At 70.1% G+C, this 55,466-nt stretch carries 60 protein-coding genes (1 of these 60 running past the window's edge); 45 read left to right on the top strand and 15 right to left on the bottom strand.

Annotated elements, in window-relative coordinates:
- Positions 1–80: 80 nt before the first annotated feature.
- Positions 81–977, bottom strand: coding sequence for a hypothetical protein (locus ACTU3I_RS16665; RefSeq protein ID WP_442926847.1), 897 nt, complete (start codon positions 975–977; stop codon positions 81–83).
- A gap of 362 nt (positions 978–1,339) precedes the next feature.
- Here ACTU3I_RS16665 and leuC point away from each other — a divergent pair, with 362 nt between their 5' ends.
- From leuC to ACTU3I_RS16695, 6 genes are all read left to right on the top strand, one after another.
- Positions 1,340–2,821, top strand: coding sequence for a 3-isopropylmalate dehydratase large subunit (gene leuC, locus ACTU3I_RS16670; RefSeq protein ID WP_442926848.1), 1,482 nt, complete (start codon positions 1,340–1,342; stop codon positions 2,819–2,821).
- Between the two features lies 1 nt (position 2,822).
- Positions 2,823–3,419: a 3-isopropylmalate dehydratase small subunit gene (leuD, locus tag ACTU3I_RS16675; RefSeq protein WP_442926849.1), complete on the top strand. Its 597-nt coding sequence runs from the start codon at positions 2,823–2,825 to the stop codon at positions 3,417–3,419.
- A 64-nt stretch (positions 3,420–3,483) separates the two neighbouring features.
- Positions 3,484–4,854 carry a UDP-N-acetylglucosamine 1-carboxyvinyltransferase gene (murA, locus tag ACTU3I_RS16680; RefSeq protein ID WP_442926850.1) on the top strand — a complete coding sequence of 457 codons (1,371 nt, stop codon included), beginning with the start codon at positions 3,484–3,486 and terminating at the stop codon, positions 4,852–4,854.
- The gene (locus ACTU3I_RS16685; protein WP_442926851.1) at positions 4,851–5,609 is read left to right on the top strand and encodes a lysophospholipid acyltransferase family protein; all 759 of its coding nucleotides are present in this window, start codon (positions 4,851–4,853) and stop codon (positions 5,607–5,609) included. Before murA ends, ACTU3I_RS16685 begins: the two co-directional genes overlap by 4 nt.
- Positions 5,599–6,735 (top strand): NAD(P)H-dependent glycerol-3-phosphate dehydrogenase, encoded by a 1,137-nt coding sequence (locus ACTU3I_RS16690; protein WP_442926852.1) that lies wholly within the window; start codon positions 5,599–5,601, stop codon positions 6,733–6,735. The genes ACTU3I_RS16685 and ACTU3I_RS16690 overlap by 11 nt, the downstream gene beginning before the upstream one ends.
- Positions 6,635–7,720, top strand: a complete 1,086-nt coding sequence (locus tag ACTU3I_RS16695) for a D-alanine--D-alanine ligase family protein (RefSeq protein WP_442926853.1) — start codon at positions 6,635–6,637, stop codon at positions 7,718–7,720. The genes ACTU3I_RS16690 and ACTU3I_RS16695 overlap by 101 nt, the downstream gene beginning before the upstream one ends.
- A gap of 6 nt (positions 7,721–7,726) precedes the next feature.
- On the opposite strand, the gene ACTU3I_RS16700 is transcribed toward ACTU3I_RS16695, so the two are convergent.
- On the bottom strand, positions 7,727–8,224 hold the full coding sequence (locus ACTU3I_RS16700; protein ID WP_442926854.1) for a DUF3515 family protein: 498 nt from the start codon (positions 8,222–8,224) through the stop codon (positions 7,727–7,729).
- 65 nt (positions 8,225–8,289) lie between these two features.
- Between ACTU3I_RS16700 and thiL the strand changes: the two genes are divergently transcribed.
- Positions 8,290–9,273 (top strand): thiamine-phosphate kinase, encoded by a 984-nt coding sequence (thiL, locus tag ACTU3I_RS16705; protein WP_442926855.1) that lies wholly within the window; start codon positions 8,290–8,292, stop codon positions 9,271–9,273.
- Here thiL and ACTU3I_RS16710 read toward each other — a convergent pair.
- Complete coding sequence (locus tag ACTU3I_RS16710; RefSeq protein ID WP_442926856.1) at positions 9,243–9,824, bottom strand: RsmD family RNA methyltransferase; 582 nt, start codon at positions 9,822–9,824, stop codon at positions 9,243–9,245. The genes thiL and ACTU3I_RS16710 overlap by 31 nt on opposite strands.
- A gap of 60 nt (positions 9,825–9,884) precedes the next feature.
- Between ACTU3I_RS16710 and ACTU3I_RS16715 the strand changes: the two genes are divergently transcribed.
- From ACTU3I_RS16715 to mutM, 6 genes are all read left to right on the top strand, one after another.
- Positions 9,885–12,050 carry an ATP-dependent DNA helicase RecG gene (locus tag ACTU3I_RS16715; protein ID WP_442926857.1) on the top strand — a complete coding sequence of 722 codons (2,166 nt, stop codon included), beginning with the start codon at positions 9,885–9,887 and terminating at the stop codon, positions 12,048–12,050.
- Positions 12,051–12,074: 24 nt separating this feature from the next.
- A complete protein-coding gene (coaD, locus tag ACTU3I_RS16720; protein WP_442926858.1) occupies positions 12,075–12,575 on the top strand; it encodes a pantetheine-phosphate adenylyltransferase in 501 nt (166 codons plus the stop codon).
- Between the two features lie 102 nt (positions 12,576–12,677).
- Entirely contained in the window at positions 12,678–13,139 is a 462-nt protein-coding gene (locus tag ACTU3I_RS16725; RefSeq protein WP_442927183.1) for a YceD family protein, read from the top strand.
- A gap of 47 nt (positions 13,140–13,186) precedes the next feature.
- Positions 13,187–13,396, top strand: coding sequence for a 50S ribosomal protein L32 (rpmF, locus tag ACTU3I_RS16730; RefSeq protein WP_050721097.1), 210 nt, complete (start codon positions 13,187–13,189; stop codon positions 13,394–13,396).
- 16 nt (positions 13,397–13,412) lie between these two features.
- Positions 13,413–14,102, top strand: coding sequence for a ribonuclease III (gene rnc / locus ACTU3I_RS16735; RefSeq protein WP_442926859.1), 690 nt, complete (start codon positions 13,413–13,415; stop codon positions 14,100–14,102).
- Positions 14,095–15,042, top strand: a complete 948-nt coding sequence (mutM, locus tag ACTU3I_RS16740; RefSeq protein WP_442926860.1) for a bifunctional DNA-formamidopyrimidine glycosylase/DNA-(apurinic or apyrimidinic site) lyase — start codon at positions 14,095–14,097, stop codon at positions 15,040–15,042. The genes rnc and mutM overlap by 8 nt, the downstream gene beginning before the upstream one ends.
- On the opposite strand, the gene ACTU3I_RS16745 is transcribed toward mutM, so the two are convergent.
- Together ACTU3I_RS16745 and ACTU3I_RS16750 are read right to left on the bottom strand one after the other, a co-directional pair.
- Positions 14,982–16,097, bottom strand: a complete 1,116-nt coding sequence (locus tag ACTU3I_RS16745; RefSeq protein WP_442926861.1) for a GNAT family N-acetyltransferase — start codon at positions 16,095–16,097, stop codon at positions 14,982–14,984. The genes mutM and ACTU3I_RS16745 overlap by 61 nt on opposite strands.
- Positions 16,098–16,176: 79 nt before the next feature.
- The gene (locus ACTU3I_RS16750) at positions 16,177–16,440 is read right to left on the bottom strand and encodes a hypothetical protein (protein ID WP_442926862.1); all 264 of its coding nucleotides are present in this window, start codon (positions 16,438–16,440) and stop codon (positions 16,177–16,179) included.
- A 458-nt stretch (positions 16,441–16,898) separates the two neighbouring features.
- On the opposite strand from ACTU3I_RS16750, the gene smc reads away from it, so the two are divergent.
- Genes smc through ACTU3I_RS16770 form a run of 4 tightly spaced genes read left to right on the top strand, consistent with a single transcriptional unit; the run spans position 16,899 to position 22,325 of the window.
- Entirely contained in the window at positions 16,899–20,429 is a 3,531-nt protein-coding gene (gene smc, locus ACTU3I_RS16755; protein ID WP_442926863.1) for a chromosome segregation protein SMC, read from the top strand.
- Positions 20,430–20,466: 37 nt separating this feature from the next.
- On the top strand, positions 20,467–21,339 hold the full coding sequence (gene ftsY / locus ACTU3I_RS16760; protein WP_442926864.1) for a signal recognition particle-docking protein FtsY: 873 nt from the start codon (positions 20,467–20,469) through the stop codon (positions 21,337–21,339).
- Between the two features lie 46 nt (positions 21,340–21,385).
- Positions 21,386–21,886, top strand: coding sequence for a DUF2004 domain-containing protein (locus tag ACTU3I_RS16765; RefSeq protein WP_442926865.1), 501 nt, complete (start codon positions 21,386–21,388; stop codon positions 21,884–21,886).
- Between the two features lie 7 nt (positions 21,887–21,893).
- A complete protein-coding gene (locus ACTU3I_RS16770; RefSeq protein ID WP_442926866.1) occupies positions 21,894–22,325 on the top strand; it encodes an MSMEG_6728 family protein in 432 nt (143 codons plus the stop codon).
- 14 nt (positions 22,326–22,339) lie between these two features.
- Here ACTU3I_RS16770 and ACTU3I_RS16775 read toward each other — a convergent pair whose 3' ends face one another.
- The 3 genes from ACTU3I_RS16775 to lipB form a co-directional block, all read right to left on the bottom strand.
- Positions 22,340–23,656: an MFS transporter gene (locus tag ACTU3I_RS16775; protein WP_442926867.1), complete on the bottom strand. Its 1,317-nt coding sequence runs from the start codon at positions 23,654–23,656 to the stop codon at positions 22,340–22,342.
- 111 nt (positions 23,657–23,767) lie between these two features.
- A complete protein-coding gene (lipA, locus tag ACTU3I_RS16780) occupies positions 23,768–24,769 on the bottom strand; it encodes a lipoyl synthase (RefSeq protein WP_442926868.1) in 1,002 nt (333 codons plus the stop codon).
- On the bottom strand, positions 24,766–25,404 hold the full coding sequence (gene lipB, locus ACTU3I_RS16785) for a lipoyl(octanoyl) transferase LipB (RefSeq protein ID WP_442926869.1): 639 nt from the start codon (positions 25,402–25,404) through the stop codon (positions 24,766–24,768). The genes lipA and lipB overlap by 4 nt, the downstream gene beginning before the upstream one ends.
- 71 nt (positions 25,405–25,475) lie before the next feature.
- Between lipB and ACTU3I_RS16790 the strand changes: the two genes are divergently transcribed.
- Both ACTU3I_RS16790 and ffh read left to right on the top strand, forming a co-directional pair.
- A complete protein-coding gene (locus ACTU3I_RS16790; protein ID WP_442926870.1) occupies positions 25,476–26,081 on the top strand; it encodes a TetR/AcrR family transcriptional regulator in 606 nt (201 codons plus the stop codon).
- Between the two features lie 12 nt (positions 26,082–26,093).
- Positions 26,094–27,662, top strand: a complete 1,569-nt coding sequence (ffh, locus tag ACTU3I_RS16795) for a signal recognition particle protein (RefSeq protein WP_442926871.1) — start codon at positions 26,094–26,096, stop codon at positions 27,660–27,662.
- An 84-nt stretch (positions 27,663–27,746) separates the two neighbouring features.
- On the opposite strand, the gene ACTU3I_RS16800 is transcribed toward ffh, so the two are convergent.
- Entirely contained in the window at positions 27,747–28,667 is a 921-nt protein-coding gene (locus ACTU3I_RS16800) for an endonuclease domain-containing protein (protein ID WP_442926872.1), read from the bottom strand.
- Between the two features lie 135 nt (positions 28,668–28,802).
- Positions 28,803–29,966: a glutamate--cysteine ligase gene (locus ACTU3I_RS16805; protein WP_442926873.1), complete on the bottom strand. Its 1,164-nt coding sequence runs from the start codon at positions 29,964–29,966 to the stop codon at positions 28,803–28,805.
- A 191-nt stretch (positions 29,967–30,157) separates the two neighbouring features.
- On the opposite strand from ACTU3I_RS16805, the gene rpsP reads away from it, so the two are divergent.
- The 5 genes from rpsP to ACTU3I_RS16830 are packed head-to-tail and all read left to right on the top strand — an operon-like array spanning position 30,158 to position 32,559.
- Positions 30,158–30,586, top strand: coding sequence for a 30S ribosomal protein S16 (gene rpsP, locus ACTU3I_RS16810; RefSeq protein ID WP_442926874.1), 429 nt, complete (start codon positions 30,158–30,160; stop codon positions 30,584–30,586).
- 4 nt (positions 30,587–30,590) lie between these two features.
- Positions 30,591–30,821, top strand: a complete 231-nt coding sequence (locus tag ACTU3I_RS16815) for an RNA-binding protein (protein ID WP_442926875.1) — start codon at positions 30,591–30,593, stop codon at positions 30,819–30,821.
- Entirely contained in the window at positions 30,821–31,453 is a 633-nt protein-coding gene (rimM, locus tag ACTU3I_RS16820) for a ribosome maturation factor RimM (protein WP_442926876.1), read from the top strand. Before ACTU3I_RS16815 ends, rimM begins: the two co-directional genes overlap by 1 nt.
- Before the next feature lies 1 nt (position 31,454).
- Positions 31,455–32,144, top strand: a complete 690-nt coding sequence (trmD, locus tag ACTU3I_RS16825; protein ID WP_442926877.1) for a tRNA (guanosine(37)-N1)-methyltransferase TrmD — start codon at positions 31,455–31,457, stop codon at positions 32,142–32,144.
- A gap of 19 nt (positions 32,145–32,163) precedes the next feature.
- Positions 32,164–32,559, top strand: a complete 396-nt coding sequence (locus ACTU3I_RS16830; protein WP_442926878.1) for a hypothetical protein — start codon at positions 32,164–32,166, stop codon at positions 32,557–32,559.
- Between the two features lie 21 nt (positions 32,560–32,580).
- Here ACTU3I_RS16830 and map read toward each other — a convergent pair whose 3' ends face one another.
- Positions 32,581–33,363 (bottom strand): type I methionyl aminopeptidase, encoded by a 783-nt coding sequence (gene map / locus ACTU3I_RS16835; RefSeq protein WP_442926879.1) that lies wholly within the window; start codon positions 33,361–33,363, stop codon positions 32,581–32,583.
- Between the two features lie 108 nt (positions 33,364–33,471).
- Here map and ACTU3I_RS16840 point away from each other — a divergent pair, with 108 nt between their 5' ends.
- The 10 genes from ACTU3I_RS16840 to ACTU3I_RS16885 all read left to right on the top strand — a co-directional run bounded on the left by ACTU3I_RS16840 (position 33,472) and on the right by ACTU3I_RS16885 (position 41,143).
- Entirely contained in the window at positions 33,472–33,963 is a 492-nt protein-coding gene (locus tag ACTU3I_RS16840; protein ID WP_442926880.1) for an MFS transporter permease, read from the top strand.
- 158 nt (positions 33,964–34,121) lie between these two features.
- The gene (gene rplS, locus ACTU3I_RS16845; RefSeq protein ID WP_442926881.1) at positions 34,122–34,469 is read left to right on the top strand and encodes a 50S ribosomal protein L19; all 348 of its coding nucleotides are present in this window, start codon (positions 34,122–34,124) and stop codon (positions 34,467–34,469) included.
- A 155-nt stretch (positions 34,470–34,624) separates the two neighbouring features.
- The gene (gene lepB / locus ACTU3I_RS16850) at positions 34,625–35,383 is read left to right on the top strand and encodes a signal peptidase I (RefSeq protein ID WP_442926882.1); all 759 of its coding nucleotides are present in this window, start codon (positions 34,625–34,627) and stop codon (positions 35,381–35,383) included.
- On the top strand, positions 35,380–36,039 hold the full coding sequence (locus tag ACTU3I_RS16855; protein ID WP_442926883.1) for a ribonuclease HII: 660 nt from the start codon (positions 35,380–35,382) through the stop codon (positions 36,037–36,039). Before lepB ends, ACTU3I_RS16855 begins: the two co-directional genes overlap by 4 nt.
- A 48-nt stretch (positions 36,040–36,087) precedes the next feature.
- The gene (locus ACTU3I_RS16860; protein WP_125132127.1) at positions 36,088–36,411 is read left to right on the top strand and encodes a DUF2469 family protein; all 324 of its coding nucleotides are present in this window, start codon (positions 36,088–36,090) and stop codon (positions 36,409–36,411) included.
- Positions 36,412–36,512: 101 nt separating this feature from the next.
- Positions 36,513–36,875, top strand: a complete 363-nt coding sequence (locus tag ACTU3I_RS16865; RefSeq protein WP_442926884.1) for a YraN family protein — start codon at positions 36,513–36,515, stop codon at positions 36,873–36,875.
- The gene (locus ACTU3I_RS16870) at positions 36,872–38,410 is read left to right on the top strand and encodes a YifB family Mg chelatase-like AAA ATPase (protein WP_442926885.1); all 1,539 of its coding nucleotides are present in this window, start codon (positions 36,872–36,874) and stop codon (positions 38,408–38,410) included. Before ACTU3I_RS16865 ends, ACTU3I_RS16870 begins: the two co-directional genes overlap by 4 nt.
- Positions 38,407–39,585, top strand: coding sequence for a DNA-processing protein DprA (dprA, locus tag ACTU3I_RS16875; RefSeq protein ID WP_442926886.1), 1,179 nt, complete (start codon positions 38,407–38,409; stop codon positions 39,583–39,585). Before ACTU3I_RS16870 ends, dprA begins: the two co-directional genes overlap by 4 nt.
- Positions 39,586–39,636: 51 nt before the next feature.
- The gene (locus ACTU3I_RS16880; RefSeq protein WP_442926887.1) at positions 39,637–40,539 is read left to right on the top strand and encodes a tyrosine recombinase XerC; all 903 of its coding nucleotides are present in this window, start codon (positions 39,637–39,639) and stop codon (positions 40,537–40,539) included.
- 19 nt (positions 40,540–40,558) lie between these two features.
- Complete coding sequence (locus tag ACTU3I_RS16885) at positions 40,559–41,143, top strand: hypothetical protein (protein WP_442926888.1); 585 nt, start codon at positions 40,559–40,561, stop codon at positions 41,141–41,143.
- Position 41,144: 1 nt separating this feature from the next.
- Here ACTU3I_RS16885 and ACTU3I_RS16890 read toward each other — a convergent pair whose 3' ends face one another.
- Positions 41,145–41,603, bottom strand: a complete 459-nt coding sequence (locus tag ACTU3I_RS16890) for a peptidoglycan DD-metalloendopeptidase family protein (protein WP_442926889.1) — start codon at positions 41,601–41,603, stop codon at positions 41,145–41,147.
- 307 nt (positions 41,604–41,910) lie between these two features.
- On the opposite strand from ACTU3I_RS16890, the gene rpsB reads away from it, so the two are divergent.
- The 9 genes from rpsB to ACTU3I_RS16935 all read left to right on the top strand — a co-directional run bounded on the left by rpsB (position 41,911) and on the right by ACTU3I_RS16935 (position 48,703).
- A complete protein-coding gene (gene rpsB, locus ACTU3I_RS16895; RefSeq protein ID WP_442926890.1) occupies positions 41,911–42,900 on the top strand; it encodes a 30S ribosomal protein S2 in 990 nt (329 codons plus the stop codon).
- Between the two features lie 92 nt (positions 42,901–42,992).
- A complete protein-coding gene (tsf, locus tag ACTU3I_RS16900) occupies positions 42,993–43,820 on the top strand; it encodes a translation elongation factor Ts (RefSeq protein WP_442926891.1) in 828 nt (275 codons plus the stop codon).
- Positions 43,821–43,943: 123 nt separating this feature from the next.
- Positions 43,944–44,663: a UMP kinase gene (gene pyrH, locus ACTU3I_RS16905; RefSeq protein ID WP_442926892.1), complete on the top strand. Its 720-nt coding sequence runs from the start codon at positions 43,944–43,946 to the stop codon at positions 44,661–44,663.
- Between the two features lie 75 nt (positions 44,664–44,738).
- The gene (frr, locus tag ACTU3I_RS16910) at positions 44,739–45,293 is read left to right on the top strand and encodes a ribosome recycling factor (RefSeq protein ID WP_442926893.1); all 555 of its coding nucleotides are present in this window, start codon (positions 44,739–44,741) and stop codon (positions 45,291–45,293) included.
- 1 nt (position 45,294) lies between these two features.
- Entirely contained in the window at positions 45,295–46,347 is a 1,053-nt protein-coding gene (locus tag ACTU3I_RS16915; RefSeq protein ID WP_442926894.1) for a phosphatidate cytidylyltransferase, read from the top strand.
- Entirely contained in the window at positions 46,344–46,922 is a 579-nt protein-coding gene (locus tag ACTU3I_RS16920) for a DivIVA domain-containing protein (RefSeq protein ID WP_442926895.1), read from the top strand. Before ACTU3I_RS16915 ends, ACTU3I_RS16920 begins: the two co-directional genes overlap by 4 nt.
- A gap of 75 nt (positions 46,923–46,997) precedes the next feature.
- Positions 46,998–47,678, top strand: a complete 681-nt coding sequence (locus tag ACTU3I_RS16925) for a transglycosylase SLT domain-containing protein (protein WP_442926896.1) — start codon at positions 46,998–47,000, stop codon at positions 47,676–47,678.
- Positions 47,679–47,690: 12 nt separating this feature from the next.
- The gene (locus ACTU3I_RS16930; protein ID WP_442926897.1) at positions 47,691–47,975 is read left to right on the top strand and encodes a hypothetical protein; all 285 of its coding nucleotides are present in this window, start codon (positions 47,691–47,693) and stop codon (positions 47,973–47,975) included.
- A complete protein-coding gene (locus ACTU3I_RS16935; RefSeq protein ID WP_442926898.1) occupies positions 47,972–48,703 on the top strand; it encodes an alpha/beta hydrolase in 732 nt (243 codons plus the stop codon). Before ACTU3I_RS16930 ends, ACTU3I_RS16935 begins: the two co-directional genes overlap by 4 nt.
- Before the next feature lie 2 nt (positions 48,704–48,705).
- Here the strand turns inward: ACTU3I_RS16935 and ACTU3I_RS16940 are convergent, their stop codons facing one another.
- Positions 48,706–49,779, bottom strand: coding sequence for an AI-2E family transporter (locus tag ACTU3I_RS16940; RefSeq protein ID WP_442926899.1), 1,074 nt, complete (start codon positions 49,777–49,779; stop codon positions 48,706–48,708).
- A 174-nt stretch (positions 49,780–49,953) separates the two neighbouring features.
- Between ACTU3I_RS16940 and ACTU3I_RS16945 the strand changes: the two genes are divergently transcribed.
- Both ACTU3I_RS16945 and ACTU3I_RS16950 read left to right on the top strand, forming a co-directional pair.
- Positions 49,954–51,819 carry a glycosyl transferase gene (locus ACTU3I_RS16945; protein WP_442926900.1) on the top strand — a complete coding sequence of 622 codons (1,866 nt, stop codon included), beginning with the start codon at positions 49,954–49,956 and terminating at the stop codon, positions 51,817–51,819.
- Entirely contained in the window at positions 51,816–52,754 is a 939-nt protein-coding gene (locus ACTU3I_RS16950; protein WP_442926901.1) for a tetratricopeptide repeat protein, read from the top strand. Before ACTU3I_RS16945 ends, ACTU3I_RS16950 begins: the two co-directional genes overlap by 4 nt.
- A gap of 66 nt (positions 52,755–52,820) precedes the next feature.
- Here the strand turns inward: ACTU3I_RS16950 and glgB are convergent, their stop codons facing one another.
- Positions 52,821–55,001, bottom strand: a complete 2,181-nt coding sequence (glgB, locus tag ACTU3I_RS16955) for a 1,4-alpha-glucan branching protein GlgB (RefSeq protein WP_442926902.1) — start codon at positions 54,999–55,001, stop codon at positions 52,821–52,823.
- Positions 54,998–55,466: the final stretch of a maltotransferase domain-containing protein gene (locus ACTU3I_RS16960; protein ID WP_442926903.1), read on the bottom strand. The gene runs 1,610 nt beyond the window's last position; only the last 469 of its 2,079 coding nucleotides appear in the window; the start codon falls outside the window, past its right edge; the stop codon is at positions 54,998–55,000. The genes glgB and ACTU3I_RS16960 overlap by 4 nt, the downstream gene beginning before the upstream one ends.

Raw genomic sequence — 55,466 nt, forward strand, 5'->3', positions numbered from 1 at the left:
GAACCCCCACCACCCACGAAGGGTCACACCCAGCAGCATCCCGACACGGTCGCACCGCGTATCGCGACCCCTCGCGCACGTCAGACCGATAGGCCACGGCGGCGGAGGGCGCGACGCGCCGCCTCGACGACCTCGGCATCCGTCATGTGCTTCGGGATGCGCACGACGATCCACGCCTCCTCGCTGAGTGCGTTGTAGCGCACGAGGTCGATAGCCCATTGACGGTCGTCCACACGATGATGGTCGCTGTCGTACTCGAAGAGGATGCGCAGTCCGGGGTAGGAGAGGTCGCCGTGGATGACGCGATCTCCGACGACCACGGGCGTGTTGAGCGCAGGTTCGGGGAGCCCCGCCCGCACCAGCGCGAGCCGGCATCGCGACTCGCGTGGCGAGCGTGAGCCCGGGCGGATCTCCGCCAGTGCCGCGCGCGCCCGCTTCGCGCCGCGCATGCCGCTGTGGGACGTCACCGCTGCCGCCAGCTCCGCCAGCGTGGTCAGCTCGCTGCGCCACCCGACAAGGCGGTCGCCGGCGACGATGAGTTCGTCGAGCGTGAGGAGGGGCGCCAGCGCGAGCCACGTCGTGACCGGGTCCGTCAACCGCACGCCGTCGCAGATCGAGATCGCCACTGCGCGACCGGTCTTATGGCCGACGACGCCGTCGCCCCGCGGCGCGCGGGCGGCGTCGCGGTACAGCACGTGCAGGCGGTGGTCAGCCTCGAGCCGCCGCGGGAGGGGGATGCCCCACAGTCGCGCGGCAGTGACATGGGAGAGCAGCTGCTGGGTCGGCGCCCCGGCGACGTATGCGCGGCAGCGCGCGAGCAGGTCCGTTGCATCCGCCGCTGGCATGCGCACACCGCGGAAGGGCGTCGCCAGGTCCTTCGCCCGCAGTCGGCCCCGCGGGATCCCGTGCGCGTCCGCCTCGGCGACGGTGAAAGCACGCCCGGACAGGGCGGGCGGAAGGGCGCGAGGGCGAGGCATGCCGGTCATCCTCCGCGCAGAGCTCCTGCACCCCCCGCCGCGAGGCATCCTTCGGTGGAGAACCCACGTGCCGAACGCGCTGTGGAGAAGGGCTCCCACCTGTCCATCCTTCCCGCGAGGGGTCGCGTCACGAGGCACGGTGCGTGCGGCAGCCCGCGTCACGCGACCCCTGGCGCGACGGATGGCGCGTGTCGCGACCCCTCGCGAAGGGACGCTCGGCGGGACACCCGGTGGTATCGTGGCGGCGTGCGGATCGCTCGCCTTCTCCTTAGCGGCCGCGACGAGACCTCGTAATCCAGGCCATCCTCGTCGCGGAGTTCGTCGCGGGCTTGATTCCCACCACGAAAGAGATCGGCAGAACATTGAGCACTCCCATCCCCGAGAACACCGTCGTCCCGGATCGCCCGCGCACCCTCGCGGAGAAGGTGTGGGACGACCACCTCGTCGTCAAGGGCGAGAACGGTGAGCCCGACCTGATCTACATCGACCTGCACCTGGTGCACGAGGTCACGAGCCCGCAGGCCTTCGACGGTCTCCGCGCCGAGGGGCGACCGGTGCGCCGGCTCGATCTCACGATCGCCACCGAGGACCACAACACGCCGACCCTCGCCATCGACAAGCCCATCGCCGACCTCACCAGTCGCACGCAGATCGAGACGCTGCGTCGCAACGCCGCGGAGTTCGGGATGCGGCTGCACTCTCTGGGTGACGCCGAGCAGGGCATCGTCCACGTCGTCGGCCCCCAGCTCGGACTGACCATGCCCGGGGTGACCGTGGTGTGCGGCGACTCGCACACCTCCACCCATGGCGCCTTCGGGGCCATGGCGTTCGGCATCGGGACGAGCGAGGTCGAGCACGTCCTCGCCACGCAGACCCTCCCGCTCAAGCCCTTCAAGACGATGGCGATCACCGTGGAGGGCGAACTGAAGCCGGGCGTGACGGCGAAGGACATCATCCTCGCGGTGATCGCGAAGATCGGCACCAACGGCGGCCAGGGCTACGTCCTGGAGTACCGCGGCAGCGCCATCCGCGCGCTGTCGATGGAAGGCCGGATGACGATCTGCAACATGTCGATCGAGGCCGGCGCGCGGGCCGGCATGGTCGCGCCGGACGAGACGACATTCGCCTATGTCAAGGACAAGCCGCACGCGCCGAAGGGTCAGGACTGGGAGGACGCCGTCGCGTATTGGCGGACGCTCCCCAGCGACGAGGGCGCGGTCTACGACGCCGAGGTGTTCCTCGACGCGAACGAATTGGAGCCGTTCGTCACGTGGGGGACGAACCCCGGGCAGGGTGTCTCCCTCGGCGAGGTGGTCCCCGACCCGGCGGCGATGACGGATCCCGACGAGAAGGCTGCCGCTGAACGTGCGCTGGAGTACATGGACCTGCAGCCGGGCACCCCGCTGAAAGATGTGCGCGTCGACGCCGTGTTCATGGGCTCGTGCACCAACAGCCGCATCGAAGACCTGCGCGCCTTCGCCTCCATCGTTCAGGGCCGCACCAAGGCGGAGGGGGTGCGCGTCATGGTCGTGCCCGGCTCGGCGCGGGTGCGACTGGAGGCCGAGGCCGAGGGACTCGACAAGATCATCGAGGACTTCGGTGCGGAGTGGCGCTTCGCCGGGTGCTCGATGTGCCTCGGGATGAACCCGGATCAACTGGCCCCGGGCGAGCGCTGCGCATCGACATCGAACCGCAACTTCGAGGGACGGCAGGGAAAGGGCGGACGCACGCACCTCGTGTCGCCGCTGGTGGCTGCGGCCACCGCGATCCGCGGCACGCTCTCGAGCCCGGCCGACCTCGAAGACGATCGGTCGCTGACGCAGGCGAAGGGTGCGGTGGCCTGACATGGAGAAGTTCGTCACCCACACGGGCGTCGTCGCCCCCTTGGAGCGCTCGGCGGTCGACACCGACCAGATCATCCCGGCCGTCTTCCTCAAGCGCGTCACCAAGACGGGGTTCGAAGACGCCCTCTTCGCAAACTGGCGCGCCGACCCTGACTTCGTGCTCAACCAGCCCGCGTTCGCCGCGGCATCCATTCTCGTCGCCGGGCCGGACTTCGGCACCGGTTCCAGCCGGGAGCACGCGGTGTGGGCCCTGCGCGACTACGGATTCAGAGTCGTTCTGAGCCCGCGGTTCGCCGACATCTTCCGCGGCAACGCCGGCAAGCAAGGTCTCCTCGCCGGCGTCGTCACCGAGGACGACGTTCGGGCCATCTGGGCGGCCGTCCGTGCCGAGCCGGGGGTCACGATGACCGTCGACCTCGAGGCGCGCGAAGCGCGACTCGGCGACCTCCGAGTCGGATTCGAGATCGACGATTACACTAGATGGCGGCTTCTCGAAGGGCTCGACGACATCGGGCTCACGCTGCGCAACGAAGACAAGATCGCGCAGTTCGAGGCCCGTCGCGAGGCATGGCGGCCACGGACGCTCCCCGTTCCGTAAGCCACGGCGGCCCCACCAGGGCGCCGTCGCCGCCCCTCGTCCACCCCAAGTGAGGTCTCCCCGTATGCGAACACTCGTCCCCGACACCGGCACTGCCGCTTCCGGACCGTCCGGTGAATCCGGCGACGTTCTCGCCATCCGCGGTGGTCGCCCGCTGAAGGGGACGGTCGAGGTCAAGGGGGCGAAGAACCTCGTCACGAAGGCGATGGTGGCGGCGCTGCTCGGCGAGACGACTTCGGTGCTGCGCGACGTCCCCAACATCAGCGACGTGCAGGTCGTGCGGTCGCTCCTCGAGGTGCATGGCGTGCGCGTGTGGGAGGGCGAGGAAGAGGGGACCCTCCACTTCGATCCGAGCGGCGCGGTCACCGCGCACTTCGAGGAGATCGACGCGTATGCCGGCGCCTCCCGCATCCCGATCCTGTTCTGCGGCCCGCTGCTGCACCTGCTGGGTCAGGCGCTCATCCCCGACCTCGGCGGATGCCGCATCGGCGACCGCCCGATCAACTTCCACATGGACGCGCTGCGCGCGTTCGGTGCGGTGGTCGACAAGAGCTACGAGGGCATCCGGATCACGGCGCCGAACGGCCTCCACGGCGCGCAGATCGAGCTTCCCTACCCGAGCGTGGGCGCGACCGAGCAGGTGCTCCTGACCGCGGTGCGCGCGAAGGGCGTCACGGAGCTTCGCGGGGCCGCGATCGAGCCCGAGATCATGGATCTCATCGCGGTGCTGCAGAAGATGGGCGCCATCATCTCCTATGAGCCGAACCGCGTCATCCTGATCGAGGGCGTCGACTCGCTCGTCGGCTACGACCACCGCGCCATCTTCGATCGCAACGAGGCCGCGTCGTGGGCATCCGCTGCTCTGGCCACCGACGGCGACATCTTCGTCCAGGGCGCGAAGCAGCAGGACATGCTGACCTTCCTCAACATCTTCCGCAAGGCCGGCGGATGGTTCGACGTCCGTGAGGACGGCATCCAGTTCCGCCGTGGCGGCGACATCAAGCCGGTGATGGTCGAGACCGACGTGCACCCCGGGTTCATGACCGACTGGCAGCAGCCGCTCGTCGTCGCGCTCACGCAGGCGCACGGCACGTCCACCGTGCATGAGACGGTGTACGAGAACCGGCTGGGGTTCACCCAGGCGCTGAACCAGATGGGTGCCGACATCACGGTGCATCCGAAGGGGATCGACAGCACCGATCGGCGTGTCCCGCGCCGCTCGCTCGAGCAGGCGGCCGTCATCACCGGGCCGACGCCGCTCCACGGTGCGGATGTCGTCGTCCCCGACCTCCGCGGCGGCTTCAGCTACGTCATCGCCGCCCTCGCCGCCGAGGGGGAGTCCGTCGTGCGCAACATCGGCATCATCCGCCGCGGGTACGAGAAGTTCCTCGCGAAGCTGGACGCGCTCGGCGCCGACTTCGACGTCATCGGATGAGCGGCGTGCCCGCCTCTCCGGAGAAGCGTCGCCCCAGCGTCTACTGGCTGCTGGGAGGCCTCGTCGTCCCGGCGATCAGCCTGCTGGCGAAGATCGAGATCGAGGGCAAGGAGAACGTGCCCCGCAGCGGCGCGTTCGTGCTCACCCCCAACCACGTCTCCGAGCTCGACCCGCTCATCGTGGCCGTCGCCGTCTGGCGGATCGGCCGGGCCCCGACGTTCTTCGCCAAGGAGAGCCTCTTCCGCGTCCCCGTCCTCGGGGCGGCGATGCGCGCGGCGAAGATGATCCCGGTCTCGCGATCAGCGTCGAGCAGCGCAGCCCGCGAGACCATCCGCCAGGCGGAGATCGTCGCCGCGAACGGTCGCGGGATCATCGTCTACCCGGAGGGATCGCTCACGCGCGACCCCGAGATGTGGCCGATGCGCGGCAAGACCGGCGCGGTGCGTCTCGCCCTCGCCGGGGATCTTCCGGTGATCCCGGTCGCCCACTGGGGAGTGCAGGAGATCTTCCCCCGATACGGCAAGCTGCGGGTGTTCCCGCTCCGGCGGCGGGTGCGGATGGTGATCGGCGAGCCTGTCGACCTCGCGGAGTTCCGCGGCGCGCAGACCGAGCCGGCCGTCCTCTCGCGGGCCACCAGCGTCGTGATGGACCGCATCGCGGATCTCGTCTCGCGCCTGCGCGGCATCCCCGCGCCGGCTCAGCGCTGGAACCCGTCCGCGCACGGCCAGAACGAGACGGGGCGCCTTGAGCCGTAGAACGGATGCGGCCCTCCCGCGGGTCGCCGTGCTGGGCGCGGGAAACTGGGGCACGACGTTCGGCAAGGTGCTCGCCGACGGCGGCGCATTCGTGACGATGTGGAGCCGGCGGCCCGAGCTCGCCGACGAGATCCGCGGCGCCCATCGCAACACCCAGTACCTCCCCGGTGTCAACCTGCCGCGTCAGATGACCGCGACACCCCACCTCGCGGAGGCGTTGGAGGGTGCCGAGCAGATCTACCTGTCGGTGCCCAGCCAGGCGCTGCGGGAGAACCTCAAGGCGGTGAGGCCGCTCGTGGACCGCACCGATGCCCCGGTCGTGTCATTGATGAAGGGCGTCGAACGACGCACCGGGCTTCGCATGAGTCAGGTGATCGAGCAGGAGCTGCACTGCGATCCCGACCGGATCGCCGTCGCGTCGGGCCCGAACCTCGCCCTCGAGATCGCGCGCGAGCAGCCCACGGCGGCCGTCATCTCCTCGACCAGCCAGATCACGGCCGAAGCCGTGGCGCTGCGTGCGCGCAACCGCTACTTCCGCACGTTCGTGAACACCGACGTCATCGGCACGGAGTTCGGCGGCGTGCTGAAGAACCTCATCGCCGTCGCGATCGGCATCGTCGACGGCGTCGGCTACGGCGAGAACACCAAGGCCTCGATCATCACCCGGGGCCTCGTGGAGATGACCGACTTCGCCGTCGCACAGGGCGCGCATCCCGAGACGCTGCAGGGTCTCGCGGGGCTCGGCGACCTGATCGCGACCTGTCAGTCGCCGCTCAGCCGCAACAACACCGCAGGGCGACTCCTCGGCCAGGGCGTGAGCTTGGACGACGTCGTCAAGCAGATGCAGCAGACGGCGGAGGGGCTGGCGTCGGTGGCACCCGTCCTGCAGCTGGCAAAGGCCGCGGGCGTGGAGATGCCGATCGTCGAGCAGGTCAAGCGGGTGCTGGACGGCACGATGAATCCGCGCGACATCGCACCTCACCTCACGACGGACGACGACAAGCCCACGGGCGAGAGGACGCAGAATGGACAAGCCGGCGGTCGTGGTGCTCTTTGGCGGTCGCTCCAGCGAGCACTCGATCAGCTCCGCGACGGCGGGCGGCGTTCTTCGGGCGATCGATCGTGACCGTTATCGCGTGATCCCGGTCGGGATCACCCGGGAGGGGGCCTTCGTCCTCGAGGACGACGACCCCGAGAAGTTCGTCCTCGACGCCGCCCGGCTTCCCGAAGTGGTCGACAACGGCACCCGCATCCGCTGGCCCGAGTCGGCGGCGACGCGCGAGCTGACCGTCGTCGACGGCGACGGAGAGCGGTCGCTCGGCGACATCGACGCGGTGTTCCCCATCCTCCACGGCCGCTTCGGCGAGGACGGAACCATCCAGGGGATGCTCGAGCTGTTCGGCATCCCGTACGCCGGCGGTGGCGTGCTGATGTCGGCGCTCGGGATGGACAAGCACGTCGCCAAGAGCGTGCTGCGCTCCGCGGGTGTGCCGGTCGTGCCGTGGGTGGCGGTCACTCGCGCCGACCTCGCCCGCGAGCGCGACCTGTGGGAGCAGCGCATCGCGACCCTCGGGCTCCCGCTCTTCGTCAAGCCCAACCGATCGGGCTCGAGCGTAGGGGTGTCGAAGGTGCAGTCGTGGGACGAGCTCGGCCCGGCGCTGGAGATCGCGTTCGCCGAGGATGCCATGGCGCTCGTCGAGCAGGCGGTTCTCGGCCGTGAGCTGGAATGCGGCGTGCTCCCCGGCCGCAACGGCGCACCCCCGCGGGTGAGCGTCGCCGGCGAGATCGTGGTCACGGGCCGGGATTTCTACGACTTCGAGGCCAAGTACCTCGGCGCCCCCGGCATCGATCTGGTGTGCCCGGCGGACCTCCGCGAGGGCGAGCTGGCGGAGATGCAGCGGATCGCCGCGCGGGCGTTCGAGGCTCTGGGCGGGGAGGGTCTGGCGCGCGTGGACTTCTTCTTCACCGGGACGGAGTTCTTCGTCAACGAGGTCAACACGATGCCCGGCTTCACTCCGATATCGATGTTCCCGCGGTGCTGGATCGCCTCGGGCATGACCTACCCCGAGCTGCTCTCGGAACTCATCGACGACGCTCTCGCGCGCGCCTGACCGGCACTACGGAGCCGCGGTCTCCTCGGTGCCCGGCCGCGCCGTGCACACCGCGCCGGTCTCCTCCAGCTGGCGGTCGAGGATCGGGGAGAGCGCCCGCAGGACGTCCGCACTGCCGACGACCGCGTAGTCGATGTAGACCTGCACCGCGGGGGAGCGACCGAACGTCGTGAAGGTGTAGCGATCGTCGGCCGCCTCGGATTCGTCCACGAGCCAGTCGACGCCCTCGACGGGCTGACACGGCAGCTCGGAGGGGCCGGGGACTGCGACCCCGCAGGTCAGGAGCACGGATGCGGGGTTCCCCCACGCGCCCGTGGCCTGGGCATCGGTCCACCGGCGGTCCTGACCTGCGACGGTCTGGGGGAGACGCACCGACACGTCGGCGCACGCCGGGTCGCCGGCGCTCTCGGCGGGCTTCATCGAGACGGTGCCGGCACATCCGCCCATCCCGATCGCCACCAGGAGGATCCCCGCGGCAACGGGCAGGCGACGGGATCGGATCACCGTCCCAGGCTAACCCGCGCCGGCGCTCGCGCCGTGCGCCGGCCCCCGCCCGATAGCGTGGGAACGTGGAGGCCACGGTGGGACAGACAGCCGAGCGCGATGTCCTGCGCCGCATCCTCGACCGTCTCCCGGCGACCTCGGCAGTGGTCGGCCCCGGCGATGACGCTGCCGTGCTAGCCGCCCCCGACGGACGTGTGGTGGCCACGACCGACACGCTCGTCCACGGGCCGGACTTCCGCCTCGCCTGGTCATCGCCCTTCGAGCTCGGTTGGAAGGCGGCGGCGGTGAACCTCTCGGATGTCGCCGCGATGGGGGCACGTCCGACGGCTCTCCTGGTCGCCCTCGCCCTGCCCGAGGACACCCTCCTCACGTTCGTCGACGGCTTCGCCGACGGCCTCGTCGCCGCGTGCGCGGAGCTTGCACCGGACTGCGCCGTGGAGGGCGGAGACCTGACCGTATCGGAGACGCTCACGATCGCCGTCACGGCGCTCGGTTCGCTGGGCGGACGTTCGCCGGTGCTCCGCTCCGGGGCGCGGCCGGGCGACGAGGTGCGTGTCGTCGGGGAGCTGGGCGTGGCGGGGCGGGGGCTCGCCGTCCTCTTCGATCGGTTCACGGATGCGGCCGGCGCGCCGGTCCCCGTCACCCCCGCGGCGAGAGCCGCCCTTCCCGAGACCGACGCGCACGCACTCGCACGGCAGCTGGCGCCGCATCCGCCGGTATGGGCGGGCACGCAGATCGCGGACGCGGGCGCCACGGCTCTGATGGACGTCTCGGACGGCCTGGCGCTCGACGCCACGCGCCTCGCGGAGGCCTCCGGCGTCACGATCGACCTCGCGTCCGCGCTTCTCGGACCCGATCCGGCGACCGCGCTGTCCGGCGGGGAAGACCATGCGCTGCTGTTCACCGTGCCGACCGGATCGACCGACGTCGGTCGGCGGATCGGTGCCGTGCAGACGCGGGGAGCCCGGTCGCTGACAGTGGACGGAGCGCCCTTCGACGGTCACGCCGGGTGGGACCCCTACCGCGACTGGGACGCCGCGCGGGGCTGACCCCACCACATCGTCGTATCGCCGTAGGTGCGGTCGCGAAGCACCTCCATGTCGGCCTCGTCCCAGCGCGGGGCGGGGGAGCGCTTCGCCCGCTCGACGACGACCACCGCGTCGGGGTCCAGGGCCGGTGCGAGGAGCGCGAGCACGGTCGTGATCTCGCGGTCCGGCACGTCGTAGGGCGGATCGATCAGGACGAGGTCGTACGGCCCCCGGGCCGTCCGCAGGAACGGTGCGACACCGGCGCGATGCACCCGCACCTGGGCGGCGACGCGCGGTGAACGCGTGACGCGGTCGGCGTTCTTTCGTGCCACCGCAGCGGCCCGCGCGGACATCTCGACGAGGTCGACCGACGCGGCGCCCCGGCTCGCCGCCTCCAGCCCCAGTGCGCCCGACCCCGCGTAGAGGTCAGCGACCCGCGCGCCGCGGAGGAGGTCGGCGGATTCGAGCGCCCCGAACAGCGACTCGCGCACGCGGTCACTCGTGGGTCGCGTCCCCGCGTCGGGCACGTCGAGCACGGTGCCCCCGGCGCCCCCGGCGATGATGCGCGTCACCGTCCCACCCTACAAAGGCGGTCGCGAAGGCGTGTCGCCACGGCGATCTAGACTCGGAGGATGCCCGGCCTCACGCTCGCGTCGCGTCTGGATTCGGCGCTCGGCGGCAAGACCGCGACCGCGTTCGAGCGTGCGTTCGGCATGAAGACGGTGGGAGAGCTGCTCGCGCACTACCCGCGCCGCTACGCGTCTCGAGGCGAGCTGACGCCGATCGCCTCTCTTCCTCTGGGCGAGCCCGTCACGATCGTCGCCGAGGTGCTCAGCGCCGGCGAGCGACGCATGCAGAACCGCAAGGGCTCGATCCTCGAGGTCCTCATCAGCGACGGCGACGGACGGCTGTCCCTGACCTTCTTCAACCAGTCGTGGCGCATCAAGGATCTGCGCCCCGGACGCCGGGGGATCTTCTCCGGAAAGGTCGGCGAATACCGCAACACCACTCAGCTCACCCACCCCGACTACCAGCTGTTCGAAGACGTGGAAGAGGCGCGCGTCAACGCGGAGGCCTACGCGAACCTCCCCATCCCGATCTACCCGGCGACGGCCTCGCTGCCGAGCCACGTCATCCAATCGAGCGTCGCCCTCGCTCTCGACGGACTCGACGAGATCGACGACCCGCTGCCGGAGGACGTTCGCACGCGATTCGGTCTCCTCGACGCCCGCACCGCGCTGGAGCACATCCACCGCCCCGAGTCCGACGATCAGGTGGGCGCCGCGGTCGCCACGCTCCGGATGCACGAGGCGTTCGTGCTGCAGGCGGCGCTGCTCCAGCAGCGCCAGTTCGTGCGGACGCTGTCGGCCACCGGGCGCCCGGCGGTGGCAGACGGCCTGCTCGAGCGCTTCGATGCCGCTCTCCCCTTCGAGCGGACTCCCGACCAGGTCGAGGTGGGCGATCGCGTCGCCGCCGACCTTGTCGCGGACTGGCCGATGAATCGGCTCATCCAGGGTGAAGTCGGCTCGGGGAAGACCCTGGTGGCGCTGCGCGCGATGCTGCAGGTCGCCGAGTCCGGCGGCCAGTCCGCTCTCATCGCGCCGACCGAGGTGCTGGCCGCGCAGCATGTCCGCTCCATCGCGCGGATGCTGGGGCCGCAGCTGGCCCCGCAGCTCATGCCGACCCTCCTCACCGGTCAGATGCCCGCCGCCGAGCGGCGGAAGGCGGCGCTGCGGGTGGCCTCCGGGCAGGCGCTCATCGTCGTGGGAACCCATGCGCTGCTGAGCTCGACGACGACGTTCGCCGACCTCGGCCTCGTGGTCGTCGATGAGCAGCACCGCTTCGGCGTCGATCAGCGCGAGGCCCTGCGAGCGAAGGGCACCGCGCCGCACACCCTCGTTCTCACCGCGACCCCGATTCCGCGGACTGTTGCGATGACGGTGTTCGGCGACCTCGACGTTTCCACGATCCGCACCATGCCCGCGGGCCGCGCGGGGATCGAGACGTTCGTCGCGCCGGTGGCCGAGCGCCCCGCGTGGTTCGCCCGCGTATGGGAGCGCGTCGCGGAAGAGGTGGCGCAGGGCCGTCAGGCGTTCGTCGTGTGCCCCGCGATCGACGCCGAGACCGGAGCGGAGGACGACACCGGTGGCGACGAGCTCACCGGCTCCGCCGAGCCGACGCGCACGCGGTGGGGAGTCGTGCAGGTCGCCGACGTCCTGTCACGGCATCCGGCGTTCGCCGACATCCGCGTCGCGATCCTCCACGGGAAGATGCCCTCCGACGAGAAGGACGCGGTCATGCAGGCGTTCGCGCGCGGCGACGTCGACGTCCTGGTCGCCACGACCGTCGTCGAAGTCGGCGTCGACGTGCCCAACGCCTCCGCCATGGTGATCCTGGAAGCCGACCGCTTCGGCGTGTCGCAGTTGCATCAGCTGCGCGGGCGCGTCGGCCGCGGCGGGCTTCCCGGTCTCTGTCTCCTCGTCACGGAGGCGACGCCGGGGACCTCGTCGCGGGCCCGGGTCGAGGCGGTCGCGCGCACGCTCGACGGCTTCGAACTGGCGGAGGTCGACCTGGAGCTGCGCGGTGAGGGCGACGTCCTCGGGGCGGCTCAGTCGGGTGCGCGCTCGTCGCTGCGGCTGCTGCGCGTCGTCGCCGACGCCGACCTCATCGTCCGTGCCCGAGCGGAGGCGGAAAAGGTGCTCGCGGATGATCCCTCCCTGGCCGGCCACACCGGGCTCGCCGGCGCGATAGAACGCCGAGTCGGCATCGAGGAGCGGGCCGCCCTCGCGAAGGGGTGACGCACGATCGGTAGGGTGGGGGACATGAGCAACCGGATCGCCGTCGTCCCGGGATCTTTCGATCCGCCGACCCTCGGTCATCTGGATGTCATCCGTCGAGCCGCGTCGCTGTACGACCAGCTGCACGTCCTGGTCGTCCACAACCCCGGCAAGGAGGCGATGCTCCCCATCGCCCAGCGGCTCGCGCTGCTGGAGCAGTCGATCGCGGAGGGGGAGATCGAGGGCGCCGAGATCGTCGTGGCGTCATGGAGCATGGGGCTCCTCGTCGACTACGCCACCGACGTCGACGCGGGCGTGCTCGTGAAGGGCATCCGCTCGCAGGTGGACGTCGCATACGAGACGCCGATGGCGATCGTCAACCGTCATCTCGCCCACGTGGAGACGGTCTTCCTCCTCCCGGATCCCGCTCACGCGCTCGTTTCCAGTTCTCTCGTGCGACAGGTTGCGGCCCTCGGCGGCGACGTGTCGCCATTCGTGCCGCCGGCCGTGGCGCGGTTCCTCGACACGGGTGCGCGCGAACTGTAATCGACCCTCCTCCCGCGCGCTCCGGGTAAAATCGAGCGAGTGAGAACTCGATCCGGACCCTTCGCGCTGCCCGTTCGCGACATCGTCCATCGCTCGGGCGAGATGCGCGAGTTCACTCTCGACCTCCCCGCGCCCGCGAAATGGGGGGAGGGCCTCGTCTCCGTGCCGGAGGGGGAGCCGCTCGAGATCGACGCCCGCCTGGAGTCGGTTCACGAGGGGATTCTCGTCTCCGTGACAGCCGCGACGCGGTACGTCGGTGTCTGCGGGCGGTGCCTGACCGACATCGAGCAGCCCGTCGAAGTCGAGTTTCAGGAGCTTTTCGCGTATCCTGGGAAGGAAGCGGAGGACTTCGAGGTTCGCGACGACCATGTGGATCTCGAGATTCCCGTCCGGGACGCGATCGTCCTCTCGCTTCCGTTCCAACCGGTGTGTCAGCCGGATTGCCCCGGCCTCGATCCGGCCACGGGCGAGCGGCTGACCGGAAGCCCTGAGGAACGACTGCAGGAATCGGTCGATCCTCGATGGGCCGCACTGCGGCAGTACACCACAGACTCCGACGCGTAGCGCGTCGCGAAAATCCTTGATCAGTTTCGTACAGAGAAGAGTGAGCCATGGCAGGTAACCCCCCCAAGCGGAAGGTCTCCCGCTCGAACACCCGCTCGCGTCGCGCGCAGTGGAAGGCGGAGGCGCCCGCCCTCGTCAAGACGGTCGAGAATGGCAAGGTCGTCTACAGCCGCCCCCACCAGGCCAAGGTCGTCACCGACTCTCAGGGCACCGAACTGTTCCTGGAGTACAAGGGGCGCAAGGTCGCTGACGTCTGACGTCGCCGGCACAGGCGTGACCGACGCTACCGAGCGCACTGCGCTCCTCGACGAGCTCGGGGTCGATATCGACCCCGAGCTTCTGTCGCTTGCGCTCACGCATCGTTCGTTCGCTTACGAGAACGGCGGCATCGCCCATAACGAGCGGCTGGAGTTCCTGGGCGACTCGATCCTCGGGCAGGCCGTCACCGTCCGCCTGTTCACCGGTCACCCGGAGCTGGACGAAGGCGAGCTCGCGAAGCGGCGGGCGAGCGTGGTGTCCACCGTCGCCCTTGCGGAGGTGGCTCGCGCGATCGATCTCGGTGCGCACCTGCGGCTCGGTCGCGGCGAGGACCTGACGGGCGGACGGGACAAGGACTCGATCCTGGCCGACACCATGGAAGCGGTGATCGGTGCGGCCTACCTGTCGGCCGGGCACGAGGCCGCGACCTCGCTGGTGCTGCGCCTCGTCGAGCCGCTGCTCGCCGACCCGCTGCGCTACGGCGCGGCGATGGACCCCAAGACGAGCCTGCAGGAACTCGCGGCCCGTCTCGGGCTCCCCGCTCCCGCGTACGCGGTGGATGCCCGCGGACCCGATCACGACCGGCGCTTCACGGCGACCGTGAGGGTCGGCGAGCTCGCCGGGCTCGGCGAGGGCTCCAGCAAGAAGCAGGCCGAGATGGCTGCCGCGCTCACCGCGTGGCGCGAGCTCAGCGAACGTGCCTGAGCTTCCCGAAGTCGAAGTCGTCCGCTCCGGTCTGGCCCCGGCGGTCACCGGTGCGCACATCGCCGCGGTGACCGTGCGCGACGAACGAGCCCTCACCCGCCACTCCGGGTCGGCCGCCCAATTCGAGAGCGCGCTGACGGGTCTCACCATCGAGGCTGCGGTGCGCCGCGGCAAGTTCTTGTGGCTCCCGCTGGCCGAACCGGATGCCGGCCCGCGGGCCATCCTCGCCCACCTCGGCATGAGCGGGCAGCTGCTGCTGCGCTCACCGGGTTCGCCCGAGGAGAGGCACGAACGCATCCGCCTCGATCTGCAGCATCCGGACCATGGCGAGATCGCCGTGGTCTTCGCCGACCAGCGCACCTTCGGCTCCCTCGCGATCGACCCGCTCGTCGCGACCGTCGACGGGGCCGCGGGCGGACGAGGGAGCCAGCGCGCGGAGGTCCCCGCGCAGGTCACGCACATCGCCCGTGACCCGCTCGATCCTGCGTTCGACGACCGCTCATTCCGGCAGGCGCTGCGACGCAAGAACTCCGGGATCAAGCGCGTGCTGCTCGACCAGACGACAGTCAGCGGCATCGGCAACATCTACGCCGACGAGGCGCTGTGGGCCGCGCGGCTGCATCCGGAGACGCCGGCGCGCGAGCTGTCGGCGCGCGCCGCGGGCCGTCTGCTGGCAGAGGTCCGAAGCGTGCTGGAGAAGGCACTCGCCGAGGGGGGGACGAGCTTCGACGCGCAATACGTCAACGTGAACGGGCAGGCCGGATACTTCGCGCACTCGCTGAACGCGTACGGCCGCACCGGTGAGCCGTGCCCCCGATGCGGCCGCCCGCTCGTGCGGGTGTCGTTCACGAACCGCTCGAGCCACTACTGCGCGGCCTGTCAGCGGCCGCCGCGCGCGGCGGAGGCGGCCCCCAGCTCCTTCTTCCAGGCGCCGATGTAGGCGAGGGGCTCGAACCCGATGGTCTCGTTGATGTCGAGCATCGGCCGGTTCTCCTCGGCGTTGAAGGTCAGCACGCGGGGCGAGTGCGGGGCGATGTCGCGCCAGGTGCGCAGCGCCGCGCACTTGACGAGCATTCCGAGCCGGTGGCCTCGATGCTCCTTGAGCACGAGCGTGTCCTGCTGAGAAGTCGTGGCCGACCGGTCTTCTCCGATCACCAGCTCGTTGAACGCCACGGGGTCTCCGGAGTCCAGATGCACCGCGGCTGTCACCAGCATCGTGCGGTTCGCGTCGAGATACACGCGTTCGTGCCGTGCCAGACGATCGGCGTCCCAGGTCTCCTCGTCGAACTCGAGGCCCGCTGCCGGCGCATCCGTGCTCATGCGGGACTTCATCCATGCGTACCCCGGGACGAAGTCCGCCGGGGTGGGAAGCTGCCACTGCACGATGCGGTACCCGGATGCCGCGGAGGTGGCATCCTCCAGCAGACGCTCGACCCGCCCGGGGAGCGCGGGGTCGGTGAGGTCCAGAGCGCTCTTGCGATCCACCTGCTCGAGCGCATACCCGTGCCGCAGGAAGAAGCGAGCGATCCGGTCGTGCGGGATGCGGCCGAACCCGGTGGGCGGCTCGAGCTGCTGTCCGGGCGCCGTCGGGTGCTCCGCCCACGACTGCAGGACGGTGCGCCCGGCGGTGCGTGCGGTGCGCTCGACCAGCTCGTACGCGGCCGATCCGATTCCGAGGCCCTCGACGGAGCGCAGGATCTCCACCAGCCAGTAGGCGATCCGCGACCCCGGCTCCAGGGGGATGTCCACCCCGACGCGTCCCACGACCTGGTCGCGCCAGCGGACGGTCCACACCTCTCGCCGCTCCGACGGATCGGGGGCGTAGGCGGGGAGGAGCTCGGAGGGAGTGAGGCTCTCGTCGTCGTTGCCTGAGATCTCGGCGTAGATCAGATTGCGGACGCGGACCATCTCGCGGAACTCGGCGGCGTCATCGGCGTCGGCCGACGACGGCATCGTCATCGGGCGCAATTCGAGCTCGGGAAGTGAAGTGCTCATGAGGGGGCTTTCCAGGAGGGTTCGGGAGGGGACGCCGTCGGGGCCGCCGCAGCGGGCGGCCCCGACGGGTCGGGGATGCTCATGACCGCAGGTAGCGGGCGGAGCGAGCATCTTCGGCCGCTCGCTCGCGCGCCTCGAGGACACGTGCGGCGGTGACCTGCCGTATCTGCTCCTCGTGCGTGACACGTCGCTGGATGCGGCGGGTGCCTCGCAGGAGCAGCCACAGGCCGAGGCGGAGAGAAAGACGGTCCATCAGCGATGCGCGCTGATAGGTGTCCAGTTCCGCGAGGGCGGATTGTTGATGCGAGTCGAGCAGTCGGGCGGGCGTGAGGACGGTGTTCATCGGAGTCTCATTCGACAGAGGTGTCAGTACGGAGGGGCCCGGAGTCGGGCGGGAGCGCACGAGGCGGAGGAAGGCTCGCGGGAGCATGCGGCGGTCATCGCGCAGCGATGAGGCGCAGAGGTCCGTCGATAGACGGAGTTCTCCCGGGGCGGTCAGCCGGCGACGGGGGTGAAAGCGCCGAAGGAGCGGGTCACCCGACGTAGCGTGGCCGGCGTGCCGATTGGCGCCGTACCGAGAACGGTGTGCTGCATCATCATGGGTGACCTCCTTTCGACTTCAGACGCGATCTGTGACGCTAGCGGACCGGATCCCTCGGCGTCAAGCTGTTTCCCAGAAATGGCCGGTCCCCGGGCGTGTCTGCGCGGCGCCCTGTCGATCTGCTCGGCATGGCGCGCTGAGCGGGGAGGCGGCATCCGGTACCGTGAGGCGGTGGAAGAGCCGGAGCGAGAGGCGCTGCGATGCACCTGAAGAGCGTGACGCTCAAAGGCTTCAAGTCCTTCGCCCAGTCGACCACATTCGCCCTCGAGCCCGGCGTGACCTGCATCGTCGGTCCGAACGGCTCGGGGAAGTCGAACGTCGTCGACGCCCTCGCGTGGGTGATGGGCGAGCAGGGGGCCAAGACCCTGCGGGGCGGGAAGATGGAAGACGTCATCTTCGCCGGCACGTCCACGCGCGGACCGCTCGGGCGCGCCGAGGTCCAGTTGACGATCGACAACAGCGACGGCGCGCTGCCCATCGAATACACCGAGGTCACGATCAGCCGCACGCTGTTCCGCACCGGCGCCAGCGAGTACGCGATCAACGGCGAGACGTGCCGGCTGCTGGACGTGCAAGAGCTGCTCAGCGACTCCGGACTCGGGCGCGAGATGCACGTGATCATCGGTCAGGGCCGGCTCGACAGCGTGCTCCAGGCCACGCCCGAAGACCGCCGAGGATTCATCGAGGAGGCCGCGGGCATCCTCAAGCACCGACGGCGCAAGGAGAAGACGCTCCGCAAGCTGGAGGCCATGGAGGCCAACCTCACGCGACTGAGCGACCTTGCAGGCGAACTCCGCCGTCAACTGAAGCCGCTCGGCCGGCAGGCCGAGATCGCCCGAGAGGCGGCGACGATCGCCGCGGTCGTGCGCGACGCCAAGGCGCGACTGTTCGCGGACGAGCTGGTCACCCTGCGCGCCCAGCTCACCGATCACGCCCGCGCCGAGAGCGAGCGTCACACCGAGCGCCTCGTGCTGCAGGACCAGGCCGAGAACCTCCGCGGACGCATCGAACGACTCGAGAACGATCAGCGCTCAGAGGCGGTCGATTCCGCCCGCCGCGTCGCCTTCGCGCTCGAGCAGGTGCAGGAGCGGTTGCGGGGCCTCTACACCCTCGCCGGCCAGCGGCTCACGCTTCTGTCCGCGGATGACGACGACCCGTCCTCGCTCGTGGCGACGGTGTCGTCGGCCATGATCGACGACGCCCGCACCGAGATCGACGACATCGCGTCGGGACTCGGCGCCGCCCAGGATGCCGCCGTGGAGGCGGCGCGAGAGGTGACGCGCGCGCGAGCGGAGCTCGACGCGCTCGACGCCGACATCGCCGCACAGAGCGCTCTCGTCTCCGACCACGACATGCGCCTCACGGCGCTTCGCGGCTCCGCCGAGGCAGCGACCTCGACGCTCACCGCGCTCCGCGCCGGCGTGGAACGGCAGCAGCGCGCGCTGGATGCGGCCGAGACCCGGCGTGACGAGGCAGAGGCGGCGCTGGCGGATCTCGACCCAGACATGGTGCCGGAGGAGTCGGCTGCCGAGCACGCCGCCGCGTACGAGCGCGCCCAGCGTGAGGCGCAAGAGGCGGAGACGACCCTGGGGGCTCTCCGCGAGCGGCTCCACGCCGCCGAGCGCGAGGTCGAGGCGCTGACCGCGCAGACGACGGCCCTGGGACGAGCGCTCGACGTACGCAACGGTGCCGCCGAGCTGATCGCCGGGGGAGGAGCGGGGATCCGCGGCCTCGTCGCGGACGCGGTCAAGGTCGACCCCGGATACGAAGCCGCGATCGCCGCCGCGCTGGGTGCGCTGGCCGAGGGGATCCTCGTCGACACACGCGATGACGCGTTCGCCACCGCATTGCTGGCCCGCGGCGGAGACGGCGGAGTGGTCGACATCGTCACGGCCGAGATCGGCGGCCCGGATGCTCCGACGCCTGCTGCCCTTCCCGGCACCGTCCGCGCCGTCGACGTCATCTCTGCACCGCCGGGGGTACGCGGCGTGCTGTCGCGGGTCTTCGTCGCGGAGCACCTGGACGGCGCGCACTCCGCTCTCGCCGGGCTCGACGGCTCCGACCCCCTGCTGACGGTCGTCACGCGCGCGGGCGAAGTCGTCACCCCCTTCACGCTGCGGGCGGGATCCGGTGCCGGTCGCTCGCGTCTGGAGCTCGCAGCCGAGCGTGACGCCGCCGCCGACCGGCTCAGCGAGGTGACCGTCGTCGCCGATTCGCTCCGCGAGGCCCTCGCCGACGCCGTCAGCGCGCATGACACGGCCCGGGTACGAGCCCGCGACACGTTGCAGGCCCTCCGCGCTCAGGACGCCGCCCTCGCCGCACACGCGGAGAAGCTCAACCGGGCGACCGTGCGTTTCGAGTCGGCCGTCGCCGAGTGCGAGCGCCTGGCCGCGGGGCTGCATCAGGCGGAGGCTGCGGTGGGTGAGGCGGAGGACGCCGCCCGCGTCGCAGAGGAGTCGCTTGCTCGCGCGCTCGAGGCGCCGCGCCCGATCCTGGACGCGTCCGCCCGCGACGGTATGCTCGCCGCGCTTGACGCCGCGCGGGACGGCGAAATGCGTGCGCGGCTCGATGTGGAGACGCTACGGGAGCGTGTGCGAGCCGGTGAGGCGCGCGTGGTCCAGCTCGAGCGGCAGCGGGAGCGAGAGAAGGCTGCTGCGGAGGAAGCTGCGCGTCGAGCTGTCGTGCGCCGCGCACAGCGGGATATCGCCGCCGAGGTCGCCGGGCGGCTCCCGGCGCTTCTGGACTCGGTCGACCGTTCGGTGAGCCAGGCGCGGGTCGAACTCGCCGCCGCGGAGTCGGCGCGCACCGCGGTGACCGTCGAGCTCGCCGAGGCACGGACCCAGGAGAGCGGGGTGCGCCAGCGCCTGACGGCGCTCACCGAGAGTGTTCACGGACTCGAGCTGCAGATCCACGAGAAGCGCCTGCACGCGACGAGTCTGCTCGAACGCGTGCAGTCGGAGCTGGGCCTCGACGAGAATATTCTTGTTTCGGAATACGGCCCGGATCAGCCAGTCCCGCCGGATGAGCCCTCGGTGGAGGGCGATGCAGGCGCGGAGCAGACGCCGTACGACCGCGCCGCGCAGCGTCGACGGTTGACAGAGGCGGAGCGCAAGCTCGGGCAGCTCGGGCGAGTGAACCCGCTGGCGCTGGAGGAGTTCGCGGCGCTGGAGCAGCGGCACGCCTTCCTCACCGAGCAGCTCGCCGATCTCACCCAGACGCGCGCCGACCTCCTCACCATCATCGAAGAGCTCGACGAGCGGATGCAGACGATCTTCCTGTCCGCGTTCGAGGACACCCGGGTCGCATTCGGTGAGATGTTCCCGATTCTCTTCCCGGGCGGAACGGGCAGCATCTCGCTGACCGACCCCGACTCGCCGCTGACGACCGGCATAGAGGTCTCGGTGCGCCCGGTCGGAAAGAAGATCGAGCGGCTGTCTCTGCTCTCGGGTGGGGAGCGGTCCCTGGCAGCGGTGGCCTTCCTGACCGCCATCTTCAGTGCGCGTCCGAGCCCGTTCTACATCCTCGACGAGGTGGAAGCCGCTCTCGACGACGCCAACCTCGGGCGCCTGCTGGGCGTGTTCGAGCGTCTCAGGGAGAACAGCCAGCTGATCGTCATCACGCATCAGAAGCGGACCATGGAGATCGCCGACGCGCTCTACGGGGTCTCGATGCGTCAGGACGGCGTGTCGGCGGTGGTCGGCCAGCGCGTCGGCGATCGTGCATCCGCCTGAGCGCACCCGTGCCCGTCGCCGCCCCTAGGCTGGTTGCATGGCGGAGAACTCCTGGTCGCTCGGTCGCGCGCTGCGCGGCCTCTTCGTCAAGCCCACCATCGACGAGACGACGTGGGAAGACCTCGAGACCGCCCTCCTCACGGCGGACTTCGGCCCCGACATCACCGAACGCATCGTCGACGAGCTGCGCGAGAAGGTCGACCGCTTCCGCACCACCGACCCGCGGGACTTGCAGCGGATGCTGCGGGAGACGCTCGAGGAGCACTTCGCGAAGTTCGACACGACGCTGCGGCTGACCGAACGCCCAGCCGTCGTGCTGGTGGTCGGGGTCAACGGCGTCGGCAAGACGACGACGATCGGCAAGTTCGCCAAGTTCCTCCAGCGGTACGGGCGCTCCGTCGTGGTCGGCGCGGCCGACACGTTCCGCGCGGCCGCCGTCGAGCAGCTCGCCACCTGGGCGGAGCGGGGCGGCGCGGCGATCGTGAGGCCCCAGCACGAGGGCCAGGACCCGGCATCCGTCGCCTTCCAGACGATCGCGTACGCCAAGGAGACCGGCACCGAGATCGTGCTGGTGGACACCGCCGGGCGCCTGCACACCAAGGGCGGCCTGATGGACGAGCTCGGCAAGATCACGCGTGTCGTGGAGAAGCAGGCCCCGATCAGCGAGGTGCTGCTGGTGCTGGATGCCACCACCGGCCAGAACGGCGTGATGCAGGCGCAGGCCTTCCTCGAGCACGCGGGGGTCACGGGGCTGGTCATCACGAAGCTCGACGGATCGGCCAAGGGCGGGTTCATCCTCGCCGTGCAGGAGCGCACCGGGATCCCCGTGAAGCTCCTCGGTCAGGGCGAGGGGATCAACGACCTCACCGGCTTCACGCCGCACGTCTTCGCGGCCTCATTGGTGGACTGAGGGCACCCGACTTCCGAGCGGGTGCCGGGACTGGTTTCATAGGGATATGGCGATCGAGCACGACTTCTTCGGACTCCTCGAGTCCGGGCCCGACGGGTCGATCTTCTGGTCGGAGAACGTCGAGTTCGGCGACCAGACGGTGACCGTCGATCTCACGGCCCCGGACCAGGACGACGTGTCCGAGGCCGCGCTCGACGTCGCGGCGGCGATGGTGTCGTCGCTCGAGGCGATCGATCGTACTGCCCGCAATGCCATGGTGAGCGAGCTCGACGACCGCACCAGCGAGGTCATCGAGTACATCCTGCAGCAGCAGGAGCAGCTGGGCGACGAGCTCGAGGACCTGATGGTCGACGTGTCCGGCGACGTGCAGATCGACGTCATCCGGTCGTTGCAGCTGATGAGCATGACGATCCTCGCCGACGAGCACGGCGGCAGCGAGCCCTTCGCGGTGCTGGAGTACGCGCTCGACCCCGATGCGACCGACGACGTGCTGCTGGTGAACCTCGCCTCCGATGGTCAGGTGCAGTCCGTCACGAGCGCCGACTGACCGCGGCGTGCAGACCTTCCTTCCGTACCCGTCCTTCGCCGCGTCGGCGGCCGTGCTGGACCTGCCACGGCTCGGCAAGCAACGCGTGGAGACGTTTCAGCTGCTGCGTGCCAACACCATCCCCACGTACGGATGGCGGCACCATCCGGCCGCGAAGATGTGGGCCGGGTACCTGCCCGCACTGGTGTCTTATGGGCTGGCCATGACCGACGAATGGATAGCGAAGGGCCGCGCCGACACGGTCCGCGAGAAGCTGCTCGCCTTCGCCCCGGAGGTCGCGGGAGTCGCGCAGGACCACCTCGACCTCCCGCCGTGGCTCGGCGACGAGGCTTTCCATCTCTCGCACCGCTCGAATCTGGTGCGCAAGGACCCGGACTTCTACCGCGCCGCGTTCGGCGACATCCCCGACGACCTGCCGTATATCTGGCCCACCGTCTGACGCCGGGCGGGGCCTCACTGCGCGGCAGCGAGCGACGCCTCGCGGACGTCGGCGCGGCGGCGCGGCGCGAGGACGGCGATCACCAGCGCGCCCACCAGCGCGGGAGCGGCGATCGCGACGAACGACCACACCACCGGCGCTCCCGAGGCGACCAGGATGCCCAATGCGGTCGGGGCGAGCACCGACCCCAGTCGTCCGATGCCGAGTGACCAGCCCAGCGCCGTGCCTCGCACGCTCGTGGGAGAGGCCTTGGATACCCACGCGTTGATGAACGCCTGTGTTCCCAGCGCCCCCGCCCCGGCGAGGATCAGCAGCGCATAGAGCGCGACGGTCGGGAGCGGAATGGCCAGCAGCAGCACCGCCCCGGCGGCGACGAGGAAGGTGGAGATGACGACGCGCTTGGACTCGAACCGGTCGGCGACGTACGAGATGAGGACGAGCCCGATGATCGCACCGACGTTGTAGACGAGGAGGAATCCCAGGGCATTGCCGAGTGAGAAGCCCGCCGCCTGCATGATCCCCGGAAGCCACGTGTTGAGCCCGTAGATCATGAACAGGCACAGGAAACTCGCGATCCAGAACGCGACAGTCAGCGGAGCGAGGCCGCCGCGAAAGAGCGCGGCGACGGAGCCACGGGTCGCCCGCACCGCGGGGACCTCGGGCAGGGCGAACCCGTGCTTGTCGGCGAGGGCCTGGGCGCGGAGCGTCGCGCCTCTGGCGACGAGGAAGGCCGCAGACTCCGGCAGCAGGGCGATCGCGACGGGCACGATGAACACGAGGCCGGCGAATCCGAGCGCGAACATCCCGCGCCATCCGAAGGCCGGGATCACGACGAGGCCGGCCAGCGCAGCCAGGATGCCGCCGAGGGGGAAGCCCGACCACATGATGCCGTACACCAGATTGCGCTGCCGTTCCGAGGAGTACTCGGCAGTCAGCGCGCTCGCGGTGGGCATGACGCCCCCCAGGGCGACCCCGGCCACGAAGCGCAGGAGGCCGAGCACCTCCGGGGTGGGGGCGAAGGCGCACAGGCCGGTGAAGACGGAGAACCAGGCGACCGACGCGATGAGCATCCACCGACGCCCGAACCTGTCGGTGAGGGTGCCCGACAGGAGGGATCCGATGAACATCCCGATGATGGCCATCGAGCCCAGTAGCCCCAGGCTCGCCGGGTTCAGGCCGAGGTCCTGGTCGGCCAGGAGCGTGGGCACGACGGCGCCGAAGACGACGACGTCAAAGCCGTCGGCGATGACGACCGCCCAGCACAGGGCAAGGACGATCGCGGTCAGTCGCGGCGTCGTGCCGAGGGGCCGGGTCGCAGGGGAGGAGGACATCGAGGGCTCCTTTGCCGTCGGGACGTCCGGCGTCGGTGCGCCGGTCCCCCGAAGGTAGGGGGCGCCCCGGGTCCACGCGACGTCTCGTCCCACTCAGCGGGAGCGGCGACCTCAGACCGCCTGTGCGAAGGTGTGGTCGCCGGCGGCGATGTCGGCCGCGAGGTGCGCGAGGTCGACCGGGATGTCACGGCCCTTGGAGATCATCGACTGGGCCCAGAGGCGCCCGGCGCGGTACGACGAGCGGACCAGCGGCCCCGCCAGCACGCCGAGGAAGCCGATGCGCTCGGCCTCCTCCTTGAACTCGACGAACTCCTGCGGCTTCACCCACCGCGCGACGGGGAGGTGTCGCGGCGAGGGGCGCAGGTACTGCGTGATCGTGATGATGTCGGTCCCGGCCTCGCGCAGGTCGTGAAGGGCCTGGACCACCTCCTCGGGCTCCTCGCCCATGCCGAGGATGAGGTTGGACTTCGTGATCAGACCGGCGTCGCGCGCCATCGTGAGGACGCCGAGGGAGCGCTCGTACCGGAAGGCCGGGCGGATGCGCTTGAAGATGCGCGGAACCGTCTCGACGTTGTGGGCGAACACCTCCGGGCGGGAGTCGAAGACCTCGCCGAGGAGATCGGGGTTGCCCGAGAAGTCGGTGGCGAGGATCTCGACCCCGGTTCCGGGATTGTCGGCGTGGATGCGCCGCACCGTCTCGGCGTGGAGCCACGCACCCTCATCCGGCAGGTCGTCGCGAGCGACACCTGTCACGGTGGCGTAGCGCAGGCGCATGCGCGACACGCTCTCGGCGACTCGGCGCGGCTCGTCGGTGTCGTACTCGGCGGGTTTGCCGGTGTCGATCTGACAGAAGTCGCACCGGCGCGTGCACTGCGAGCCGCCGATGAGGAACGTCGCCTCGCGATCCTCCCAGCACTCGAAGATGTTGGGGCAGCCCGCCTCCTGGCACACCGTGTGCAGGTCCTCGGTCTTCACGAGTGACTGCAGCTCCGTGTACTCGGGGCCCATCTTCGCGCGCGTCTTGATCCACTCCGGCTTGCGCTCGATGGGGGTCTGGGCGTTGCGGACCTCGAGGCGGAGGAGCTTGCGCCCCTCGGGGACGGCGGTCGTCATGCGGGCACCCCCGCGAGCTCCGCTGTGAACACCCGCGCAACGGTCTCCGCGGCGGCCGCGGGAGACGTGATCACGCCGCTCGCCTCGCTCACCGTCGTGACCCCGGCATCCGTGATGCCGCACGGGATGATCCCGCTGAACCCGCCGAGGGTGTTGTCGCAGTTGATCGCGAACCCGTGCATCGTCACGCCCTTCTCGACGCGCACGCCGATCGCGGCGACCTTGTCTTCGGACAGCGGCCGGCGTACCCAGACACCGCTGCGCCCGGCGACCTGATAGCCGTCGACGCCGTGATCGGCCAGAACCTCGATCAGCAGCCGCTCCAAGCGGCGCACGTAGGCGACGACGTCGATCGGGTCGGGGAGGCGGAGGATCGGGTAACCGACGAGCTGCCCCGGCCCGTGCCAGGTGATCTTGCCTCCGCGGTCGACGTCGATGACCGGCGTCCCGTCGGTCGGGCGCTCGTGCGCCTCGGTGCGCTTACCGGCCGTGTAGACCGCCTCGTGCTCGAGGAGGAGCAGGGTGTCGGGCCGGGTGCCGGCGACGACGTCGGCGTGCATGCGGCGCTGGAGGGCCCAGCCGTCGGCGTAGGGCACGAAGTCGGGATCCAGTCCCGCCGTCACGATGTCCAGCATCCCGCCACACCCTTTCTTGGATTGCGTCCAAGAATATACCCCTCCGGCTCGGCAGCGCATAGCCTGGGGGCATGTCGGAGATCCGCAGCGGCCGCCCGCGCGCCTCGTCGCGGGAGACTCTCGCCGAGGCGGCGGGGGAGCTGTTCCTCGAGCAGGGCTATCACGCCACATCCGTCTCGGACATCACCACCCGCGCGGGCGTGAGTCGATCGAGCTTCTTCAACTACTTCGCCACCAAGGGCGACGTGTTCTGGGCCGCGCTCGACGAGCGCATCGCGGCGCTCGGTGAGCGGCTGCGCGACGACCGCTCAGCGGATGCGGATGCCGCCGTGCGGGCGGCGGTCGCATCCGTCGCCGCGGACTTCTTCCCCGACAGCCTCGCCCTGGCGATCGGACAGGTCGAGGCGATGGGCATCCGCGATGAACTGCAGCGCGAGGCGGGAGTACGGCGATCGCGTATCGCGGACGCGGTAGCCGAGCGCCTTCGCCGCGGCGGCGTGAGTGCTCTCACGGCGGACGTGCTCGGCGCCGCCTACGGTGGCGCCGTTCTCGCGGCGATCACCCGCTGGGCCGAGCCGGGCCCCGGACGCACCCCACTGGCCGAGGTGCTCGCCGACGCCCTCGCCGTCGTGCCGCCGGTGCGAGATGACCGACGGGGCACGGGCGCGCTCGCGTAAACTTGCCGCATCATGGCTACCTTCGGCACGCTCTCCGATCGGCTCACCGAGACCTTCCGCAACCTCCGCAAGAAGGGTCAGCTGACCCCTGCCGACGTCGACGGCACCGTGCGGGAGATCCGTCGCGCGCTGCTGGAGGCCGACGTGGCGCTGCCCGTCGTGAAGGAGTTCACCGCCGCCGTGCGCGAGCGTGCCCTCGGCGACGAGGTCAACCGCGCGTTGAATCCGGCGCAGCAGGTCGTGCAGATCGTCAACGAGGAGCTCGTCGGCATCCTGGGCGGTCAGCAGCGCCGACTGCAGTTCGCGAAGAACCCGCCGACGGTGATCATGCTGGCGGGGCTTCAGGGTTCGGGCAAGACCACCTTCGCGGGCAAGCTCGCGAAGCTCCTCGAGAAGGACGGGCACACCCCGCTCCTCATCGCCGCCGACCTGCAGCGCCCCAACGCCGTGAACCAGCTGCAGGTGGTCGCTGAGCGCGCGGGCGCCGCCATCTACGCTCCGGAGCCCGGCAACGGCGTCGGCGACCCCGTCCGCGTCGCGCGCGACGGCGTCGAGTACGCCCGCCGCCAGCAGCACGACATCGTGATCATCGACACGGCGGGCCGCCTCGGTGTCGACGCCGAGCTCATGAAGCAGGCCGCCGACATCCGCAAGGCCACGTCGCCCGACGAGGTGCTGTTCGTCATCGACGCGATGATCGGTCAGGACGCAGTCAACACGGCCAAGGCCTTCCAGGAGGGCGTGGACTTCACCGGCGTCGTGCTGTCCAAGCTCGACGGCGATGCGCGCGGCGGCGCCGCGCTGTCGGTCGCCTCCGTCACCGGGCGCCCGATCATCTACGCCTCCACGGGCGAGGGACTCGACGACCTCGAGCCGTTCCACCCCGACCGGATGGCCTCGCGCATTCTCGATCTCGGCGACATCCTGACCCTCATCGAGCAGGCCCAGCAGGCCTTCGACGAGGAAGAGGCGATGAAGGTCGCCGAGAAGCTCGCGACGGAGACCTTCACGCTCGAGGACTTCCTCGAGCAGATGCAGCAGATGAAGAAGATGGGGTCGATGAAGAAGATGCTCGGGATGCTCCCGGGCATGGGCTCTATGAAGCAGCAGCTGGAGAACTTCGACGAGAAGGAGATCGACCGCACCGAGGCGATCATCCGTTCGATGACTCCGGCGGAGCGGCGCAACCCCAAGCTGCTCAACGGCTCACGGCGCCTGCGCATCGCCCGCGGATCGGGGATGACGGTGACCGACGTGAACTCCCTTGTGCAGCGATTCGATCAGGCCGCGAAGATGATGAAGACGATGGCGCGCGGCGGCGTTCCGAACATCCCCGGCATGGGTCCGGTTCCCGGTGCGGGGCGGCCCGGCGCATCCGCCAAGCGCGGCAAGCAGCAGAAGGCGAAGGGGTCGCGGTCGGGGAACCCCGCCAAGCGCGCCGCGGAGAACGCCGGCATCGCCGCATCCGCCCCCGCTGCGCCCTCGGGATCGGGCTTCGGTCTCGGCGGCGCCAAGCCGGGCGCCGCGGCGCCGAGCGAGGCCGACCTCGCCGAGCTGCAGAAGATGCTCGGTCGCGGCTGACCCGTCGCGGCGTGAGAGCCATCGACTTCGCCCGTGTGGTCGATATCGGCGCCCTTTTTCGACCGTACGACGCAAGTCGATGAGTCAACGCGCGTTCAGCAGCCGACGGATGCGAGCGACCAGCTCGCCGCGGTGCCGGTAGAGGTCGTCGGCGGTCACGCGAACGACACGCCAACCCGCCGCCTCGAGCATTTCCCGGCGCCGCAGGTCGAGGCGCCACTGACCCTGATCGGTGCGATGGCCGTCGCCTTCGTACTCGATGGCGAGGCGCGCTGCGGGATAGACGAGGTCGGGGTGAAGCACCAGACCCCCCTCCACAGCTACGGGGTGAGCGATCACGGGCTCGGGGAGCCCGGCCTCGATCAGGGCGAGACGCAGATGGGTCTCCGGCCTGGAAGCGACGCCGGCGCGGACTTTCGGCAGCGCAGCATCCCGTCGCTTGGTGCCGCGCGAGCCGCGATGGCGGCGGGCGGCGTCTCGAAGATCCTCCAGGGTGCACAGCGGTGGGTGCCGCTCGCCCTCGATGATCCGCTCGGAGACGAGGTAATCGCCGGCAGCGACGAGATCCTCCTCACACAGCTGCATCGCCAAGTCGCACCAGGTGTCGGCGGGCCGGGAGACGGGGAGATCACCGACGCGCACAGGAACGAGATCGGTGTGCCGCACCGAATGGCCGATGATGCCGGGTCGCCTGGGCGCGCTGCGAGGGGCCTGGACCGAGATGTGCGGCGTGAGGAGATCGAGGTCGCGGGGGAGCGGAATGCCGATCAGTGCGGCAGCGGTGACGTGCGTGTACACCTGCCCCGGCAGCCGGACGGCCTCGTACGCGCGACAGGCGCCGGCCGTGTCGGTGATCTCGGCGCCGATCAGTGCGACGCCGCGATGCGGTGAGGCGATGTCGGCGCGCCGTCGGCGAGAGCGCGATATGCCCCAGAGGTCAGCATCCGCGGTACGCAGCGCCGAGGTGTCGCCGGTCGTCGGGAGTGGCGTTCGCTTTCTGCCCATGCGCCCACGATGGCGCGGGTGGACCGGTGCCGTGCGCGTTCTCCACAACCCCGATCGAGTTGTGTCGTGTGGTCGATATAGCGGTCAGATTTCGACCACACGACACAAGTCGAGCCGCGCGCGGCGGCGCAGGGGTCAGGAGCGCAGAGCGGCGAGGTGCTCGCGCAGCGTCGGGCCGCTGCGGAACTCCCGGATGAGGTGCTGCACGACCTCGCGGAGATCGCCGTCGGCGGCCTCCGCGAGCGCCACCTGCCGGGCTGAGCTGCCGCCGGTCGCGAGGATCGTTTCGAGTCCGGCGAACTCGGCCGCGCAGTGGAGCTCCGCCGCGATGTCGACGATCTCGGACATCGTCTCGCGGAGGTGGTCCACGACCGGCGCCTGGCGGCCATCGGCGTCGACGATGATGCGGGCGCCGAGACCGTACCGGGCTGCCCGCCACTTGTTCTCCCGGATGAACCACGGGGGGATGCGGGGGATCGGGCGGCCTTCGTCGAGGTCGCGGGAGAACTTCTCGACGAGGGTCTGCACGAGAGCGGCCACGGCGGCCAGCTCCGGAAGCGTCGACATCCCGTCGCACGCGCGCACCTCGATGGTGCCCCAGCGCGGGGCGGGCCGGATGTCCCACCGCACCTCGCTCGCGTCTGCCATGACGCCCGTACGCACCATGTCGTCGAGGTACTTCTCGAACTGGCTCCAGTTCTCCAGCTGCCACGGCAGCCCGGCGGTGGGCAGCTGCTGGAAGACCAGCGCCCGATTGGAGGCGTAGCCGGTGCGCTCACCCGCCCAGTAGGGGCTGGATGCCGACAGTGCCTGCAGATGCGGCAGGTAGACCGACAGCGCGTCGATGAGAGGGAAGACCTTGTTGACGTCGTCGACGCCGACGTGCACGTGGATGCCCCAGATCATCATGTTGCGTCCCCACCACTGGGTGCGCTCCACGAGCTTGTGGTAGCGGGTCTTGTCGGTGACCTGCTGGTCGTACCACTGGGCGAACGGATGGCTTCCCGCGCACAGCATCTCGATCTCGCGGGGTTCGGTCTCGGCACGCACCGTCGCGATCGCATCCGCGATGTCGTCGACGGCCGCCGCGACGGTCCCGCCGATGCCGCTGGTGAGCTCGATCGTGTTGGTCAGAAGCTCCTGCGTCACCGTGAAACGTTCGAGCCTGGTGTGCTCCTCGAGAGCCTCGATGACCTCGGGGGCGCGGGGGGCCAGATCCCCCGTCTGTCGATCGGCGAGCATGAGCTCCCACTCGATGCCGACCGTCGAACGCTCGGAGGGCGCGAAGGACACCGTCATGCGTTCAGTCTGGCAGAGGACGCGCCGCACCCCGGCGTGACGCAGCATGCCGAGTTCTCTGGCAGAATAGAGGGTCGGACCGGTCGCTCGACCCTCTATCCAGCGATGGTCCACTTCTTTGAGCTTCCGCCGGGTGTGCACCCCACGCTCCAGGCGTTCGGTTCGTTCATTCCCACACATTCAGGAGAATCGTGGCTGTCAAGATCCGCCTCAAGCGCCTCGGCAAGATCCGTGCGCCGTACTACCGCGTCGTCGTGGCCGACTCGCGCACCAAGCGCGACGGTCGTGTCATCGAAGAGATCGGCAAGTACCACCCCACCGAGGAGCCCTCGTTCATCGAGATCGACTCCGACCGCGCCCAGTACTGGCTCGGTGTCGGCGCGCAGCCGACCGAGCAGGTCGCCGTGCTGCTGAAGCTGACGGGTGACTGGGCCAAGTTCACGGGCGAAGGCGACACCGAGTCCAAGGTCCGCACCGCCGAGACGAAGGCCGCATACGAGCCCGACTCGTCGAAGAAGTCCGTCATCAAGCCCAAGGCGGACAAGAAGGCCGACGCGCCCGTCGCCGCCGACGCGCCCGCCGAAGACGCCGACGCCGCTGCGGCGGCCGACGCCGAGTAATCCGTTGCTGGCCGCCGCGCTCGAGCACGTCGTCAAGGGGATCGTCGATCACCCGGATGATGTGAGCATCCGCTCCAGCACCTCGCCCCGGGGCGACGTGCTGGAAGTGCACGTGCACCCCGACGACCGGGGACGCGTCATCGGGCGCGGCGGACGCACCGCCAAGGCGCTGCGCACCGTCATCACGGCTCTCGCCGATGGTCGTCGCGTTCGCGTCGACGTCGCCGACGACTGATGGTGGCCGCAGCACAGTCTCCCGCCCCCAAGCCTTCGCGCACGCAGTTGCGCGTGGGCCGGTTGGTGAAGGCACACGGGCTCAAGGGCGCCCTCAAGCTCGAGCTGTACACCGACGACCCCGACGGGCGCTTCAGACCCGGTGCAACGTTCACCCTGCAGGTGCCCACGTCGTCTCCATGGCACGGCAAGCCGCTGACCGTCCGCGAGTTCAAGTGGATGAACAGCCACCCCGTCGCCTTCTTCGAGGGCGTGGACGATCGCAACGCCGCCGAAGAGCTCGTGCGGGCCATCCTCTGGGTCGACGAGGACGCGACCTCCACTCCCGCCGAGGAAGACGCCTGGTACGACCACCAGCTCGTCGGCCTCGACGTCGTGCGCGACGGTGAGGTCATCGGGCGCGTGGCGCGTGTGGATCACTTCCCGGCGCAGGACCTCCTGATCGTCGAGGCGGGGGAGCGCGAGATCCTCGTCCCGTTCGTCAAGGCGATCGTGCCGCAGGTCGACATCGAGGCGGGTCGCGTCGTCGTCACACCGCCACCGGGTCTCTTCGAAGATCTGCCGGGCTCGGCGGACGAGCCGGAGCCGGGCGTCACCGCCGGCGACGGCGAGGGCGCCGACCGGGAGGATTGACGTGCGCATCGACGTCGTCTCGATCTTCCCCGGGTTCTTCGACGCGCTCGAAGTCTCCCTCCTCGGCAAGGCACGCGGATCGGGTCTCCTCGACATCCGCGTACACGACCTTCGCGACTGGACGCACGACCGTCACCGCACCGTGGACGACACGCCCTACGGCGGCGGTGCCGGCATGGTGATGAAGCCCGAACCGTGGGGCGAGGCGCTCGACGACATCACCGCCACCGCATCCGGGCGCCCTGTCGTCGTCTTCCCCTCGCCGGCCGGCGAGGTCTTCCGCCAATCCACCGCCCGCGAGCTCGCGACGCGCGAGCACCTGGTCTTCGGATGCGGGCGCTACGAGGGCATCGACGAACGGGTGTTCGAGGAGGCCGATGCGCTCGGCGAGGTGCGCCTCATCAGCCTCGGAGACTACGTGCTCAACGGCGGGGAGATCGCTGCGATGGCGATGATCGAGGCGATCGGACGCCTCGTCCCCGGTGTCGTCGGCAACCCCGAGAGCCTCGTCGAGGAATCGCACGAGGACGGGCTGCTGGAGTATCCGTCGTACACCAAGCCCGCTTCCTGGCGGGGTCGCGAGGTGCCGCCCGTCCTCCTCAGCGGCAACCACGGTGCCATCGCGGCGTGGCGCCGGGAGCAGCAGCTGATGCGCACCCGCACGCGGCGCCCCGACCTCCTGGCCGACTGAGCGCCACTACCGTGAGGACGTGCCCTTCGCCCTCGCGCTGACCGTCGTGCTCGCCGCCCTCGCCGTCTTCCAGATCGCGCTGGCCCTCGGTGCGCCGCTCGGAGTCTTCGCGTGGGGCGGGCAGAACCGAGTCCTGCCGCTACACCTGCGTGTCGGTAGCCTCGTGTCGGTCGTCGTGTACGCCCTGATCGTCGTCCTGGCCTGGGCTCGAGTGGGCGTCTGGCTGACGATCCCCGATGTCGTCGGCACCGTGGGCATGTGGGTCGTGTTCGCTTACTTCTGCCTCGGCATCCTGATGAACGCCATGTCGCGCAGCCGCCCGGAGCGATTCACGATGGTGCCGCTCACCGTCGTCCTGGCGGTGCTCAGCCTGCTGATCGCGCTCGGCTACGGCCGCCTCGCGATGGCTGCCTGACCCCGCCTCGCGGGACGAGGGTCAGTCGACGCCGAGGAACGACCGGTCCGTGAGGATGATCGGGCCGTCGGCAGTGATGGCGACCGTGTGCTCCGAATGGGCTCCCCGCGAACCGTCGGCGCTGCGCAGCGTCCAGCCGTCCGGGTCGGTCACGAGCCGGTCGGTGCTCGCCAGGAACCACGGCTCCAGAGCGAGGACCAGCCCGTCGCGAAGCGGGTAGCCCCGTCCTGCCTTGCCGTCATTGGCCACATGCGGGTCGCCGTGCATCGTGTGGCCGACACCGTGGCCGCCGAAGTCGGTGTTGATCGAGTAGCCGTCGCCGTGTGCCACGGCGGCGATCGCGGCGGAGATGTCGCCGATTCGATTGCCGACGACGGCAGCGCGGATGGCAGCGTCCAGGGCCTGCTCGGTCGTGTCGATGAGGGCGAGATCCTCGTCGCGCGGCGTCCCCACGACGAAGGAGACGGCGGAGTCGGCCACCCACCCGTCGATCGACACCGCGAAGTCCAGCGAAACCAGGTCGCCGTCGCGCAGTGTGTAATCGAAGGGCAGGCCGTGCAGAACGGCGTCGTTCACCGACGTGCAGATGACCTTCCCGAAGGGACTGGCCCCGAACGAGGGGTGGTAGTCGATGTAGCAGGACTCGGCGCCGGCGCGGCGCAGCAGATCGTGAGCACGGCGGTCGATCGTGAGAAGGTTCGTGCCGACCTTCGTCTCGTCGCGCAGCGTCGCCAGCGCCTCGGCCACGAAACGCCCTGCCGGGCGCATCGCTTCGATCTCCGCAGGGGTGCGCAACTCGATCATCGGGTGTCCTTCCGTCTCGACCATTCTCCCGGACGCGCAGCCGAGAGGATGCCGAGCAAAGCGCGGCCGCCGCGATCGCGTGCGTCGGCGCGGCGTAGCATCGGCAGCATGTGGCTGCGACGAGCGTTCTTCTGGTGGCTCTTCCCTGCCGCCGTCGTGCTCCCGCTGTGGCTGCTGGCGGGGTGGATCATCTTCAATGCGAACGGGTGGGCGCTGCTGTGGGTGCTCCTGCTCGCGATGCCCTCGGTCTTCTTCGGGCAGATCGTGCTCAGCCTGCTCGTGCGTGCGCGAGGCACGGTGCGCGCGCAGCGGGCGGTGTCCTGGCCGGACGTCGCGGGTTTCACGGTGTGGCACGCCCTGATCGTGGCGACGGGCTTCTTCTCTGCGCAATGGTTCGCGCCTGTGCTCGTGCTCGCCATCGCGGCGGCGCTCGGGCTGTTCTGGCTCAGCCTCTGGCAGCTGTGGGCGCAGGCGCGCTCGGGCGCACGCACCTATCTGCGCACGGCGGATGCCACGGGCTTCATCCCTTCCATGCGCCCGACATCGTCCGACGCCCGTGCCGATGTCATCGTCGTGAGCGAGCGCCGCTCCGACGCCTGACGGTTTGGGGGCGCACCGCTTCCATGGCAGAATGGTTGTTTGTGCCCTGACCGACTCTGCCTCAGGGGAGTCCGCCGCCTCGTTGCGGCCTCGGGCATGCTCCTACCTTTCCCATTCATCATGCGGTCGACCTGTGGCGGCCGCAGGAAGAGAAGATCATGCAGATCCTCGATGCTGTCGACGCGGCCTCGCTCCGCACCGACATCCCCGACTTCGCCCCCGGTGACACCGTCAAGGTGCACGTCAACATCACGGAGGGCACCCGCTCACGTATCCAGGTCTTCCAGGGCGTGGTCATCGGCCGCTCCGGTGACGGCGTGCGCGAGACGTTCACCGTCCGAAAGATCAGCTTCCAGGTGGGCGTCGAGCGCACCTTCCCGGTGCACAGCCCGGTGATCGACCACATCGAGGTCGTCACGCGAGGCGATGTGCGCCGCGCGAAGCTCTACTACCTGCGTGCCCTGCGAGGCAAGAAGGCCAAGATCAAGGAGAAGCGCGACCGCTGATCCTCGAACGAATGCCCCGGCTCCGGCCGGGGCATTCGTCGTCGAAGCAGCCGATCGCGGCGAAACCCCGGATGCGATTGCTCCCGCAGGCGCCGAGTATGCGACGCTGGGACCTGCGGTTCGCGGTGTCGTTGCGAGCCCGGTGAAGGATCCCCATGAGCAGCGAGCAGGCCGCATCCGCTCCCGCGACCGAGCAACCGCGCCCGGCCGAAGAGGGCCGGCGTCGTGGGTGGCTGGTGTTCCTCCGCGATGTCGTGATCATCGTCGTGATCGCCCTGCTGGTGTCGTTCCTGGTGAAGACGTTCCTCGTCCGGTCGTTCTACATCCCTTCGGCCTCCATGGCGCAGACGCTGATCGTGCAGGACCGCATCCTCGTCGACGAGATCACCCCCCGCTTCGGCGCTTATGAACGCGGAGACGTCGTCGTCTTCCGTGACCCGGGCGGCTGGCTCCCGCCGTCGACGGCTCCCGCCCGGCCGGCGATCGTTGAGGCCTTCGACTGGGTGCTGTCGCTCGTCGGACTGTCGGCGCCCGACAGCGACGACCACCTCATCAAGCGGGTGATCGGGCTCCCCGGAGATCACGTCGTCTGCTGCAACGCCCTCGGTCAGGTGACGGTCAACGGCGTCCCGCTCGACGAGACCGGCTACCTGAACCTCCCGCCCGGGCGCACGGCACCCGAGCCGGTGACCTACGACGTCGTCGTCCCCGACGGCTCCCTGTGGGTGCTCGGCGACAACCGCGACAGCTCGCGCGACTCCCGCTACAACCAGGATCAGCCCGGTGGCGGTTTCGTGCCGCTGGACAACGTCGTGGGTCGCGCCTTCCTCGTCACCTGGCCGTTCGACCGGTTCGGCACGATCGACTTCCACCACGACGTCTTCGCCGGCGTCCCGGAGGCGGAGAGGCAGTGACCGTCGTCGAACCTCGCCTGACGCTCGAGCGGCGGCTGCTCAAGGAGCATCCGTTGATCATCGCGTGTGATGAGGTCGGCCGAGGTGCCCTGGCGGGCCCGGTCGCGGTCGGCGCCGCCGTGATCGACCCCGAACGATCCCGCAAGCGCATCCCCGCAGGACTACGCGATTCGAAACTCGTCCCCGAGCACAAGCGCGCCGAGGTGGCCTCCCGCGCGGCGTCGTGGGTGGCGGCGAGCGCGGTGGGGTGGTCGAGCTCCGCCGAGATCGACGAGGTCGGCATCATGCGCGCTCTCGGCCTGGCCGCCATCCGCGCGATCGCCGACCTGCGCGCACACGGCGTCGCAGCGGAATCGGCGCTGGTGATCCTCGACGGGAACTACGACTACATCACGGCTGCGGGGGCGTCGGATCTGCGCGTGACGCCGGTCATCAAGGCAGACCGCGACTGCGCCAGCGCGGCCGCCGCATCCGTCATCGCCAAGGTCGCACGCGACGCGGTGATGACGGGGCTTCACGACGAGCTGCCCGCCTATCGGTGGGCGCGAAACAAGGGATATGCCAGTCCCGATCATCGGGAGGCCATCCGCGAGCACGGGATGAGCGCGCACCACCGTCAGTCGTGGGCCATCGCCGACGCGCCCACCCTGTTCTGATCCCCTGCCCGGCGCCGGGTGCACCGGCACGCCTAGGATGGAGGCACCATGGATGACGATGTCTTCGAGGATTACGACCGTGAGCTGGAGCTCGCCCTCTATCGCGAGTACCGCGACGTCGTCTCGCAGTTCCAGTACGTGATCGAGACGGAACGGCGCTTCTACCTCGCGAACGAGGTGAACGTCGTACGACGTGACACCGAGCACGACTTCTACTTCGAGATCTCGATGACGGATGTGTGGGTGTGGGACATCTATCGTGCCGACCGCTTCGTGAAATCGGTGCGGGTGCTCACGTTCAAGGACGTCAACGTCGAGGAGCTGTCCCGCCGCGACTTCCAGCTGCCTGAGGAGCTGTCGCTCGACGGCTGAGCAGGATCCACTCCTCCTCCCCAGGCGCGCGGCGCGGATCGGAGTCCACCGTTCCGACTCCGGCGTGACAGCGCGACCCGCCGCCGCGCGAGTCTGTCGGCATGGCAGCGAAAGACGATCTCGGCAGAGCCGGTGAGGAGCGCGCCGCAGCGCATCTGCGCGCGCAGGGCTACACGATCGTCGACCGCAACTGGCGGTGTCCGCAGGGCGAGCTCGACATCGTGGCGGTCACGCGAAGCGAGCTCGTCGTGGTGGAGGTCAAGACCCGGCGCTCCGACCTGTTCGGCCACCCGCTCGAGGCGGTCGATGCGCGCAAGGCCGCGCGTCTGTGGCGACTCGCGATGGCATGGATCGCCGCGCATCCGGATGCTGCCCGCGGTCGCCGCCTGCGTCTGGACGCCATCGCGCTCACGGGGCCCGACCCCGCAGACGCCGTGCTCGAGCACCTCGAGGGTGCGCTGTGACCACCGCCCGAACGCTCTCCGTCGCCCTGGCAGGTCTGGAGGGATCCGTCGTCGAGGTGGAGGCAGACCTCAGCAACTCGACCCCCGGCTTTCGCATCATCGGCTTGCCCGACAAGGCCATCGGCGAGGCCACCCAGCGCGTGGCGAACGCGTGCGCGAACCGCGGGATGCCACTCCCGCGGCGCCGGCTGACGGTGAATCTCTCCCCGGCGAGCCTCCCGAAGCAGGGGTCCGGCTTCGACGTGGCGATCGCCGTAGCGGCTCTGGGAACCGAGCTTTCCCTGGACGCGGCCCGCGTGGCATCGACGGTCCACATCGGCGAGCTCGGCCTCGACGGGCGGCTCAGGCCGCTTCCCGGCGTACTTCCGGCGGTGCTCTCCGCTGCCCGCGCGGGGGTGGCGCGCGTCGTCGTCCCGTATGCCAACCGCGCGGAGGCCGAACTGGTGACGGGCATCGAGGTCCACGCCGCAGTGTGCCTGGCCGACGTGCTGCGACTCCATGGCGCAGCCGTGGACGCCCCCGACCTCGACCCCGTGCCCGCGGTCGATCCACCGCGTCCGTCCGCCGCGGCCGAGGCGCTGGATCTCGCCGACGTGATCGGTCAGCCCGAGGCGGTCGAGGCGCTCGTCGTCGCGGCCGCGGGCGGCCATCATCTGCTGCTGAGCGGTCCTCCGGGCGCCGGGAAGACCATGCTCGCCCGACGCCTGCCCGGCATCCTGCCGCCTCTCGATGATGAGGCGGCGCTCACGGCGGCCTGTGTGCGATCGCTCAGCGGGGAGGCGGTGATCGGTCTGCATCGCGAGCCGCCGTGGGAGGCGCCTCATCACAGCGCGAGCGTCGGCGCACTCGTGGGCGGTGGCTCTCGCGTTGTCCGCCCCGGCGCGATCGCCCGCGCCAGCGGCGGGGTGCTCTTCCTCGACGAGGCGGGCGAGTTCGCGGCGTCCGCCCTGGACGCGCTGCGGCAGCCGCTGGAGACGGGACGCATCCACATCCACCGCGCCGCCGCTCACGCCGCGTACCCCGCGCGATTCCAGCTCGTTCTCGCGACCAATCCGTGCCCGTGCGGCCAGTACGGGGTTCCGGGCGGCGCGTGCGTGTGCGCGCCGCAGGCGATCCGCCGCTATCTCGCTCGGCTGTCGGGGCCGCTCCTGGATCGCATCGACATCGAGCTCGCGCTGCGCCGCGTGTCGGTCGCGCATCGGGAATCGTCGCCGGCGGTGACCGAGACGACCGCGGGTGCGCGCCGGCGTGTGCTCGAGGCCCGTCGATGCACAGCGGAGCGGCTCCGCGGGACGCCGTGGACGCGGAACGCGGATGTTCCGGGCACCTGGCTGAGGCAGGGGCCCCAGGCTCCTCCGCCGTCCGTCCGCCGGCCGCTCGACGCGGCTCTTTCCCGCGGTGCGCTCACACTCCGCGGCTACGACCGCGTGCTGCGCGTGGCCTGGACCCTCGCCGACATCGCCGGACGCGCCGCCCTCGACCTCGGCGACGTCGGCAGGGCGCTGTTCCTCAAGCGCGGTGTGGCGACACTATGACCGGCGCATTCTTCAGCACGACCGCGGCGTCCCGGGTGCTCGCCGGCGTGCGCCCGGCGGATGCGGCCACCCCCGATGCCCTGGCCCGCACGGCGTGGAGTGTCGTGACGGAACCCGGCGATGGGGTGGCCGGTCGCCTGCTGGCCGCATACGGCGCGGTCGAGGCTGCCGACCGGATGTTCCGCGGCGCGCTCACGGCCGTCCCGGGGGTGACCCCCGCCGAGCTTCGTGCCGCCCAGGAGAGGTGGGAGCCGCGCGTGGAGCCGGACGCCGTCCGCACCGCCGTCGACCGTGCGCGCCGCAGCGGCGTCCGCGTGATCGTGCCCGGCGATCCCGAGTGGCCCGCACGTGTGGACGACCTGGGGGAGCACGCTCCGCACGCGCTGTGGGCACGGGGTCGGCTCGAAGGACTCGACGACGCCCCGGCGGTCGCGATCGTCGGCGCGCGGGCGGCCACGGGCTACGGCGATCACGTGACCGCGGAGCTGGCCGCCGAACTGGCGGCTGACGGCATCACGATCGTCTCGGGGGCGGCCTACGGCATCGACGGGGTCGCGCACCGGAGCACACTCGCTGCCGGCGGGCGCACGGTCGCGCTTCTGGCCGGCGGCATCGACCGGCCCTACCCCTCCGGTCACGCCGAGCTCCTCGATCGCATCGGCAGAGAGGGTGCCGTCGTGGGGGAGACGCCGTGCGGGACGAGTCCGACGAAATGGCGGTTCCTCGCGCGCAACCGGCTGATCGCCGCTCTCGCCGATGCCACGGTCGTGGTCGAGGCGGGGCTGCGCAGCGGCTCCCTCAACACCGCCGCGCACGCGGCGAGCCTCGGACGCGGCCTGGGTGCTGTCCCGGGCCCGGTCACCAGCGCCGCCTCGGCCGGATGCCACCGCATCCTGCGATCCTTCGATGGCGTGTGCGTCACCGGCGCCGACGACGTCCGCGAGATGCTGGGCCTGGCGAGCGGGCCCCCCGAGACCGGTCCGGCAGGCCCATCGCGTGAGCTCCTGCGGCTGCTCGACGCCGCGAGTACGCGCGTGCCCCGGGATGCGCGGGAGCTCGCGCGCCTGAGCGGGCTGGGACTGACCGAGGTGGAAGCGCTGATCGGCATCGCGCAGCTGGAAGGGTCGCTGCGTGCGGACGGACGGAGCGGATACCGGCGGGCGCCGACCCGGTGACGCGCCGACGCCGCGGACAGCACGGCCCGGCGGACGGGGCATTCTGGGGGCATGCAGTTGAGCGCCGCGATCGAGGCGTATCTCCGCGAACTGGCGGAGGTCCGTCGGCTCGCCCCCGCCACCGTGCGCGCCTATCGATCCGATCTCGCCGACCTCGTGACGGCGATCGGCGATCTGTCTCCGGCGGAGGTCGACATCGAACACCTGCGCGAGTGGTCGTGGGCCGGTGCCCAGCAGGGGCTGGCCCGCAGCACCCTCGCCCGCCGCACGGCCGCGGTGCGGGGGCTCTTCCGGTGGGCGACGGAGGAGGCGATCATCCCGGCCGACCCGAGCCTGCGCCTGGTCACTCCCAAGCGAGGCCGCACGCTGCCGCACGTCGCCTCAACCGACGCGCTGCGCATCGTCCTGGATGATCTGGCGGAGCGCGCATCGGGCGGCGACGCCGTCGGCCTCCGGGACTCCGCCGTCCTGGAGCTTCTGTACGGCGCCGGCTTGCGGGTATCGGAGCTGTGCGGATTGGACGTCGACGACCTCGATCCCGCGCGTCGCACCGCGCGCGTGCTGGGCAAGGGATCGAAGGAGCGGGTCGTGCCGTACGGAGGGGCGGCAGCGCGCGCGGTGGAGGCCTATCTCGTGCGCGGTCGACCGACGCTGTCGGCACGCGCGTCCGATGCCGGCGCTGCCCTGTTCCTCGGCACGCGCGGGCGACGCCTCGGCCCGCGGAGCGTCTACGACCTGGTCGCCCGCACCGTCGGCCCTGTGGTCGGCTCCGCGGCGGTCGGCCCGCACGCGCTGCGCCACTCCGCAGCTACCCATCTGCTGGACGGCGGGGCGGATCTCCGTGCGGTCCAGGAGCTGCTCGGGCACGCCAGCCTCGGGACGACGCAGATCTACACGCACGTCTCGAGCGAGCGTCTCAAGGAGACCTACCGTGTCGCTCATCCGCGCGCGTGAGCACCGATAGCGTGAGGAGATGAGAACCCCGCGACGACTCGCCTTCAGCATCGTCCTCGTCGCGGCCACGACCCTCGTCGCCTGTGCCTTCGTGCCGGAGACCCGCGTGACCAGGCTCCCCACCGACAACCCGCGCACCACCGCGTCGGCGTCGCCCTCGGTGACCGAGACTCCCGCCTCGCCCACCCCGGCGGTCCGGACGACGGCGCCGGTGCCGCAGCCCGAGCCGGTGGCCGACTGCGGCGGTCAGCCGATCGTTCTCGACGCCAGTTCTCCGACCTGGACGATCTCGGGGACCTGTCCCGACGTACAGATCCACGGCAGCGAGCTCGTCATCGACGCCGAGCAGGCGGACGCGGGGGTCGTCGTCGTCGCCGGTGACCGCATCAGCGTGCGGATGGGCGCCGCCGGTTCGGTGACCGTTCAGGGCAACGACGTCTTCGTGGACGCCGACGGCATCTCCTCCCTGACGATACGGGGCGACCGCAACACGATCGAGACGCGGAGCGGCGTCGGCGGCGTGCTCCTCCAGGGCAACGACAACGTCGTGCGGGGGAGCGTGGGACAGGTGGCGGACGAGGGCGAACGCAACGCCGTGGGCTGAATCAGCAGCACGGCAGAAGGACGGCGCGCGGCACACCGCCGAGAAAGCGGAGCGGATTGACGTACGCGCCGTCCACACGGGCGCCCAGATGAAGGGTGCCCGGCGGGGCGTGGCCACCGCCGACGACCACGCCGACCGTCTGACCGCGCGTGACCGCAGCGCCGGACGACAGCTCGCTGCGCACGGGCTCCAGCGTGCTCACGACCCCGCCACCGTGATCGATCGTGAGCACAGGCCGGTCGACGACGGTCCCCACGAACGCGACCACACCGTCATCGGGCGCGCGGACGGTTCCGATCGCGGCCACATCGATCCCGCGATGGCCGGGCGCATAAGCGTGCGCCGGGGCGACGTAGGGTTCGACGACCCGGACGGGCGAGGCCGGCCAATCCCAAGATGGCGGGGCAGCCGACGGGGCGGCGGTGACGGCGAGAGTCGCCGCGAGCAGTAGGCGCAGCATCCGTCCACCTTGCCGGTGCGCCTCCGCCCCGCGCGGCGCGGCAAGCCGAACGGGGGACAACCTCCCGCGGCGGGCGGCTGGGGAGGGCGGACTGGTACACTGGAAGGGCATCCCGTTCCACGGGGTGACTCCGCGTGCCCACAGCGCACCGCGACCCAACCGGATCGCACCGCGCGGCATCCCACATCCAACGGTCTGCTTGCTCCGGCAAGCAGCGGATGCGTGCCGGGCACCAGGCTCGCCGCCTTTCGGTCGGCGCAGATCAACCGCAACCATGGCGCAACGCGCCAAGAGAAGGAGAACGGCCATGGCCGTCGTCACCATCCGCCAGCTGCTCGACAGCGGCGTGCACTTCGGACACCAGACCCGCCGGTGGAATCCGAAAGTCAAGCGCTTCATCCTCACCGAGCGCAGCGGCATCCACATCATCGACCTGCAGCAGTCCCTGTCGTACATCGACAAGGCGTACGAGTTCGTCAAGGAGACCGTGGCCCACGGCGGCACGATCCTCTTCGTGGGCACGAAGAAGCAGGCGCAGGAAGTGCTCGCCGAGCAGGCGACGCGCGTCGGCCAGCCCTACGTCAACCAGCGGTGGCTCGGCGGTCTCCTCACCAACTTCCAGACGGTCTCCAAGCGCCTCGCGCGCATGAAGGAGCTCGAGGAGCTCGACTACGACAACCCTGCCGACAGCGGCTTCACGAAGAAGGAGCTCCTGCTCAAGAAGCGTGAGCTCGACAAGCTGCACAAGTCGCTCGGTGGCATCCGGAACCTCCAGAAGACGCCGTCCGCGATCTGGGTCGTCGACGCCAAGCGCGAGCACCTCGCGGTGGACGAGGCCAAGAAGCTCGGCATCCCCGTGATCGGCATCCTCGACACCAACGCCGACCCGGATGAGTTCCAGTACCCCATCCCCGGCAACGACGACGCGATCCGCTCGGTGAGCCTGCTCACCCGCATCATCGCCGACGCGGCCGCCGAAGGGCTCATCCAGCGCCACCAGCCGGCCGGTGAGACGGCCGAGGCCGCGGAGCCCCTCGCCGAATGGGAGCGCGAACTGCTCGAGTCCGGTGCGCCGGCCCAGTCGTCCGCCGAGACGGAGAAGGTCGCCGACCTCGCTGAGGCGCAGGCCGAGGCGAACGAGATCATCGCCGGGGAGCAGGTCGCCGAGGGTGAGGCCGCCACCGAGTCCGCCGCCGACGCCGAGGGCGCCGCCGCTCACGACGAGGCGATCGCCGACGCGTCGGGGGAGACCTCGGACGAGATCGCCGCGGCCGAGGTCTCCCCCGACGCGAAGTAATCCGCCGCATCCAACGAATTCCGTGAGCGGGGCCGTCCAGCGCGGCCTCGCTCACGTACCCCTGAGAACTCACCAGAACTAGGAGCCGCTACATGGCAAACTTCACGATCGCCGACATCAAGTCGCTGCGCGAGCAGCTGGGAACCGGCATGGTCGACACGAAGAAGGCGCTCGAGGAGGCCGACGGCGACGTCGAGAAGGCCGTTGAGATCCTGCGCCTGAAGGGCGCGAAGGGCAACGCCAAGCGCGCCGACCGCTCCACGAGCGAAGGCCTCGTGGTCGCCCGCGAGCAGGGTGGCAAGGTCACGCTGCTCGAGCTGGCCTGCGAGACCGACTTCGTCGCGAAGAACGACCGCTTCATCGCCCTCGCCGACAAGGTCGTCGAGGCCGCTGCCGCTGCCGGAGCCGACTCGGTCGAGGCCGCCCTCGCGGCCGACGCTGACGGCAAGAGCGTCGAGCAGCTGATCTCCGACGAGGCCGCGATCATCGGCGAGAAGGTCGAGCTGCGTCGCGTTCGCACGCTCTCGGGCGATCACCTCGAGGTCTACCTGCACAAGACCAGCAAGGACCTGCCGCCGCAGATCGGCGTCGTCCTCGCCTACTCGGGCGACGACGCGGAGACGGCTCGCAGCATCGCGCAGCACATCTCGTTCGCGAACCCGTCCTACCTCTCCCGCGACGAGGTGCCCGAGGCCGATGTCGAGAAGGAGCGCGAGATCGTCACCGAGATCTCGCGCAACGAGGGCAAGCCCGAGGCGGCGCTGCCGAAGATCGTCGAGGGACGCGTCAACGCGTTCTTCAAGCAGGTCGCCCTGCTCGACCAGGACTACGCCAAGGACAACAAGCAGTCCGTCGCGCAGGTGGCCAAGAACGCCGGCCTGACCCTCACCGACTTCGCCCGCTTCAAGGTCGGCGCATAGTCTTCGACAGGCTCACGCCCACCGGTCGACCGGCTCAGCGAGGCGGCCCGGGATGCATCGCGTCCCGGGCCTTCTCTCTGCCCGCCGGGACGATAGGTTGAGATCCGACGAGAGGGAAGACACGTGATCGATGAAGCGACGGGGCGCCGCCGCGTCCTGCTGAAGCTCTCCGGGGAGGCTTTCGGTGGCGGCCAGCTCGGGGTCAACCCGGACGTCGTGAGCCAGATCGCGCGAGAGATCGCCGCGGCGGTCGATCGCGTCGAGATCGCCGTCGTCGTCGGCGGTGGCAACTTCTTCCGCGGCGCCGAGCTCAGCCAGCGCGGGATGGATCGCGGACGAGCCGATTACATGGGCATGCTCGGCACCGTGATGAACGCCCTCGCGCTGCAGGACTTCCTCGAGCAGGCCGGCGCCGCCACGCGCGTACAGTCGGCCATCTCGATGACGCAGGTCGCGGAGCCGTACATCCCACGCCGCGCCGAGCGCCACATGGAGAAAGGGCGCGTCGTGATCTTCGGCGCCGGTGCCGGCCTGCCGTACTTCTCCACCGACACCGTCGCAGCGCAGCGCGCACTCGAGATCGGGGCCACCGAGGTGCTCGTGGCCAAGAACGGCGTGGACGGCGTGTACACCGCCGATCCGCACAAGGACCCGACAGCGGTCCGCATCGACAGCATCACCTACATGGATGCGCTCCAGGGAGGGCTGAAAGTGGTCGACTCCACCGCCTTCAGTCTCTGCATGGACAACGGCATGGACATGCGGGTGTTCGGGATGGAACCGGCCGGCAACGTCACCCGCGCACTGCTGGGAGAGTCGATCGGCACGCTCGTCAGCGTCTGATCCCGGCTCGTCGTCCGCGGACGAGGGGGTGCCGATGTCTAGACTGGGGGGTCGAGCCCTACGAATGGAGTTGCCGTGATCGCCGATGTTCTGGCCGACGCCGAAGCGCGCATGGACCGAGCCGTCGAGGCGGCCAAGGAGGATTTCGCCACCGTCCGCACCGGTCGCGCCAACCCCCAGCTGTTCCAGAAGGTGATGGTCGACTACTACGGCTCTCCGACGCCCCTCTCCCAGCTCGCCTCGCTGAACAACCCCGAGGCGCGCTCGCTCATCGTCACCCCGTACGACAAGTCGGCTCTGAAGGCCATCGAGCAGGCGATCCGCGACATGCCGAACCTGGGCGCCAACCCCTCGAACGACGGGAACATCGTGCGCGTCACGCTCCCCGAGCTGACCGCGGACCGTCGCAAGGAGTTCGTGAAGCTCGTGCGCACGAAGGGCGAGGACGCGAAGGTGCACGTCCGCGGCATCCGCCGGAAGTCGAAGGACGAGCTGGATGCGCTGAAATCCGACGTCGGAGAGGACGAGCTCAACCGCGCGGAAAAGGAGCTGGACGCGCTGACCAAGGCCCACGTCGACGCCATCGACGAGGCGCTCAAGCGCAAAGAGGCGGAGCTGCTCGAGGTCTGAGATGCCCGACACTTCCGGACCGGACGGCGCTGCGCCGCTCGATACGCCGCCCACCCGGCGTGAGGCGGCGCGTGCTCGTCGCGCGCAGAGCGCTGCGGATGCGGGGCCGACTTTCCAGACGCAGATACGCGCCGCGCGGAGCGAGTTCGAGAGTCAGGTGGCGCACGCCCGCGCCGAGTTCGAGGAGGCCAACGCCCGGCTGAAACAACGGACCGGCCGCGACATCGTGCTTGCGATCGTCATCGGTCTCGCCGCCGGCGTTCTGGTGCTGGCATCGCTGTTGTTCCTGAAGTGGATCTTCTTGCTGTTCGCGCTCGCGGCGGCATCGCTGGGCGTCTTCGAGTTCACGCGTGCTCTCCAGGCCGCTGGTCGCCGGGTCGACCTGATCCCGCAACTCATCGCAGGCGCCCTGCTGCTGGTTTCCGGCTACTTCGCGGAACTGTGGTTGCACTGGGTCGCCACCCTCGCCGCCGTGGCTTTCGTCGTCGTCTGGCGTCTTCTCGGCCAGATGTTCGCGCGCGACGGCCGCACGTACGGTGCCGTGCTCTCGGATGTGATCATCTCCGGGTTCGTGCAGCTGTACGTGCCGTTCCTCGCCAGCCTCGCGCTGGTGCTCCTCAGCCAGGACGGCGGGGAGTGGTGGGTTCTCGCCTTCCTGATCGTCACCGTCGTCGCTGACACCGGCGCCTACGCGTCCGGTCTCGCGTTCGGTCGGGGCGGGCGGCACCCGATGGCTCCGCGCATCAGCCCGAAGAAGACGTGGGAAGGGTTCGCGGGGGCGACTGTCGTGGCGCTGGCGGCCGGCGTGCTGCTGGCGCTCTACATGCTGGGGCTTCCCTGGTGGGCGGGCCTCATCTTCGGCGCGGTCATCCTCGGGACCGCCACCGCCGGTGACCTCGGCGAGTCCATGATCAAGCGCGATCTGGGCATCAAGGACATGAGCTCGTGGCTGCCCGGGCACGGCGGTGTCCTCGACCGGCTCGACTCGATCCTGCCGTCGGCGACGGCGGCCCTCGCCCTGTTCTATCTCCTGAGCCCCCTGGCGGTGAGATGAGTCTCGATACCGAGCAGACCGACGATACGGGCCACACCCCGTTCCCCGACGCCCCCGGGCGTTCGAAGGGTTACGAGAAGCGCGCGGTCGACGCCTTCCTCGCCCAGGCGCGCTCCGCCTTCGAAGCCGACGACGCCGAAGCGCTGCGGTCGGTCGAGGTGCGCTCGGCGGCGTTCCCCCTCGTCCGACGCGGATACGCCATCGACGCGGTGGACGCGGCGCTCGGACGCATCGAAGACGCTTTCGCGGCACGTGAGCGCGAGCAGGCCATGAGCCGGCGGGGTGCCCGGGCCTGGGTGGCGGAATCGCGCGAGACGGCCCAGGTCGTCCTCGACCGCCTGCTCCGCCCGCGCGGCCGCCGGTTCGAGCGTGTCGGATTCCTCCGGTACGGCTACCGAGTCGACGAAGTGGACCTCGTCGGCGACAAGATCGCGCGCTACCTCGCGTCCGGTGAGCCGTTGACGGTGGAGCAGGTGCGCTCGGTCGCGTTCCGGATGCAGCGGGGCGGCTACCGTGAAGTGCAGGTCGATGCTGTGCTCGACGCGGTGGTCGAGGTCGTCCTCGCCGTCGGCTGATGATCCGCGCGGGGGAGATGGCACGCCCGATGTCGCGAGGCTAGAATCGGACGCATTGTGACCTCCGGTACCGAGATGACGCGCGCCACCTCCGGACGGATCGTCCGCAGGACACCCCCCGGTGCCGTCGACGTCGTTCCGCCTCCCACCGCGCCCCGCCGGGCTCCGCGGTGGTCTCGCCGCCGCGGTGTGCTGGCGGGTTTCGCGGCGTTCGCCGCGCTCGGGTTCGTCGCTGCCTACGTGGGCCCCACCGGGGCGGCCCTGGCCGAGGTCGAGACCGCCTCCGTAAGCATGTACAAGTGGTCCGAGGGGGATGCGCAGACGTGGTCGTCCGTCGTCGCCGAACGTGAGGGCGCAGCCTCCCTCGATCGAGCGGGCTACTCGGTGTACGTCACCCCCAAGCCCACGCCGACACCGACCGCCAAGGCTACAAGTGGCGGCGCGGGCTCCGCGCCATCCCGCCCGCAGTACACCGGCGGCGGGTCGCCGGCGGAATGGATGGCGGCGGCAGGCATCCCCGAGAGCGATTGGGGATACGTCGACTACATCGCCAAGCGCGAGAGCGGCTGGAACCCCAACGCGACCAATAAGTCCTCCGGAGCCTGCGGTCTGATCCAGGCCTACCCGTGCAGCAAGGTGCCGGGCAACGGATACGACCCGGTCGACAACCTCCGCTGGGCGAACGGGTATGCGAACGGCCGGTACGGAAGCTGGGCGAGCGCCTACGACTTCTGGACCCGAAACCACTGGTGGTGACGATAACCCGTCGTGCCCCGTTCACACCGCAGACGCCCTGAGCCCGAGGGCGAGGACTCCTTCGCGCGGCTCCTGGCCGGATGGAAGCGCACGGAGACGCGTCGCGGCGTGGAGTGGACCGTGCAGCCGGTGTCGGCGCCATCGGCGCAGAAGCCCTACACCTGTCCCGGCTGCGCACGCACGATCGAGCCCGGGGTCGCCCACGTCGTCGCGTGGCGCTCCGACGGCGTGCTCGGCGACGCCGCCGATCTCGCCGGCCGCCGTCATTGGCACACCCACTGCTGGAGGATCAGTTGAGCACAGAAATCCGTGGCCCCATCGTTCTGCCTGCGCGCCGAGAAGAGGTCGACCTGGTCACCGACGACGGTCTGACGCTGGTGGGGGAGTTGGCGCTGCCGGCGGACAGAGACCCTGTCGCGACGCTGGTGACACTTCATCCGCTTCCCACGGCGGGCGGTTTCATGGATTCGCACATCCTGCGCAAGGCCGCGGCGCGGCTTCCCGCCCTCGCTGACCTCGCCGTGCTGCGGTTCAACACGCGGGGCACGTCGTCTCCGCGAGGCACGAGCGAGGGGACGTTCGACGGTGGCGAGGCGGAGCAGCACGACGTGGCAGCGGCGGTGCGGTTCGCCGCCGAGCGCGGCCTGCCCCGGCAGTGGCTCGTCGGATGGTCTTTTGGCACCGAGCTCGCCGTGAAATACGGCCTCGACCACGAGATCGAGGGCGCCATCCTGCTCTCCCCGCCACTGCATCGCGCGACGCCCGAGGAAGTGGCCGCGTGGGCGGGGGACCGACGACGCCTCATCGCGCTCATCCCGGAGTTCGACGACTATCTGCGCCCCGCCGAGGCGGCGGCACGGTTCGAGAGCGTCCCCGACGCGACGCTGATCGCCGTGGAGGGCGGCCGCCACCTGTGGGTGGGGGAGAGCCAGACCCGACGGGTGCTCGAGGAGATCGTGTCCGTGGTGAATCCGTCGGCGCTGCCGCTGCCCGTCGAATGGGACGGACCGTCGGCGGCGGCGTAGGCCTATCGCTCGTTCTGCCGTGGGATCAGCACTTGGCGGTAGATGATGAGGATGCTGGCGGCGACGGGGATGGCCACGAGCGCCCCGAGGAGCCCGAGCAGCGAACCGCCCGCCAGCGCGGCGATGACGACGACGGCGCCGGGGATCGAGACTGCACGATTCATGATGCGCGGGGAGATCACGTACGCCTCGATCTGCATGTAGATCAGGTAGTAGATCGCGGCGATGAGAGCGGTCGTCGGGGATCCGACCCCCGGGATGAGGCACGTCAGGACGATGATCGCCGAACCCGTCAGAGTTCCGACAAGAGGGATGAGCGAGAAGCAGAACGCAACGACGGCCAGTACCGCGGGGAACGGCGCCCGGACGATCGAGAGGAAAATGAAGCTCAGCACACCGTTGATGACGCCGAGGCTCAGCTGCCCGATGACGTAGTAGCCGACGGAGTCGGTGATCTGCTCGGCCAGGTCGATGAAGTGGGCCCGCTTGGAGGCGGGAACGAGCTGGTAGACGGCGGCCTTGAGCGATGGCGTTGAGGCGGTGAAGTAGATCGTCAGAATGAGGATGATGAAGGCGCCGCCGAGCCCGGCGGCGACCGCCCCACCCACGACGAGGATGCCCTCCCCGACGTTCCCCGAGATCGTGCCGAAGTCGAGTGTGCCCCACCAGTCCTCGAGATAGCTCCAGGCGAGGTCGATGTCGAGCGCAGGGAAGACGCCCTCCAGCCATTCGCGCACGTTCTGAAGCAGCGCCGGCCATCCCGTCTCCTGGATGAGATCGTCGATCTGTTCGACCAGCTGCGCGATCTGACTGGCGATCACCGGGACGATCGTCAGGATGATGCCGGCGAAGACGCCGAGCACCCCCACGATCGTGACCAGCACGGCCGCCCAGCGCGGAAGCTTCCGGCGCTCGAGCCAGGAGATGACCGGATCCAGACCGAGCGAGAGGAACAACGCGGTTCCGACGTACAGGAGGATCGTGGAGAGCGTCTGGACGCTGTTGATCAGCAGGAGTCCGACGCCCACGCCGAGGGTCGCGACCAGCGCGACGCGGAACGGATTGTGGATCTTCACGCCTGCTCCTGTTCCCGCGCCGAGGGTGGCGCATCCGGTTCCTCAGGATAAGGGCGAGCGCGCCCCCACCCCGTCACCGACCCCCTCCTGGGCAACTTTCAGGTCGATTTCGCTAGTCTGAAATGTCGTGTGTACGGCTCGACCCGACGAGCCGGCGCGGGAAGGTGTGAATTCGTGCGTTTCGTGTGGGCCGTGGCGGCGTTCGTCGTGGCCGCGTTGATGATCGGCCTGGGGATCGCCCAGCGCACGATCTTCCAGGCTCCGCCCGCGGCGAGCACAGCGGTGCCCGTCGGCGAGGACGAGGCGTACACCGTCATCGACGGTGAGGTGCTGAACCTGTTCCCGGGCGCACAGACCCTGACGGCCGAGGGCGACGGGACGGTCTTCGCCGCCTACGGGAGGACCGCCGACGTGCAGGCGTGGCTCGCAGACGTCCCCTACAACCTCGTCACCGTCGGGTCCGAGGGCGCTCTGCGCACCGAGGTGATCGAGCCGGAGACCGACGGCGATGCCGGCACGGATGCCACGGCCACCCCCGCGCCTCCCGACGCGGCCGCACCGACCGAGCCCGCCCCCGCGGGCGAGGAGGCCGACGCGGCCGCGCGCACACCCGTCGGCTCCGATCTGTGGCTCGACGAGTTCCAGCAGGAACGGCGGCTGTCGACCCCGCTGAAGCTGCCCGACACGATGAGCGTCCTCGTCGCTGCCGATGGCGCCGAGCCGGCGCCCAGCGAGATCGCCCTGACCTGGCCGGTGGACCGGAGCACGCCGTGGGCCGGACCGCTCATCGTCGGCGGGGGCGTGATCCTGGTGGTCGGCGTCGTGCTGTACATCCTGGGCATCCGTCACGTGCGCCGCTCACGAGGGCCGCGCCGGAAGGGCCTCCCGCTCGCGGTGACCGAGCCGATCGACCTGGCGGTCGAGGGCTCCGACAAGGGCGTCATCAGTGCGGGCGCCCCTTCGCGTCGTCGAGGCCTCCCCGGCCGCCGGACGCTCGTCGCGCTCCCCGCGGTCGCGGTGTCGGGTCTGCTGTTCGTCGGCTGCTCGTCCGAGGCCTGGCCGCAGCTGCCGGCCTCGGAGACCCCGTCGCCGACGGCGACGGTCATCGTTCCGGAGGGTCAGCAGCCTCCCGCGGTGACCGAGTCGCAGGCCAAGCGCATCGTGACGCGCATCTCGGAGTCGGTCGCGGAGGCCGATGCCGCGATGGACCCCGCGGCCGCCGGCATCCGTCTGGGCGGCACCGCCCTGGCCGAGCGTGAGACGAACTATGCGCTGCGCGGGGCGCTTCCCGACCTCGCGCCGCTTCCGGTGATCCCCGACAGCCCGGTCGAGATCGTGCTGCCGCAGCAGTTCGAGGGCTGGCCGCGTTCGTTCATGACGGTCGTCGAGGATGCGGACGACTCCACTGTCGCCCCGACGATCATGCTGATGACGCAGGACGACCCCTGGTCGGAGTACAAGGCCACGTTCATCGCGAGCCTCGAGGCCGCCACCCTCCTTCCCGACCTTCCCGCGACGTACGTCGGAGCGCCGATGGCCCCGCCCGACTCGCCCTTCCTGCGCATCCAGCCCGACCAGCTCGCCGCGGCCTACGCCGACATCATCGACAACGGGCAGAACAGCCCGTACTGGGGCGATTTCGACGTCGAGGGCGACCTGCTCCTGCCGAGCATCGCGCAGAACCGGCAGCAGCGCCTCGACGAGTTCAACCAGACCGGCTCGAGCACGGCGAGCCTGTCGTTCCAAGCCACCGCGGGGAACTCCGCGCCCATGGCCCTCACGACGCTTGACGGCGGGGCCATCGTCGCCGTCGACGTCTTCGAGAATGACACCGTCAAGCCCACGAACCCCGATGCGGTGATCCGCCTCGACGGCAACGCCCAGGTCAAGACCCTGACCGGCCTCGAGCAGTCGGCGAAGGGGTTCGCGACGACCTACGTCGACCAGCTGTTCTTCTACGTGCCGCTGGAGGGGAGCAACGATCCCATCCGGCTGCTCGGGTACCGGTCCAACATCCTGCAATCCAAGGAGATCGAGTGAGCACTCCTCCCCCCGGAGCCGTTATGCGCGGCGCCGTCGACCTGTCCTCCCTGCGCAACCGTCCGCAGCCTCCCGCTCCGGGCGAGCAGCCCGCTCCCGCGGGCGGCGGCGCGGTGCCGTCGCTGGTGATGGATGTCACCGACGCGACGTTCGGTGCCGTGCTCGAGCTGTCGCGCACCGTCCCCGTGGTCGTGGATCTCTGGGCGGAATGGTGCGGCCCCTGCAAGCAGCTCAGTCCGATCCTGGAGAAGGTCGTTCTCGAGCTCGGCGGGCGTCTCGTCTTGGCCAAGGTCGACGTGGACGCGAACCCGCAGCTCGCGCAGGGTTTCCGCGCGCAGTCGATCCCGATGGTCGTCGCTCTCGTGGCGGGCCAGCCGGTGCCGATGTTCACCGGTGCGGTGCCCGAGCAGCAGGTCCGCGACGTCTTCTCGCAGCTCCTGCAGCTCGCGGCGCAGAACGGTGTGACCGGAACGGTCGCCGTCGACGGTGCCGAGCCCGAGGCGGAGCCGGCGGAACCGCCGCTTCCGCCGCTGCACGCGGAGGCCTTCGAGGCGATCGAAGCGGGCGACTATCGGCGCGCGATCACGGCGTACGAGAACGCCCTCGCCGAGAATCCCCGTGACGCCGACGCCCGCGCGGGGCTCGGTCAGGTGCGCCTGCTCGACCGTGTGCAAGGCGCCGATCTTCAGGCTGCCAGGGACGCGGCGGCGGCAGCACCCACCGATCTCGACGCGCAGTTCCTCGTCGCCGACCTCGATCTGGCGGGCGGGCATGTGGAGGACGCGTTCGATCGCCTGCTCGACCTGTTCTCGATCCTCCCGGCCGACGAGCGAGCGCCGGTGCGCGAGCGCCTGCTGGAGCTGTTCGGACTCATCGGCGATGCCGATCCCCGCGTCCTGGCCGCCCGGGGCCGGCTCTCCTCGCTGCTCTTCTGACCATTTGCGTGAATCGGCTGCTATATCGCGCGATATAGCAGCCGATTCACGCAAGCGGACGGGGCCTTAGCCCTTGCCCGGCGCGGGGAGCCGGGCGGCGTCCTTACGGTGATGCAGCCACAGGGTGCCCAGCGGCGGCAGGGTGAAGACGGCACGGCCGCTGTCGTCCGCGCGGACGACTCCGAGATTGCCGACACCGGAGCCGCCGTAGGCCTCCGCGTCGGTGTTGAGGATCTCGGTCCAGACCCCGCGCTCCGGGAGCGTGAGCTCGTACGCGTTGATCGGCGCGCCCGAGAAGTTGCACACGACCACCACGGTGTTGCCGTGCCAGTCGCGACGGGCGAAGGCGAGCACGTTCGTGTTCCAGGACGGGCCTCCCAGGCGTGAGAAGGCGCTCCCATCGCTGTCGCGCGACCACAGCGCGGCCTGGTCGACGTAGACGTGATTCATCGCCGCGACGAAGTCGTGCAGCTGTGCGTGCGAAGGCTGCTCCAGCATCCACCAGTCCAGGCCACGGCCCTCGGACCACTCGGACATCTGGCCGAACTCCTGCCCCATGAACAGCAGCTGCTTGCCCGGGTGCCCCCACATGTAGGCGAGATAGGCGCGCATGTTCGCGAGCTTCTGCCAGTGGTCACCCGGCATACGGCCGAACAGGCTCCCCTTGCCGTGCACGACCTCGTCGTGGCTGACCGGAAGGATGTAGTTCTCGCTGAACGCGTACACGAACGAGAACGACAGCTCGCCCTCGTGGTGCGAGCGGTAGAGCGGATCGCGCGAGATGTACTGCAGCGAATCGTTCATCCAGCCCATGTTCCACTTCAAGCCGAAGCCGAGGCCGGCGTGGTCGGTGGGCGCGGTCACCCCCGGGAAGCTGGTGGACTCCTCCGCGATGATCGCGATGCCCGGGTAGCGCTTGTACGCCGTCCCGTTGACCTCCTGCAGAAACCGGATGGCTTCGAGGTTCTCGCGCCCGCCGTACTGGTTGGGCGCCCATTCGCCGTCCTGGCGCGAATAATCCAGGTACAGCATCGACGCGACCGCATCGACGCGCAGGCCATCGACGTGGAACTCCTCGAGCCAGTACAACGCGTTCGCGACGAGGAAGTTGCGCACCTCGTTGCGACCGTAGTCGAAGATCAGCGTCCCCCAGTCCTTGTGCTCCCCGCGGCGGGGGTCGGGGTGCTCGTAGAGCGGCTCGCCGTCGAAGCGGGCCAGCGCGAAGGCGTCCTTGGGGAAGTGCCCGGGGACCCAGTCCATGATCACGCCGATGCCGGCCTGGTGGAGCCGGTCGATGAGGTAGCGCAGATCGTCGGGGGAGCCGAAGCGGCTGGTCGGGGCGTAGTAGCCGGTGACCTGATAGCCCCACGATCCGCCGAAGGGGTGCTCGGCCAGGGGGAGGAACTCGACGTGGGTGAACCCCTGCGCCGTCACGTACTCCACGAGCGGATCGGCGGCGTCGCGGTACGACAGTCCGGGCCGCCACGACCCGAGATGGATCTCGTAGATCGACATCGGTCCCGACAGGGGCTGCGTGCGCGCGCGCCGCCGCATCCATTCGGCGTCCTCCCACTGGTAGGACGAGTCGGTGACGACGGATGCGGTGGCCGGCGGCACCTCGGCGAACCGGGCCATCGGGTCGGCCTTGAAGATCCACTCGCCGGAGCGTGTGAGGATCTCGAACTTGTACGTCATACCGGCGCTCAGGCCCGGGATGAACAACTCCCACACGCCCGTCCCGCCCATCGACCGCATGGCGTGCGGCTGGCCGTCCCAGTTGTTGAACTCGCCGGCCACGCGCACGGCGCGCGCGTCCGGAGCCCACACGGTGAACGCGACGCCGGAGGAACCGTCCATCGTCCGCACGTGCGCGCCCAGCACGCGCCACAGCTCCTCGTGCCGCCCTTCGCCGATGAGATGCAGGTCGAGCTCACCGACGGACGGAAGGTGCCGGTACGGATCGTCGGTGGTGTGATCGGGGGCGCCCTCATAGGTCGCCGTGACCGTGTAGCGCCGGGGCTGCCGGGGGACCGCTGCCTCCCAGATGCCCGCGCGCACGTGCTCGAACCGCACCGCGTTGCCGTCGTCCAGAACGGCCGTCACGGTCGTGGCGAGCGGCCGTCGCACGCGGATGCGCCACGTGCCGTCATCCGCCGCGTGAAGCCCCAGGACGGCGTGGGGGTCGTGGTGGCTGCCCGCGGCGACCGCGTCGAGCAGGCCGGCATCGGGGACGGTGGCGGGTGTCATCGTGACTCCTTCACGGCGAGGATGTGCACGGGCTCGCCGAACGCGTCGAGCCGTACGAAATTGTGGTCGGTCCAGGTCCACTCGGCCCCGGTGACCAGGTCCTGCACCTGGTAGGGCTGCCCCGGCTCCACGCCCCACACGCGCGTGTCGAGATGCACCATGGTCTGGCGGGCGGAGTGAGGATCGACGTTGGCGACGACGATCACGGTGTCGGACGTCCCGGTCCCGGTGAGCGCGGCGTCGAGGTGCTTCGAGTAGACCAGGATGGCGTCATCGTCGCTCCAGTGCACCAGCAGATTCCTCAGCTGCAGGAGGGCCGGGTGCGCGCGGCGCGCCGCGTTCAGCATCCGCAGGTATGGCGCGAGCGACTCGCCGCGCTCCTCGGCACCCTGCCAGTCGCGGAGCTTGTACTCGTACTTCTCGTTGTCGAGGTTCTCCTCCGACCCGGGGCGGGCGACGTTCTCG

The organism is Microbacterium sp. RD1 (assembly GCF_052220165.1).
Classification (GTDB): Bacteria; Actinomycetota; Actinomycetes; order Actinomycetales; family Microbacteriaceae; genus Microbacterium.

Bases quoted from the DNA above. Each gene is read 5' to 3' on its own strand.
- ACTU3I_RS16665 (WP_442926847.1), bottom strand. From the start codon at position 977: ATGCCTCGCCCTCGCGCCCTTCCGCCCGCCCTGTCCGGGCGTGCTTTC.
- leuD (WP_442926849.1), top strand. From the start codon at position 2,823: ATGGAGAAGTTCGTCACCCACACGGGCGTCGTCGCCCCCTTGGAGCGC.
- murA (WP_442926850.1), top strand. From the start codon at position 3,484: ATGCGAACACTCGTCCCCGACACCGGCACTGCCGCTTCCGGACCGTCC.
- ACTU3I_RS16685 (WP_442926851.1), top strand. From the start codon at position 4,851: ATGAGCGGCGTGCCCGCCTCTCCGGAGAAGCGTCGCCCCAGCGTCTAC.
- ACTU3I_RS16695 (WP_442926853.1), top strand. From the start codon at position 6,635: ATGGACAAGCCGGCGGTCGTGGTGCTCTTTGGCGGTCGCTCCAGCGAG.
- ACTU3I_RS16715 (WP_442926857.1), top strand. From the start codon at position 9,885: ATGCCCGGCCTCACGCTCGCGTCGCGTCTGGATTCGGCGCTCGGCGGC.
- coaD (WP_442926858.1), top strand. From the start codon at position 12,075: ATGAGCAACCGGATCGCCGTCGTCCCGGGATCTTTCGATCCGCCGACC.
- ACTU3I_RS16725 (WP_442927183.1), top strand. From the start codon at position 12,678: ATGCGCGAGTTCACTCTCGACCTCCCCGCGCCCGCGAAATGGGGGGAG.
- rpmF (WP_050721097.1), top strand. From the start codon at position 13,187: ATGGCAGGTAACCCCCCCAAGCGGAAGGTCTCCCGCTCGAACACCCGC.
- ACTU3I_RS16745 (WP_442926861.1), bottom strand. From the start codon at position 16,097: ATGAGCACTTCACTTCCCGAGCTCGAATTGCGCCCGATGACGATGCCG.
- ACTU3I_RS16750 (WP_442926862.1), bottom strand. From the start codon at position 16,440: ATGAACACCGTCCTCACGCCCGCCCGACTGCTCGACTCGCATCAACAA.
- smc (WP_442926863.1), top strand. From the start codon at position 16,899: ATGCACCTGAAGAGCGTGACGCTCAAAGGCTTCAAGTCCTTCGCCCAG.
- ftsY (WP_442926864.1), top strand. From the start codon at position 20,467: ATGGCGGAGAACTCCTGGTCGCTCGGTCGCGCGCTGCGCGGCCTCTTC.
- ACTU3I_RS16765 (WP_442926865.1), top strand. From the start codon at position 21,386: ATGGCGATCGAGCACGACTTCTTCGGACTCCTCGAGTCCGGGCCCGAC.
- ACTU3I_RS16775 (WP_442926867.1), bottom strand. From the start codon at position 23,656: ATGTCCTCCTCCCCTGCGACCCGGCCCCTCGGCACGACGCCGCGACTG.
- lipA (WP_442926868.1), bottom strand. From the start codon at position 24,769: ATGACGACCGCCGTCCCCGAGGGGCGCAAGCTCCTCCGCCTCGAGGTC.
- lipB (WP_442926869.1), bottom strand. From the start codon at position 25,404: ATGCTGGACATCGTGACGGCGGGACTGGATCCCGACTTCGTGCCCTAC.
- ACTU3I_RS16790 (WP_442926870.1), top strand. From the start codon at position 25,476: ATGTCGGAGATCCGCAGCGGCCGCCCGCGCGCCTCGTCGCGGGAGACT.
- ffh (WP_442926871.1), top strand. From the start codon at position 26,094: ATGGCTACCTTCGGCACGCTCTCCGATCGGCTCACCGAGACCTTCCGC.
- ACTU3I_RS16800 (WP_442926872.1), bottom strand. From the start codon at position 28,667: ATGGGCAGAAAGCGAACGCCACTCCCGACGACCGGCGACACCTCGGCG.
- ACTU3I_RS16805 (WP_442926873.1), bottom strand. From the start codon at position 29,966: ATGACGGTGTCCTTCGCGCCCTCCGAGCGTTCGACGGTCGGCATCGAG.
- rimM (WP_442926876.1), top strand. From the start codon at position 30,821: ATGGTGGCCGCAGCACAGTCTCCCGCCCCCAAGCCTTCGCGCACGCAG.
- map (WP_442926879.1), bottom strand. From the start codon at position 33,363: ATGATCGAGTTGCGCACCCCTGCGGAGATCGAAGCGATGCGCCCGGCA.
- ACTU3I_RS16840 (WP_442926880.1), top strand. From the start codon at position 33,472: ATGTGGCTGCGACGAGCGTTCTTCTGGTGGCTCTTCCCTGCCGCCGTC.
- rplS (WP_442926881.1), top strand. From the start codon at position 34,122: ATGCAGATCCTCGATGCTGTCGACGCGGCCTCGCTCCGCACCGACATC.
- lepB (WP_442926882.1), top strand. From the start codon at position 34,625: ATGAGCAGCGAGCAGGCCGCATCCGCTCCCGCGACCGAGCAACCGCGC.
- ACTU3I_RS16860 (WP_125132127.1), top strand. From the start codon at position 36,088: ATGGATGACGATGTCTTCGAGGATTACGACCGTGAGCTGGAGCTCGCC.
- ACTU3I_RS16865 (WP_442926884.1), top strand. From the start codon at position 36,513: ATGGCAGCGAAAGACGATCTCGGCAGAGCCGGTGAGGAGCGCGCCGCA.
- dprA (WP_442926886.1), top strand. From the start codon at position 38,407: ATGACCGGCGCATTCTTCAGCACGACCGCGGCGTCCCGGGTGCTCGCC.
- ACTU3I_RS16880 (WP_442926887.1), top strand. From the start codon at position 39,637: ATGCAGTTGAGCGCCGCGATCGAGGCGTATCTCCGCGAACTGGCGGAG.
- ACTU3I_RS16885 (WP_442926888.1), top strand. From the start codon at position 40,559: ATGAGAACCCCGCGACGACTCGCCTTCAGCATCGTCCTCGTCGCGGCC.
- ACTU3I_RS16890 (WP_442926889.1), bottom strand. From the start codon at position 41,603: ATGCTGCGCCTACTGCTCGCGGCGACTCTCGCCGTCACCGCCGCCCCG.
- rpsB (WP_442926890.1), top strand. From the start codon at position 41,911: ATGGCCGTCGTCACCATCCGCCAGCTGCTCGACAGCGGCGTGCACTTC.
- tsf (WP_442926891.1), top strand. From the start codon at position 42,993: ATGGCAAACTTCACGATCGCCGACATCAAGTCGCTGCGCGAGCAGCTG.
- ACTU3I_RS16915 (WP_442926894.1), top strand. From the start codon at position 45,295: ATGCCCGACACTTCCGGACCGGACGGCGCTGCGCCGCTCGATACGCCG.
- ACTU3I_RS16920 (WP_442926895.1), top strand. From the start codon at position 46,344: ATGAGTCTCGATACCGAGCAGACCGACGATACGGGCCACACCCCGTTC.
- ACTU3I_RS16925 (WP_442926896.1), top strand. From the start codon at position 46,998: ATGACGCGCGCCACCTCCGGACGGATCGTCCGCAGGACACCCCCCGGT.
- glgB (WP_442926902.1), bottom strand. From the start codon at position 55,001: ATGACACCCGCCACCGTCCCCGATGCCGGCCTGCTCGACGCGGTCGCC.